This window comes from Deinococcus betulae (genome assembly GCF_020166395.1).
GTDB classification, from domain to species: Bacteria; Deinococcota; Deinococci; order Deinococcales; family Deinococcaceae; genus Deinococcus; species Deinococcus betulae.
Window position 1 is genome coordinate 108727 of record NZ_JAIQXU010000006.1, and the last position, 56362, is coordinate 165088.

The 56362-nt window shown below is 66.6% G+C and carries 52 protein-coding genes and 1 tRNA gene (2 of these 53 running past the window's edge); 17 read left to right on the plus strand and 36 right to left on the minus strand.

The annotated features are described in order from the left end of the window. From K7W42_RS06750 to K7W42_RS06835, 18 genes are all read right to left on the minus strand, one after another. On the minus strand, positions 1-49 hold the 5' portion of the coding sequence (locus tag K7W42_RS06750) for a DNA topoisomerase IB (RefSeq protein ID WP_224573322.1). The gene continues 989 nt to the left of window position 1, outside the view; only the first 49 of its 1038 coding nucleotides appear in the window; it begins with the start codon at positions 47-49; its stop codon lies beyond the left edge, outside the window. After that, positions 49-795: a uracil-DNA glycosylase gene (locus tag K7W42_RS06755; protein WP_224573323.1), complete on the minus strand. Its 747-nt coding sequence runs from the start codon at positions 793-795 to the stop codon at positions 49-51. The genes K7W42_RS06750 and K7W42_RS06755 overlap by 1 nt, the downstream gene beginning before the upstream one ends. Before the next feature lie 458 nt (positions 796-1253). After that, positions 1254-4850, minus strand: a complete 3597-nt coding sequence (locus K7W42_RS06760; RefSeq protein WP_224573325.1) for a DUF11 domain-containing protein — start codon at positions 4848-4850, stop codon at positions 1254-1256. Position 4851: 1 nt separating this feature from the next. Continuing rightward, positions 4852-9699 carry a DUF11 domain-containing protein gene (locus K7W42_RS06765; RefSeq protein ID WP_224573327.1) on the minus strand — a complete coding sequence of 1616 codons (4848 nt, stop codon included), beginning with the start codon at positions 9697-9699 and terminating at the stop codon, positions 4852-4854. Beyond that, a complete protein-coding gene (locus tag K7W42_RS06770) occupies positions 9700-12567 on the minus strand; it encodes a DUF7933 domain-containing protein (protein WP_224573329.1) in 2868 nt (955 codons plus the stop codon). Between the two features lie 143 nt (positions 12568-12710). Then, positions 12711-14714, minus strand: a complete 2004-nt coding sequence (locus K7W42_RS06775) for a DUF11 domain-containing protein (protein WP_224573330.1) — start codon at positions 14712-14714, stop codon at positions 12711-12713. A gap of 30 nt (positions 14715-14744) precedes the next feature. Further along, complete coding sequence (locus K7W42_RS06780; protein WP_224573332.1) at positions 14745-15251, minus strand: hypothetical protein; 507 nt, start codon at positions 15249-15251, stop codon at positions 14745-14747. A gap of 267 nt (positions 15252-15518) precedes the next feature. Continuing rightward, positions 15519-16703, minus strand: a complete 1185-nt coding sequence (gene carA / locus K7W42_RS06785; protein WP_157459708.1) for a glutamine-hydrolyzing carbamoyl-phosphate synthase small subunit — start codon at positions 16701-16703, stop codon at positions 15519-15521. Between the two features lie 78 nt (positions 16704-16781). Next, positions 16782-18449, minus strand: a complete 1668-nt coding sequence (locus tag K7W42_RS06790; RefSeq protein ID WP_224573334.1) for a hypothetical protein — start codon at positions 18447-18449, stop codon at positions 16782-16784. Positions 18450-18499: 50 nt separating this feature from the next. Beyond that, the gene (locus K7W42_RS06795) at positions 18500-19027 is read right to left on the minus strand and encodes an N-acetyltransferase (protein ID WP_224573336.1); all 528 of its coding nucleotides are present in this window, start codon (positions 19025-19027) and stop codon (positions 18500-18502) included. 64 nt (positions 19028-19091) lie between these two features. Further along, positions 19092-19541, minus strand: a complete 450-nt coding sequence (locus K7W42_RS06800) for a GNAT family N-acetyltransferase (RefSeq protein ID WP_224573338.1) — start codon at positions 19539-19541, stop codon at positions 19092-19094. A 114-nt stretch (positions 19542-19655) separates the two neighbouring features. Continuing rightward, positions 19656-20156: a GNAT family N-acetyltransferase gene (locus tag K7W42_RS06805; RefSeq protein ID WP_224573340.1), complete on the minus strand. Its 501-nt coding sequence runs from the start codon at positions 20154-20156 to the stop codon at positions 19656-19658. 52 nt (positions 20157-20208) lie between these two features. Then, a complete protein-coding gene (locus tag K7W42_RS06810; RefSeq protein WP_224573344.1) occupies positions 20209-20685 on the minus strand; it encodes an HIT family protein in 477 nt (158 codons plus the stop codon). Between the two features lie 5 nt (positions 20686-20690). Next, positions 20691-22154, minus strand: a complete 1464-nt coding sequence (gene argH / locus K7W42_RS06815; RefSeq protein ID WP_224573346.1) for an argininosuccinate lyase — start codon at positions 22152-22154, stop codon at positions 20691-20693. Between the two features lie 313 nt (positions 22155-22467). Beyond that, positions 22468-22935 (minus strand): GNAT family N-acetyltransferase, encoded by a 468-nt coding sequence (locus K7W42_RS06820; RefSeq protein ID WP_224573348.1) that lies wholly within the window; start codon positions 22933-22935, stop codon positions 22468-22470. Then, a complete protein-coding gene (locus tag K7W42_RS06825) occupies positions 22932-23417 on the minus strand; it encodes a GNAT family N-acetyltransferase (RefSeq protein ID WP_224573350.1) in 486 nt (161 codons plus the stop codon). The genes K7W42_RS06820 and K7W42_RS06825 overlap by 4 nt, the downstream gene beginning before the upstream one ends. 3 nt (positions 23418-23420) lie before the next feature. After that, positions 23421-24662 (minus strand): argininosuccinate synthase, encoded by a 1242-nt coding sequence (locus K7W42_RS06830; RefSeq protein WP_224573352.1) that lies wholly within the window; start codon positions 24660-24662, stop codon positions 23421-23423. A 474-nt stretch (positions 24663-25136) separates the two neighbouring features. Beyond that, positions 25137-25613: a hypothetical protein gene (locus tag K7W42_RS06835; RefSeq protein WP_157459716.1), complete on the minus strand. Its 477-nt coding sequence runs from the start codon at positions 25611-25613 to the stop codon at positions 25137-25139. Between the two features lie 220 nt (positions 25614-25833). Here K7W42_RS06835 and K7W42_RS23235 point away from each other — a divergent pair, with 220 nt between their 5' ends. Together K7W42_RS23235 and K7W42_RS06845 are read left to right on the plus strand one after the other, a co-directional pair. Next, complete coding sequence (locus K7W42_RS23235) at positions 25834-26919, plus strand: GGDEF domain-containing protein (protein WP_224573354.1); 1086 nt, start codon at positions 25834-25836, stop codon at positions 26917-26919. Between the two features lie 459 nt (positions 26920-27378). Next, positions 27379-28086, plus strand: coding sequence for a LysE/ArgO family amino acid transporter (locus K7W42_RS06845; RefSeq protein WP_224573356.1), 708 nt, complete (start codon positions 27379-27381; stop codon positions 28084-28086). A 2-nt stretch (positions 28087-28088) separates the two neighbouring features. Here the strand turns inward: K7W42_RS06845 and K7W42_RS06850 are convergent, their stop codons facing one another. Both K7W42_RS06850 and K7W42_RS06855 read right to left on the minus strand, forming a co-directional pair. After that, positions 28089-28907 (minus strand): DUF5984 family protein, encoded by an 819-nt coding sequence (locus tag K7W42_RS06850; RefSeq protein ID WP_224573358.1) that lies wholly within the window; start codon positions 28905-28907, stop codon positions 28089-28091. Then, entirely contained in the window at positions 28904-30121 is a 1218-nt protein-coding gene (locus K7W42_RS06855) for an MFS transporter (protein WP_224573359.1), read from the minus strand. The genes K7W42_RS06850 and K7W42_RS06855 overlap by 4 nt, the downstream gene beginning before the upstream one ends. A gap of 277 nt (positions 30122-30398) precedes the next feature. Here K7W42_RS06855 and carB point away from each other — a divergent pair, with 277 nt between their 5' ends. Beyond that, complete coding sequence (carB, locus tag K7W42_RS06860; protein WP_224573362.1) at positions 30399-33473, plus strand: carbamoyl-phosphate synthase large subunit; 3075 nt, start codon at positions 30399-30401, stop codon at positions 33471-33473. 27 nt (positions 33474-33500) lie between these two features. Continuing rightward, positions 33501-33866 carry an immunity protein CdiI family protein gene (locus K7W42_RS06865; protein ID WP_224573364.1) on the plus strand — a complete coding sequence of 122 codons (366 nt, stop codon included), beginning with the start codon at positions 33501-33503 and terminating at the stop codon, positions 33864-33866. Between the two features lie 72 nt (positions 33867-33938). Here K7W42_RS06865 and K7W42_RS06870 read toward each other — a convergent pair whose 3' ends face one another. After that, positions 33939-34400 (minus strand): hypothetical protein, encoded by a 462-nt coding sequence (locus K7W42_RS06870; protein WP_224573366.1) that lies wholly within the window; start codon positions 34398-34400, stop codon positions 33939-33941. A gap of 184 nt (positions 34401-34584) precedes the next feature. Between K7W42_RS06870 and K7W42_RS06875 the strand changes: the two genes are divergently transcribed. Further along, the gene (locus tag K7W42_RS06875; RefSeq protein WP_157459724.1) at positions 34585-34983 is read left to right on the plus strand and encodes an excalibur calcium-binding domain-containing protein; all 399 of its coding nucleotides are present in this window, start codon (positions 34585-34587) and stop codon (positions 34981-34983) included. Positions 34984-35052: 69 nt separating this feature from the next. Here the strand turns inward: K7W42_RS06875 and K7W42_RS06880 are convergent, their stop codons facing one another. The 4 genes from K7W42_RS06880 to K7W42_RS06895 form a co-directional block, all read right to left on the minus strand. Further along, positions 35053-36039: a sensor domain-containing diguanylate cyclase gene (locus K7W42_RS06880; RefSeq protein WP_224573368.1), complete on the minus strand. Its 987-nt coding sequence runs from the start codon at positions 36037-36039 to the stop codon at positions 35053-35055. Between the two features lie 67 nt (positions 36040-36106). Continuing rightward, positions 36107-36988: a TAXI family TRAP transporter solute-binding subunit gene (locus tag K7W42_RS06885; protein ID WP_224573370.1), complete on the minus strand. Its 882-nt coding sequence runs from the start codon at positions 36986-36988 to the stop codon at positions 36107-36109. Positions 36989-37001: 13 nt separating this feature from the next. After that, complete coding sequence (locus K7W42_RS06890) at positions 37002-37187, minus strand: hypothetical protein (RefSeq protein ID WP_157459727.1); 186 nt, start codon at positions 37185-37187, stop codon at positions 37002-37004. Further along, entirely contained in the window at positions 37184-37936 is a 753-nt protein-coding gene (locus K7W42_RS06895) for a hypothetical protein (protein ID WP_224573371.1), read from the minus strand. The genes K7W42_RS06890 and K7W42_RS06895 overlap by 4 nt, the downstream gene beginning before the upstream one ends. Before the next feature lie 106 nt (positions 37937-38042). Between K7W42_RS06895 and K7W42_RS06900 the strand changes: the two genes are divergently transcribed. After that, positions 38043-38118 (plus strand) — tRNA-Ala (locus tag K7W42_RS06900). Between the two features lie 91 nt (positions 38119-38209). Then, a complete protein-coding gene (locus K7W42_RS06905; RefSeq protein WP_224573373.1) occupies positions 38210-38872 on the plus strand; it encodes a winged helix-turn-helix domain-containing protein in 663 nt (220 codons plus the stop codon). 48 nt (positions 38873-38920) lie between these two features. On the opposite strand, the gene K7W42_RS06910 is transcribed toward K7W42_RS06905, so the two are convergent. Then, entirely contained in the window at positions 38921-40753 is a 1833-nt protein-coding gene (locus K7W42_RS06910; RefSeq protein ID WP_224573374.1) for an acyl-CoA dehydrogenase C-terminal domain-containing protein, read from the minus strand. 520 nt (positions 40754-41273) lie between these two features. On the opposite strand from K7W42_RS06910, the gene K7W42_RS06915 reads away from it, so the two are divergent. The 3 genes from K7W42_RS06915 to K7W42_RS06925 all read left to right on the plus strand — a co-directional run bounded on the left by K7W42_RS06915 (position 41274) and on the right by K7W42_RS06925 (position 43627). Further along, a complete protein-coding gene (locus tag K7W42_RS06915) occupies positions 41274-41969 on the plus strand; it encodes a Crp/Fnr family transcriptional regulator (protein ID WP_157459731.1) in 696 nt (231 codons plus the stop codon). Positions 41970-42341: 372 nt separating this feature from the next. After that, positions 42342-43007 carry a Type 1 glutamine amidotransferase-like domain-containing protein gene (locus K7W42_RS06920; protein WP_224573376.1) on the plus strand — a complete coding sequence of 222 codons (666 nt, stop codon included), beginning with the start codon at positions 42342-42344 and terminating at the stop codon, positions 43005-43007. Between the two features lie 86 nt (positions 43008-43093). Next, positions 43094-43627 (plus strand): GNAT family N-acetyltransferase, encoded by a 534-nt coding sequence (locus K7W42_RS06925; RefSeq protein ID WP_224573378.1) that lies wholly within the window; start codon positions 43094-43096, stop codon positions 43625-43627. A gap of 183 nt (positions 43628-43810) precedes the next feature. Here K7W42_RS06925 and K7W42_RS06930 read toward each other — a convergent pair whose 3' ends face one another. From K7W42_RS06930 to K7W42_RS06945, 4 genes are all read right to left on the minus strand, one after another. After that, positions 43811-44173: a DUF2089 domain-containing protein gene (locus tag K7W42_RS06930; protein ID WP_157459734.1), complete on the minus strand. Its 363-nt coding sequence runs from the start codon at positions 44171-44173 to the stop codon at positions 43811-43813. A 96-nt stretch (positions 44174-44269) separates the two neighbouring features. Beyond that, positions 44270-44917, minus strand: a complete 648-nt coding sequence (locus K7W42_RS06935; protein WP_224573379.1) for a hypothetical protein — start codon at positions 44915-44917, stop codon at positions 44270-44272. Next, positions 44914-45141 carry a hypothetical protein gene (locus K7W42_RS06940; RefSeq protein WP_224573381.1) on the minus strand — a complete coding sequence of 76 codons (228 nt, stop codon included), beginning with the start codon at positions 45139-45141 and terminating at the stop codon, positions 44914-44916. The genes K7W42_RS06935 and K7W42_RS06940 overlap by 4 nt, the downstream gene beginning before the upstream one ends. Further along, positions 45138-46007, minus strand: a complete 870-nt coding sequence (locus tag K7W42_RS06945; RefSeq protein WP_157459737.1) for a DUF4097 family beta strand repeat-containing protein — start codon at positions 46005-46007, stop codon at positions 45138-45140. Before K7W42_RS06945 ends, K7W42_RS06940 begins: the two co-directional genes overlap by 4 nt. Positions 46008-46197: 190 nt before the next feature. Here K7W42_RS06945 and K7W42_RS06950 point away from each other — a divergent pair, with 190 nt between their 5' ends. The 3 genes from K7W42_RS06950 to K7W42_RS06960 all read left to right on the plus strand — a co-directional run bounded on the left by K7W42_RS06950 (position 46198) and on the right by K7W42_RS06960 (position 48582). Continuing rightward, on the plus strand, positions 46198-47583 hold the full coding sequence (locus tag K7W42_RS06950; protein WP_224573383.1) for a ribonuclease catalytic domain-containing protein: 1386 nt from the start codon (positions 46198-46200) through the stop codon (positions 47581-47583). A gap of 181 nt (positions 47584-47764) precedes the next feature. Next, a complete protein-coding gene (locus K7W42_RS06955; protein WP_157459739.1) occupies positions 47765-48034 on the plus strand; it encodes a hypothetical protein in 270 nt (89 codons plus the stop codon). Between the two features lie 191 nt (positions 48035-48225). Continuing rightward, positions 48226-48582, plus strand: coding sequence for a hypothetical protein (locus K7W42_RS06960; RefSeq protein WP_224573399.1), 357 nt, complete (start codon positions 48226-48228; stop codon positions 48580-48582). 81 nt (positions 48583-48663) lie between these two features. Here K7W42_RS06960 and K7W42_RS06965 read toward each other — a convergent pair whose 3' ends face one another. Further along, positions 48664-49119, minus strand: a complete 456-nt coding sequence (locus K7W42_RS06965) for a hypothetical protein (RefSeq protein ID WP_224573401.1) — start codon at positions 49117-49119, stop codon at positions 48664-48666. Between the two features lie 98 nt (positions 49120-49217). Here K7W42_RS06965 and K7W42_RS06970 point away from each other — a divergent pair, with 98 nt between their 5' ends. After that, complete coding sequence (locus tag K7W42_RS06970) at positions 49218-50291, plus strand: agmatine deiminase family protein (RefSeq protein ID WP_439648854.1); 1074 nt, start codon at positions 49218-49220, stop codon at positions 50289-50291. 1 nt (position 50292) lies between these two features. Here the strand turns inward: K7W42_RS06970 and K7W42_RS06975 are convergent, their stop codons facing one another. Then, positions 50293-50511: a hypothetical protein gene (locus K7W42_RS06975; RefSeq protein ID WP_224573405.1), complete on the minus strand. Its 219-nt coding sequence runs from the start codon at positions 50509-50511 to the stop codon at positions 50293-50295. A gap of 176 nt (positions 50512-50687) precedes the next feature. Here K7W42_RS06975 and K7W42_RS06980 point away from each other — a divergent pair, with 176 nt between their 5' ends. Beyond that, entirely contained in the window at positions 50688-51875 is a 1188-nt protein-coding gene (locus K7W42_RS06980; RefSeq protein ID WP_224573407.1) for a GNAT family N-acetyltransferase, read from the plus strand. 33 nt (positions 51876-51908) lie between these two features. Here the strand turns inward: K7W42_RS06980 and K7W42_RS06985 are convergent, their stop codons facing one another. Beyond that, positions 51909-52544, minus strand: coding sequence for a DsbA family oxidoreductase (locus tag K7W42_RS06985; RefSeq protein ID WP_224573408.1), 636 nt, complete (start codon positions 52542-52544; stop codon positions 51909-51911). A gap of 341 nt (positions 52545-52885) precedes the next feature. After that, positions 52886-53347 (minus strand): hypothetical protein, encoded by a 462-nt coding sequence (locus K7W42_RS06990; protein ID WP_224573410.1) that lies wholly within the window; start codon positions 53345-53347, stop codon positions 52886-52888. An 83-nt stretch (positions 53348-53430) separates the two neighbouring features. Here K7W42_RS06990 and aguB point away from each other — a divergent pair, with 83 nt between their 5' ends. Further along, complete coding sequence (gene aguB / locus K7W42_RS06995) at positions 53431-54321, plus strand: N-carbamoylputrescine amidase (RefSeq protein ID WP_224573412.1); 891 nt, start codon at positions 53431-53433, stop codon at positions 54319-54321. On the opposite strand, the gene K7W42_RS07000 is transcribed toward aguB, so the two are convergent. After that, a complete protein-coding gene (locus K7W42_RS07000; RefSeq protein ID WP_224573413.1) occupies positions 54318-54974 on the minus strand; it encodes a winged helix-turn-helix domain-containing protein in 657 nt (218 codons plus the stop codon). The genes aguB and K7W42_RS07000 overlap by 4 nt on opposite strands. Positions 54975-55048: 74 nt before the next feature. Here K7W42_RS07000 and K7W42_RS07005 point away from each other — a divergent pair, with 74 nt between their 5' ends. Then, positions 55049-56275 carry a cytochrome P450 gene (locus K7W42_RS07005; RefSeq protein ID WP_224573415.1) on the plus strand — a complete coding sequence of 409 codons (1227 nt, stop codon included), beginning with the start codon at positions 55049-55051 and terminating at the stop codon, positions 56273-56275. Between the two features lie 50 nt (positions 56276-56325). Here K7W42_RS07005 and K7W42_RS07010 read toward each other — a convergent pair whose 3' ends face one another. After that, positions 56326-56362, minus strand: the 3' portion of a protein-coding gene (locus K7W42_RS07010; RefSeq protein ID WP_224573417.1) for a DUF4384 domain-containing protein. It continues 782 nt past the right edge of the window; only the last 37 of its 819 coding nucleotides appear in the window; the start codon falls outside the window, past its right edge; it ends in the stop codon at positions 56326-56328.

The window sequence follows — 56362 nt, forward strand, 5'->3', positions numbered from 1 at the left end:
CCTCCCGGCGCAGATAATCCTCCTGCAACAACTCGGTGCGGGTGGGCATTATTCCTCAGCCTTCTGAGGCAGTTGCCAGTCAATCGGCCCGCGCCCGGACGCCTCCAGGGCCGCATTCACCTGCGAAAAGGGGCGGCTGCCAAAAAACTTGGCCTCGCTCAGCGGGCTGGGGTGCGCCGATTCGATGACCACGTGCTGCGGCCCGGTAATCAGCTTCTTTTTCTTGCGGGCGTAGGCGCCCCACAGCACGAACACCACCCGCTCCTCTTTGACATTCACGGCCTTAATGACCGCGTCAGTAAAGTGCTCCCAGCCCTTGTTGGCGTGGCTGTTGGCCTGGCCTTCACGCACGGTCAGCACGGCATTCAGCAGCAGGATGCCCTGGTCGGCCCAGTGCTTCAGGTAGCCGTGGCGCGGCGGCACAAAGCCGGGTATGTCTTCCTTCAGCTCCTTGTAGATGTTCCGGAGGCTGGGCGGAATGGTCACGCCGGGGCGCACCGAGAAACTCAGGCCGTGCGCCTGGCCAGGACGGTGATAGGGGTCTTGCCCCAGAATGAGCACCTTCACGTCGTCCAGCGGGGTGAAGCGCAGGGCGTTGAACACGTCGGCAGCGGGCGGGTAGATGGTCTGCTCGCGCCGCTCCTGCACCAGAAAGTCCTTGAGATCATGAAAATACGGCGCGGCAAATTCCGGCTCCAGCGCCCGCTGCCAGGATTCGGGCAGGCCGGCGGGCAGGATGGCTTTGGGGGTCTCGGGGGCCGGGGTCAGGCCAAACAGGTCGGGTTGGTCACTCATGGAATCGGGCTCCTTTGCGCCCCAGTCTGGCGTGTCTGACACGCGAATGTCTCGGGGAGATCCTGCGCTTTTCTTTTGGCTCGGCCTCAGGGAGGTGGTGTGCGGAGTGGACTTGCACAGCGAAGGAATCGTCACAACCAGCCGCCGTGGATTTGCGGGGGGTGATGTTCTTGCCAAGGTGTAACGCAACATCGCTGTGAGAGGGATGCAAGGTATGGACAGAGCCAGCGCCCTCCAGAGTTTTGAACTGATACGAACTGCGATTACATCGCTTACAAAAGCGATGCAATCCGAGCGGAGCGAGAAGGAGAAAAACGGGTTCCGGGCGTGGAGCCGGCAAATTGGCTCTCTTCCGATTTGTCGGCGGAACAGACGGAATCCGTATGAGCCGATAGACTCCCTAGACAGCAACGCGGGCGGCCCCTGAGGAAAGCCGCCCGCGCAGGTGAGGGAAAAGGTTACTGAATAGCCGCCCGGAAGCAGAAGGTGACGCTCTGGCCGGGGAGGAGCACGAAGCTGCCACCCTGCACGCTCACCTTGCCGCCGCTCAGCACACCGGCGTCCCCGTCGGCGGCGGCGGTGTAGTACACGGTACCGGCCGGGGTGGTCACCTTGATGTCCTGCCCCGGCGCAAAGCCGTTCACGCGGAAGGTCGTGTTGGCAGGCACGGTGTCGCTAAAGACGATGTTGCTGGCGTTCAGGCCACCCTCGTTTTTCGTGACGATGCAGTATTCCAGCACGTCGCCGGGGGTGCCGCTGCTGGTCGTGCCCACCGGGCCGCCGCGCGTGATGTTCTGCACGGTCTTGCTGACGGTCAGCTTGCTCTGGAACACGGGTGTGACGACCTCATTGGAAGGCACACCGGTCTGAGGCCCGTCGGTGTAGCGCACCAGCGCCACATTGCGCACTTCGGCGGGGTTCAAGGTGAAGGGGGTATTCACCGTCACGCGGAAGGTTACCACCGCTTCGTTGTCCAGCGCGTTCGGGGTGGTGTCAATCTTCAGAATCTGGGTAGTGCAGACGGCTGCGGCCTGGCTGCAAATACCAACGGGCTGGGCGAAGGGGTAAGCGGCGCCAGTCAGCGGCGTGGGGGTGCCGCCCGTCACCGTGCTGGCAAAGCCGTTCACGCGGGCGCTGCCGGCCACGTAGGTGGTGCCGGCCGGCAGGGCGTCTGTAAAGGTCACGCCGCCGGCGGGCAGGTTGCCGCTGTTGCGCGTCACGATGGTGTATTCCAGGGTGTCGCCGGGCTGCACCTTGTCGCCCGTCGTGCCCGCCACCTTGCGCACACTCTTCACGACTTCCAGCCTGGGGGCGTAGGAGGGGAAAAAGCAGCTGGCCAGGTCGGTCGAGCCAGGGGCCGAGGTGCCCACAGGGGTGTAGGTCACGCCGACCAGGTCAATCTTCACCAGGCGGCCCAGGTTGTCGCGGGCGTAGATGCCGCTGGGGCTGGCGGCAATGCCGGCGTACTGCGAGCCTTCGGCGGGATTGCTCAGGCGGCCCAGGTACTCGGCGCGCACGCTGGCGGGGGTAATCAGCCACAGGTCAATGCTGCTCGCGCCCGTGACGGCACTGACCATGTACAGTTTGCCCGCGTTGTCGGCGAAGAAGTCGCCGTTGTCATAGAAGCTGGGGGCCCCGCTGCTGGCCGAGGTCACGGTGCCCAGCTTGGTGACGGCGTAGGGGCTGGCGGTCTCGAAGCGCCAGAAGTTCGCGCCCGAGTCCATGGCGTAGCCGATGCCGGTGCTGGTCACGGCCATGCGCACCAGGCGGCCACTGATGTCGCTGAACACGCCGCCGCTAAACCAGGCTTTCGTCAGCGAGTCGTAAATACGCAGGCGGCCGTCATCGGTGGCGGTGAACAGGCGCCGGGCGTCGGTCGAGATACCCAGCGTGGCCGAGGTACCGCCGTCGGGCAGCGCAGTCACCAGCGCGCCCACGGCGTTCGTGGTCACGTCCAGCACGCGGATCTCGGTGCCGTTCGAGCTGCCCGCCGCGTTGGTCAGGGCATACACCTGCTGGCAGGTGGGCTGCGCGGTGGGGGGCGTGACAGTCGTGGTGGAGGTGGCGCACTGGCCAGCGGTCGTGGTGCAGGTGCCGGGGTCCGGGATGGGATCGGGGTCGCCGCCGCCGCCCACGCTGGCCTTGTTGATGATGGTGCCGGACAGGCCGCCGTCCAGCGTCACAGCAACTGGGATGGTGACGCTGGCGCCCGCTGCCAGGACAGCGCTGCTCGTGCAGGTCACGGTCTGGCCACTGGTCGCGCAGGCCCAGCCATTCGCCGTGAAGCTGGCCGGGGCGCTGACGCCCGCCGGCAGCAGGTCCCTGACGGTGAGGGTGCCGGCCGTGGGCACCGTGCTGGTGTTCTTGACCGTCAGGGTGTAGACGGCGCCGCTCTGGCCGGCGGTCCAGGGGCCGTTGTTGCTCTTGGTGATGGTCAGCTCAGGCTTGACGGGCACCGGGCATGTCAGTTTCAGGTCGTCCAGCTTCAGCACGTTGGTGTCGGCCGCCGTGCCGTCTTTCAGGGTGTAAATCTGGAGGCTGACCTGCGTGCCGGGGCTGGTAAAGGTCGGCACGGTCTGAAGGGTGTAGTCGGTGGTGACGGGCGAGCCGTCCGCCTGGCGCAGCAGCGCGCCGCCGCTGTCACGGAAGACGTAGCGCAGCTGCGTGGCCGTGTTCGAGTGGCTGCGCACCCAGTTCTGGTAACTCAGCTCGGCGCCTGCCGGCACGTTGATTTTCTGCTCGTACAGCAGGCCCGGCGTGGTCAGGGTGCCGCCGTTCTTGCCTTCAAAGCTCTTGATGTTCATGTACACGGCGTGGCCGCCGTTGCCCGTGTGGTCAATATCGCGCCACAGGGTGTAGGTGCCGTCGGTATTCGTCACCGTGCCCGCGTCCGCGCGGTAGGCATGGTTCTGCACCTCGCCCAGCGGGCCGCTGGTGTTGAAGGTCTGGGCAAAGGGCGAGTTGACCGTGCAAACGCCCGTGACCGGCGCGGGTGTGGGCACCGTCACCGTGGTCGTATAGGTGGCGCACTGGCCGGCCGTCGCCGTGCAGGTGGCTGGGTCGGGCTGTGGGTCGGGGTCGCCGCCGCCGCCCACACTGGCGCGGTTGGTCACGCTGCCCGCCGCACTCTGGGCCACGTTCACTCCAAAGGTCAGGGTGCTGCTGGCGCCAGCGGCCAGCCCTGGTGTGCCTGTGCAGGTCACGGTCTGCCCGCTGACCGAGCAGGTCCAGCCGCCCGTGGTAAAGCTGCCGCTGGTGGCCGTGATCCCGGTGGGCAGTAAGTCCTTGACGGTCACGGTGCCCGTGGTGGCCGCGTTGCCGGTGTTCTTGACCGTCAGGGAGTAGGTCGCGCCGCTCTGACTCGCCGTCCAGGGCCCGTTGCCACTCTTGGTGATGGTCAGGGTGGGCTTGGCCGGCACCGTGCAGGTCAGCTTCAGGTCGTCCAGTTTCAGGGCGTTGCGGTCCTCACGGGTGCCGTCTTTCAGGGTGTAAATCTGAAGGGTGACCTGTGAGCCGGGGCTGGTGAAACCCGGCACCGTTTGCAGGATGTAGCTCGTGGTGGCCACGGCGCCGTTCACCTGTTGCAGCACGTTGCCACTGCCGTCGCGGAAGACGTAGCGCAGTTGGGTGTCGCTGTTCGAGTGGCTGCGCACCCAGTTCTGGTACGTCAAGGTAGAACCGGCAGGCACGTTGATTTTCTGCTCGTAGATCAGGCCTGGCGTGCCCAGATTACCGCCACTGTTGCTGCCGAAGGCCTTGATGTTCATGTACAGCCCGTAACCGCCGTTGCCGGTGTGGTCAATGTCGCGCCACAGGGTGTAGGTGCCGTCGGTGTTCGTCACCGTGCCCGCGTCCGTGCGGTAGGCGTGGTTCTGCACCTCGGCCAGGGCGCCGCTGGCATTGAAGCTCTGGACGAAGGGGGCGTTCACCGTGCAGGTGCCGGGGGTGGGCGTGGTGTTGGTCGTGGCCGTGACCTGGGCGTGCGCGGCGAAGCTGCCGAGCAGAGCCAGGGCCAGGCCGCCCTTCAGGGCGCGCGTCAGACTATGCAGGGGCATCTCAGCGGCCCTCCTCGGTGGTGGGCGCGGCCTCGCCGGGGGCCAGGGTCACGCCATTAGGCTGGTTGTCGTCCAGCATCAGGTCCAGGCGCAGGTACAGGCCCTGACGGGTGTAGATGTTCGTGCCGATGCCGCTAAAGCCCACCGGGTTGTAGCCCAGGGTGACCCAGGTGCCGGGCAGGGCGCGGTAACTGGCTTCCAGGCCCAGGCTGCTCAGGGTCGAGCCGGTGGCTGGCTGCACCAAGCCGCGCGCCGCCAGGCCCAGGCCCAGGCGGTCGGTGACGTAATAGGTGCCGCTCAGCGAGCCCTGATAAGTCGTGCCGCCGGCCTGGGCCAGCAGAGTGCGCCCGGCCACGCCGCCGCGCACCGCGAACTGCGGCGTGTGGTACTCGGCGTTGACTTCGCCAATGACCTCGGGGGTGCCGCCGGCCAGGGCGCCGTCCTTGTAGCGCAGGTAGGCCAGGCCCTGCCAGGGGCCGGCGCGCAGCGCGGCCGAGGCGGCGTAGTGGCTGCCTGACCCCGCTCCAAAAATCTGGGTGGCGTCGGCCGCCAGGGTCAGCTGCTCATTCAGGCTGTAACTGCCGCCCGCCTTGAGGGCCACGCTGAACGCCCCGCCCGTGTTGGCCGCGTCCGCCGAGAGGCTCGCGCTGGCGCGGTCGCCGGCGTAGCGCAGGGCCACGCCCGCGTTCCAGCCGCCCTCGTTGGTGGCGTCGCCGTCCAGATCCAGAATGTAGCTGCCGCCCACCTCCACAGCCGTGGTGTCGTTGATGGGGAGTTTGGCGTCGGCGCCAAAGCGGGCGCGGTTGCCCCAGCCGTCGGCGCCGGGCAGGTCGTAGGTGACCGCCACGTTCGTCAGACCCAGGCTGGCCTGGAGCCCCAGGCTGGCGCGGTGGCCCTCGTCCCAGTTGATGTCGTCGCGGGCGGTGAGCACCACGTTCTCGCCCACCGGCACGCTGGCCTTCAGGGCGGTGGTGGGGTCCAAGTCGCCGCTAAACGGCTGGGCGTGTTCGGCCGAGACCTTGAGGCGGCCGTTGTCGTACCCGGCACTCAGGAGGCCAGCCACACCCTGCTGGCTGCCGTACCCGGCGCGCACGCCGGCCCCCAGGGTAAAGGGCGAGAACGAGTACAGGCCGCGCACCTCGGCCGTGCCGCCGCTGACTTCCGGCGTTCCGGTGCCCGCCGGGGTGCGGGTGTAGGTCGCGCGGGCACTGACCCCAAAGCGTTCACTGATGGCGTAGGTGGCGCCGGCGCTCAGGCCCAGGCCAGGGGCCGCCGCGTTCAGGCCCGCATACGCACTGTCCTGGTAGTGCGCCGAAGCGTTGACCGTAAACCGCTCGCCGGTCAGGTCGGCGCTGCCGTTGACCAGCACGCCGCCCGCCGAGTAAGCCGCCAGCAGGTCAGCCCGCGCGCCGTCCGCCGCGTAGCGGGCGCGCACGCCGATGCTGGTCACGCCGCCGATGTTGACGGCCGCCGCGCCAATGCGGGCGTTCTCGCCCAGGCGGCTGCCTACCTGCACGCCCCAGGCCAGTTGCCGGGCGCCCAGAGGATTGTTCAGACGGTACGACACGCGCACGCGCAGTTCGCGGCCGTCCTCGTCCACCAGATTCAGGGGCCGCTGGAAGTACAGCACACCCGCCGCCGCGTCCAGGGTGTAGTCCGTCAGGCGGGTCAGGGTCTGCACCAGTTCCTCGGCCCCCGTGTCGGGGTTGAGGCTGACCAGCTCGACGGTTTCGCTGTCGCGCTGCAAGTTGCTCTGGCCCAGCGGCAGCACCCGCAGGCCGTTGGCGGCGATGGTGCGCCGCACAAGGTCGCCGGGCAGCGCCGCCACAAAGCCCGACACCTGCGGGTTGCTGCGGGTAAAGCCGCTCAGGGCCGTGGGGGTAATGCCGACATTGAACACGTCCACCGGGAGGGGCGCCTGGCGGTACGACACGCTGAAGCCGGGGTGCTCGTAGCGCGCCGCCACCGGGTCCACGCCTTGCAGCGGCAGGGTTTCGGTGCTGCTGTCGCCGTAGTTGGGGTAGCGCTCCAGGGGGTTGGCAGTGGTGGGCAGCCCCTGCGCCGTGTCCTGGCGCACGGTGGTCTGGCCGGCGGCGGTGCGGTCAGCCACCACGGCGCCGCTGGCCGCGACGTACAGCTTGCCCTCGCCAATCGGGGTTTCCAGGTAGGCTGCGCCGCGCGCCTCGGCGCTCACCGCGCCGCCGCCCTGCAGCAGCACGCCGGCACTCACCATGCCGATGCCCACGCGGGTGGTGCTGGGCAGCGCCTCAAAGGCCTTGCTGATGGTGCGGTCGCCCAGGCGCACGCTCAGGTCAAAGCGGCCGGGCACCGCCATCGGGTCCAGTTCCAGCACGCCCTCGCCGTCCACCAGTTTCACCTGATAGCTGGCCACGGCAGGCTGGGCGTCGCTCTGGGCGGGTTCCAGGCTGGCCTGCACGGTGACGTTGCTGCTGGCGGTGGTCAGGCCGCCCGCGTCGGTCAGGCGAATGGCCACCCGAATGGGCGTCACGCCGTCGGCCACCAGTTGCTCGGCCTTCAGGTCGGCATTGACGGGCGCACCCGCCAGAAAGACGCGCACCGTCTGGTCGCCGTAGGTAATGACGTTCTCGCCGCTGCGCAGCGCGATGCCGTAGAACTCCTGGCGCTGGGTGCCGTTTGCCGGGTCCACGCTCTTGCGGCCCAGGGTGGCGGGGTCCACCGCCACGCCGTTCACGAGCGGCAGGTCGGTGCTGTCGGCGGGGCTTTCCAGCGTGACGGTAATCCGGTCGCGTTCACGGAACACCGCGCCGTCCAGCGGCAGCTTCAGGGCGCCGTCATTCTCGGCAGCTTGCGGCTGGGCCGCCGCCACTGGGCTCAGAGCGCCGAGGTCGTCCAACCGGCCCTCGCCCACCAGCACCCGCAGCGTGTTGCCCGCGTACTTGCCCACCAGGGTGGGGCTCTCCAGGGCGGGCAGGCTGCCTTCGTGGGTGACCGTGTAGGTCAGGACGCCGCGCGGCGCGCCGGGGGTGGTCCAGTAAAACTTGCCGCCGGGGCCCACCTGGGGGTCGGCCAGAGGCCGGCCGCTCAGCTGGCTGCTGCCCGGCACGTAGGTGCTGCCCTGGGGCGGCTGGTGCGCCACGATGACCTGGGTGGCGCCGCCGGTTCCCGGCACGTCGTAGGGAATCCGCACGGTGCTCTGGCGGGTCTGCGAGACCACCGGCGTCGGCGCCGGGGGCGTGGGGGTCTGCACCGTCAGCACGCCGCCCACGACCTGCTGGCTGTCACAGTTGCTGCTCAGGGTGGCGCGCAGCTGGCCTTCCTGGCCGCCGTCGCCCTTCACGCGGGCGCGGTAGGTCAGGGTCTTGGTCTCGCCGGGCGCCAGTTCACCGCTGAAGGTGGCGGGGTCCAGGGCCTCCAGGGTGGCGCCGGGCTCGTCGGTCAGGGTGTAGGGGGCCGGGGCCGAGGAGGTGTTGCGGACGGTCAGGGTGACCGTGACGGTCTCGCCCGCCAGGGTGGTGGGCAGCTCGGCGCGGCGCAACTCGATCTGGGTGGCGGTGGGCAGCACCCGCACCCCGACGGCCTGGGTTTTGTTCCAGGGCGCCAGGGTCGCGCGGGCCTCGCCGCCGCCGGGGGCGTCGGCCCTGGCTTCAAAGGTCAGCACGCCAGGGTTGGCGGCGTCCACACGGGCCGTGGCGGTGGTCTCGCCGCTGGCGGTAAAGCCGGCGGGCAGCGCCACCCGCAGGTTGGCGGGCAGGGTCTGCCGCTCAAAAGCGGTCTCGGCGCGGGCCGTGAAGGTCACCACGTCGCCCACGCAGACTTCCGGCTTGTTGGCCGTAAAGGTCAGGTCCACGCTGGGCCTCACCTGCACCGCCACGCGCGCCGTCTGGCCCTTGACCACCGTGGCACTGGGGGCGTCCACGGTCACGTCGGCGCCGGTAATCGGCTCGGCGCTGACGGGGTATTCCTTGGCGGGCAGGGTAAAGGGGCCAGCCGAGCCGTTCACGTTGTAAGCCTGCTCGCCCACCGTCACGGTGGCCTGGGTGGGCAGCACCTCGTCGGGCAGCACCAACTCGGCGCGGATTTCCAGGCGGCCCGTGGTGTCGGCCGTGACGATCTTGATGGGGCCGGTGGTCAGTTCAAAGCCCACCGAGTTGCTGTACTGATAGGTGTCGGCCGGCTGGCGCAGGTACAGGGTGTAGTTGCCAGCGGCTTCGGGCACCGCCACGTCGTCCCACTGCAACTCGCCGCTGACCTTGACGGGGTAGGCGTTGCCCTGCGCGTCGCGCAGCTCGGCTTCCATCTCGGTGGGGCCGTCGCCGTCATACATGCGGATGCCCATGGGGCCGCCGGGGTTGTAGACGTTCAGCGCCGGCACCCAGTCGTTACTGCGGATGGTGACGTTCAGGTGGTCGGCTTCGACCGCCGCACTCACCGAGTTCAGGCGGAAGGCGAAGGTGTTCTTGCCGTTGCCCTCGGTGCGGACCTTCAGGGTGTAGGTGCCGGCGGGCAGGTCGCTGTTCAGGAAGGTCTGCCAGTCCTGGGCGCCCACGCCGAAGTCCTGCTGCTTGACGACTTCGCCGGCGGCATTGACCAGGGTAAAGGTGCTGCTGACCGGCTCTTTGGGGGTGGCGGCCGAGTAGTTCTCGTCGCCGTACTGGTCGGGGCTGCGGTAGTCGGCGGGGTCAAACTGGGCGCCGTACACGTCCAGCTGCACGCGCGAGCTGAGGCCCACGATCAGGCGCAGGTCCTGGTCGCCCACTGTCCACATCAGCTTGTTGCCGACGGAGGTCAGGGGCAGGGAGGTGGCGATTTCCTGCGCTGCGGCCGTCCCAAGGAGGGCCGCCGTCAGGGTGGTGAGGGCGCGTTTCACTCAGTACCTCCAGCTCGCCGTCGGGTCGGTGACGGCGCCCTTGGGGTCGCCCGCCCAGCGGAAGCGGTACGTAACCGCTCGCTCGCCGGTCGGCAGCGTGTCGTAGGTCAGGGCGTTCTGGCCGTCAATCAGCACAGCGCCTTCGGGGAGGGGATCGTTGACCTGCACCCCGCTCAGGTCAGCGGTGGCGCTCAGGGTCAGCTGCACGCGGTATTCGCCGGGCGTCTCGTCCACAAACAGCTGCTTGCGGATGGTCAGGGCCTGGGCCGTTTGCAGCGGCAGCGTGGCGGTCACGCGCAGGGTGGTGTCGCGGATCACCGCAATTTCGCCCAGGTCGGGGGCCAGCGGGAAATCCACGCTGGTCAGGTTGCGCACGTACACCAGGCGGCTGCCGGGGCGGCCCGCATCCTGCGGCACGCTGAGGTTCTGGGCACTCACGCTGTTCGGGTCCAGGCGCAGGGCGTGGGTGCCTTCCAGCAAGTTGCGGAAGTGGTAGCGGCCCTGGGCGTCGGTCAGGGCGATGCGGCCGCCGGCCAGGATGACGCGGGCGTTCTGCTGCGGAATATCGGTGCCCAGGTCGTAGACGCCGTTGCGGTTGACGTCCATGAACACGTAGCCCACCACGTCAGCGGTGTTGCGCCCGAAGATCAGGGGGTCAATGGTGTTCACGGCGCTGCTGACCGGGGTCTGGGTCTGGCCGTTGTTGCTGATCGCCGTGGCAATCGCGCTGTTGCGAATCTGGGTGCCGGCCTCGGGGGTCACCTCGGCGTCAAAGGTCACGACGGCGGCGGCGCCGGGGGCCAGCCCCGGAATCTCCCAGGTGTAGGTGCGGCCCGAGACGGTCGGTTCAATGGGGGCGCCGTTCAGGCGGCTGCTGCCCTCGATGTACACCAGGCCAGCCGGCAGCGTGTCCTGCACGCGGATGGTCTGCAGGGCGGCCGTGGCGCTGCGGTTGGTCACGGTAAAGGTGTAGGTGATGGTCTGCCCGAACGACACCCGCTCGGGGCTGCTGGTCTTGACCATGCTGAGGTTGGCCTGGTCAAAAACGCCGTTTTCCACGGGGTTGGACTCGGTGGGCGTGGGAATCTCGTCACTGACCACGGTAAAGACGTTGAGGGCCAGCGCGCCGTCCGGGGTGCCCTGGGGCACGCGGGCGCGCAGGGTCAGGCTCACGCCCTCGCCGGGGTTCAGGCGCGAGAAGCGCCACACGACAGCCGTGCCGTCCAGCACGCCGCCCTGGTCCGCGCTGATAAAGGTCATGGTGTCGGTGCGCACCACGTTGCCCTGGGCGTCCAGCACGCGCAGGTTTCGCAGGTCGTCACGGATCACGACGTTGTTCAGGGCAAACGTCTGGGTGTTGGTAAAGCTCAGGGTGTAGGTGATCTCCTGCCCCGGCGCCACCAGGCCGCTGCCTGCGCTGCCCGACTTGACCGGGCTCAGCAGGTTCTGGGACACCGTGGTCACCACGTCCACCGTCAGGTTGTTGGCGGCGCCCTGGCTGCTGGCGGCCGTCAGTTCGATACGCAGGTCCTCGGCCGCCGAGCTGACGCTGCCCGACCGAATGAAGTAGCAGGCGTTGAAGTCCTTGGTGGCCTGGGGGGCCAGATCGGGCACCCGGAAGGGCTCCAAGATGGGCGTGCCGTCGCGCTCGCTAAAGCGGATGGTCGCCTGGCCCAGCGCCACGCGCCCGGTAATCGTAATGGTGTCGGGGCGGTCACCCAGGTTCTGCACCGTGTGCGGGAAGCAGACCTCATGGCCCAGCAGGGCGTTGGCGCGCACCTGCTTGTCGTCCTCGCTCAGTTCGCCGCCGGGCAGGGCCTGTGGATTGTTCAGTGGCCCCAGCGCGATGGCCGGGGTGTAGCGCACCGTCACGTCGGCCGGCGCGTCCACGGCGATGTCGCCGCTGCGCAGCTGACCCACGTTGCGCCGGGTGCCCACCGCGTCAGCGGGCGCGCGCAGGCGGAAGGTCAGGGTCAGGGTCTCATTCGGGGCCAGGCTGGGTGTCCGCACGCGGATGGCCGCCACCGGCACGGTCTCGGCAGCGTTCCAGGCCGCGCCGTCAGCACTGAATTCCAGCACGCCGCTGCCCGTCACGCGCGCGCTGCCACTGATAAAGGTGAAGTCGCGCATCTCGGGCGTGTTCAGGAAGTCGGTGACCGTCACGGCGCGCGAGGGGCCGGCGCCAGTGTTGCGGGCGGTCAGGGTCACTTCAGTGTCCTGGCCGGGGCGCAGGGTGGATGGAGTGAAGGTCTTGGTCAGCGTCAACTCGGGGGGCTGACCCACGCTCAGGCGGCCTACGTTGTCGTCGTCGGTTTCACCAGGGCGGCCCGAGGCGTTGGTGGCGCAGGCGGCCACGAGGTTGACGTAGGCGTCGCCCCGGTTGGCGGCGGTGGTCGTGGCGGGTACGAACAGCGTGACGGCCGCGTCGGCGTCCAGAGTGACGGTCTGCACCGCCGGGTCGTCGGCGTCCAGCTGGCCGTTGCCGTTCGTATCGGCCCGCACGCTCAGGTCGCCGGGCGTGAACTGCGAAGCCGCCTCGGCCACGGGCCGCAGGCTAACCGTGTTGCGGGCGTTGCCGGCATTCGTCAGGACGTAGCGCAGCGCCGCGCCCTCGCCGGGCAGCAGCGTAAAGCTCTGGCCTGGCTGGGCCACCGTGCCGCTGGGCAGCACGCTCAGCGCACACACCGGCTGCACGGTGGTCGTGACAGGCGGCGTCGGAACAGAAGTAGGCGGGCCGTCGTCCGGGGTGAATTCCAGGGTGGCCTGGTTCTGAATCACCGTTCCGGCCGGCGTGCCGACCGCGTGGGCTGGGCCAAATAGACCCAGCGCCAGCGCGGCGAGCGTTGTAAGCACCGAAGGGTTTCGCACGTTGCCTCCCAGGGAAAAAAGGGTGAAGTGAAAAGCAGTCTTGTGTTGAGGGGGTGTGGGGGAGCGCAAAAGAGGGGCAGGGCCTGCTCCCCCACGGTGGGGGGAGGCGCGGCCACCACAGGGGCGGGCGCGCCTGGGAAGGCTTACTTGACGGTAACGACGAAGGTGGCGGTGATGGTCTGGCCGGGGGCCAGGATGTCGCCGGTGTCAATCGTGCCGTTGCCGTTGGTGTCCACGCCGGCGTAGACCGTCACGCCGTCGTTCTGGGGCGCGGCGATGGGCGCAGCGCTCCAGTTGGTGCCGTTAGTCGAGTACAGCACCGTGCCGGTGGCCGTGCTGGTGGCCACGAAGCTCTTGTATGTGGTGTTGGCCGGCAGCGTGTCGCGGATAAACGCGCGGGTCACGTTGGCGTTGGAGCTGTTCTTGCCGATGATGGTGTAGGTCAGGTCCTCGCCGGGGCGGGCAGTGGCTTTGTCCACCGACTTGGTGGGCGCCGTCACCGGAGTCTTGCCGACCACGATGGTGTCGTTGGTGTCGGGCACCGTCACGCCGGTCGTGGGCGAGGTCGCGCGCTGGGTCAGGGTGATGATCTGGGCAGCGGCGGCGCAGGGCACGTCCACGGCGGCCACCAGCTTCAGCTCGGCGCCGGGGGCCAGCGGGCCGGTGTCGGCCACACCGTTGGTGTTGGTGTCGGTCAGGGCCACGTCGCCGGCGTCCAGCACCTTGTTGCCGTTCACGTCGCGGAAGTACACCACGTTCACGGTTATGGTGCTGCCGTCCACCAGCCGGATAGGCGCGGTGCCTCTCACGTCAAAGGTGTCGGTCGCGCTGCCCAGGTTGGCGATTTCCATCGCAATGCTGGCGCGCGTGGGCGCGGTGGCCGCGTCGCACACGGCCGGCGGAATGATGGGGGTGCCGGGGTTGCCGGGCTGCCCCACTTCGGGGGTGCCAGGGGTGGCCGGGTTGCCGCCGGGGGTAGGCGTGGGGTTGCCGAACGACAGGCCCGGCAGGTTCACGATGTCGCGGGTGTCGTCTTTCTTGCTGGGGTCGTTGGAGGAGGTAGTGGTGACCGTGACGGTGGGGGCCGCCGTTGGGGCTGCCGGCGCGCCGCCGGCCGGGAAGGTCACGCGCACCAGCACGTTGGCGGTGCCGCCGGGAGCGACCGTGCCCACGTCGGGCGTGCCGTCGCTGTCGGTGTCGGCCAGGGCCGTACCGTCAGGCTTGAGCAGCGTCACGGTGGTGCCGGCCGGGAACCCCGCCTGGGCGTAGGTGATGTCCAGCACGTCGGGGCGGTTGCCGCCGTTTTGCACCGTGTTGGTAAAGGTGATGGTCGTGGTGGTGCTAACCGCCTGCGCGGTCTGGGTGTCGGCAGCGCTGGGCGTAATCGTGACGCCCTCGGGGCTGGCGTAGGGCGGGGTCAGCGGGTTGCCGTTGCCGTCGGCGTCGTCTTTCGGGCCAATCAGCGCGGCGTCATTGCGGTTCACGGTAACGGTGTTGTAGTTGTCGTTGTCCACGGGCTGCGTGAACGGCGCGGCAGGCTCAAAGCCCGTGCCCGTGGTGTTGGGCAGGCGCGTGCCCACCGGGTCGGCGCCCAGCTCCTGGGTGTTGGTGGCCGCTGCGGGCACCGTGTACACCTGGAAGAACTGCTTGGCCTGGTTCTGGTCCACGTCCGTGATGGTGGTGATCGGCGTGGCGGCGGCCAGTTCGGCGGCGTCCAGCGTGTTGTCGCTGTTGGTGTCGGCGGCCTTGGCGTAGTAGCGCACGTCGGTGGGCAGGGGCGCGCCCGCCGTGCTGGCCGTCAGGGTGGTCAGCGCGTAGTTCTCGTTGGGTACGTTGCCGGTGTTCGTCAGCGTGTACAGGAACACAGCCGTGCCCCCCGGCACCAGCGTAGCGCGCAGGGCGTTGTTCTGGGTGGGGAAGGTCGGGCCGGCCGGGCCCTCGTCGTTGGGGGTGATGGTAAAGCTGGGCACCGGCAGCACGGTGGTGGTGACCGGGTTGGAGGGCACGTCGGTGGGCGTGTTGCTGCCTTCAGGCGTGAACTCGATAGACGCCCGGTTGACAATCTGGGTGCCGGCCGGCGTGGCAGCGAAGGCGGTGCCAGCGGCCAGCGCGGCAATCAGGGGTACAAACGTCCAGGTCTTTTTCATGTCTCTCCTCCGGGGGAATCAGGGGCAGGCTTATTTGACTTTCACGCGGAAGCTCAGCTTCAGCGTCTCGTCCGGGCTGAGGGTGACGGTCCAGCGCACGTTGGTGTAGCTGCTGGGCGGGGCATTTTCCTGCCGGGTGATCGCCCTCCCGTTTTCGGTCACAGTGACAGTGCGGCGCGGCGCGGCGCTAAAGGTCTTGCCGCCGTCCACGCTGTACTGCGCGGTCCAGCGGCTGGTGTCGGGCGTGCCCAGCACACTGAATTCAGTGCCCCTGGGCACCGGCACATTGACCAGCAGGCCGCTCAGGCGCTGGCCGCTGACGTTACGCAGCGTCACCTGCTCGCGCAGCACGTCGCCGGGCTGCACCGTCTTGGGGTTTTCCACGATCTGCTCGGTGGCCTTACCGCTGACGACGACGCGCTGCACGAGGTCCTGCGCCAGGGTAAAAGCCACGCGCTGCCCCACCGACGTCTGAGCGGCCACGCCGCCCACAGGCAACGTGACCAGCATCAGGATGGCTATCAGGGAGCGGTTCAAAGCGGGGCACCTCCAGTGGCACAAAAAATTGACCGACAGCCCTGGGAAAAAGTCCCGTAGGTTCTGTCGGTCGCGCCACTGGCTCCTCACCTGACATAAGCGCCCGGATGCGCCAGGTGGTTCATTGCCTCAGAGGGTATCTCGGTTGGACAGAATGAGAGCAGCCCCTGGGCTTCACCTCTGACAGATTCATATCTGACTCAGGTGTCACTATGAGATTTCTCACGCTCCGTCCGAGGCTATCATCCCGGCCTGGGTGCCCCGCTGTCAAACCCCCAGGCGCCCGGGCAATGCTTTGGCAATGGGGGTACCAGTGCCCCCATCGAAGGCGTCAATCTCTTCTATAAAGCGGTCAAAGAGGTAGCGGCTGTCGTGCGGGCCGGGGCTGGCTTCAGGGTGGTACTGCACGGAAAACACCGGGTAGCGGCTGTGCGCCATGCCTTCCAGCGTGCCGTCGTTCAGGTTGATGTGGGTGGGCACAAAGGCCCCGTTGGGGATGGAATCAATGTCTACGGCGTACCCATGGTTCTGCGCCGTGATTTCCACATTTCCCGTTAAGAGATTCTTCACGGGCTGGTTGCCGCCCCGGTGCCCGAACTTCATCTTGAAGGTCCGGCCACCCGCGGCCAGCCCCAGAATCTGGTGCCCCAGGCAGATGCCGAAGGTGGGCAGCAGGCCCATCAGTTCCCAGGCGGTCTTGTGGGCGTATTCCAGGGGGGCCGGGTCGCCGGGGCCGTTGGACAGGAAGAGGCCGTGCGGCTGCAAGGCCATGATCTGCGCCGGGGTGGTGTGGGCCGGCACCACAATCGGCTCAATGCCCACCTCGGCCAAGCGCTCGATGATGGTGTGCTTGATTCCGAAATCCATCAGGACCACGCGCTTGCCGTGGCGCAGGGTGGGAAAGGCGTAGGGCAGGGCGGTGGTGACCTCGCGGGTCATGTCGTGCCCGTCAATGTCCTGGTGGTCACGGGCACGGCCCACGTACACGGCTTCCTCGGCGGGCGTGAACTCGCCGTAAGCGTCTTCCGGGTGGGTGAAGGAGCGGTGGGCGATCACGCCCTTGACCACGCCGCCTTCACGCAGACGCCGCACCAGCGCGCGGGTGTCGATGCCCTGAATGGACACGACCCCATACTGCTGCATAAAAGCTTCCAGCGACTGCTGCGCGCGGTGGTTGGAATACTCGCCCGAGAACTCGCGTGAGATAAAGCCGCGCACATACGGCTTGTTGCTCTCCATGTCGTAGATCGCCACGCCGTAATTGCCCACATGCGGGTAGGTGATGGTCACGATCTGCCCGTTGTAAGACGGGTCGGTCATGATTTCCTGATACCCGGTCATGGAGGTGTTAAACACCACCTCGCCCACGGTCTCGCCGCGGTGTCCAAAGGCGTAGCCGCGGTACACGGTGCCGTCTTCCAGGGCCAGGATGGCCCGCTCTTTTCTAATCATGCGTGTGTCCTCCATTCGCGCCTCGCTGGACGCGTTTCATGGCTGGGCCAGCGCAGCACCGTGGTCCCCAGGCGGGGCTTACCAGCGGTAGCGCACGTTCGCCTTGCCGATGATGACATTCCCCGACACGCCGCGCTGTGAGGTCATGCCGTCAAAGCGGTTGATCACGTCGGCCGCCGCGTTCATGACTGGCGCCAGAAACTCATTGAGGTCCTCGTCTTGCAGGTCTTCGGGCAGGCTGCCCAGCAGGTCTTGGCCGGTCAGGGCCGGCAGGTCAGGGGTGTAGCCAAAGCCCGCCGAGGCGGTGGTGTCCAGGCCCGCCGCCCGGAAGGCCGCACTCTGGCCCAGGGTGGCTGGGGTCTCGTCCAGGGCCGCCTGCAGCGCCTCGTCACTGAACGCCGTGACCAGGTAGCCGTCCCGGAAGCCGTAGACCATTTTCAGGCCGGCCAGCAGGGTGTCCACCTGTTCCATGCTCTGCATGGCGGCGCCCAGGCCCATCATGCCCATGCCGCCCAGGGCGTCCATGTCCTCGCCGTCCATGACGCCCTTCATGGCGCCGCCCAACGTCTCTTTCAGGGTGGCCCGCACGCCCTGAATGGCCGAGTTCACGCTGGCCGCGTACTCGGGCAGGTGGGCTTCGGCCGCCGCCTGGTCGGTGACGCGCTGGTAGGACACGCTGGCGGCCAGCGAGGCCAGGGGGTCTTCCTGATTCAGGCTGGCCTTGGTGCCGCCGGCCAGGGTGACCTGCGCGCACTCGCCGCCCAGGTACGCCCCCGAACGTTCCAGGTGGCTGGCCAGCTGGCTGTCGGTCAGGAACCCAAAGGGCTCCAAGAGGTCAATGCGGGTCAGCCAGCGGCCCAGGTACGCGCCCGATTCGGGGGCGCAGGCGCTGGCCTGAACGGCCTCTACGTCGGCCGGGATGATGTCCTGCACACCGAAGTCGGTGGTGGCGGTCAGGATGCGGCGCAGCGGGGCGTCCTTGCCGGCCGTGTTCACCGCCTGCGCGGAGGTGGTGGTCAGGCCGCTGGCGGTGGTGGTCAGGCCCCCGGCCACCTGGCCCAGGGTGTCAATGGCGTCCACGACGGGCGAGAGCAGGCGCGGCAAAAAGACCTGGGTCAGCGAGGAACGGATGACCTTGGCGGTGGCCGAGAAGTTGGCATACAGGCCAAATTCATTGGTGCCCGCCGCGCGGCTGACTGCCGCGTAGGCCGACGACGCAGCCAGCGTGGGCGCCGCCTTGCCGCTCAGGCGCCCCAGGTAGGACATCAGCAGGGCCTTGTTGGTCGACACGTACACCAGGCCGCCCGACTGCCCTGCGAACAGGTCGCCCTGGCGCGAGAAGGTGTAGTTGCCCACGCGCGCGCCCGGCTTCTTGCTGCCCAGCATCTCACGTGACAGTTCACCGGCCCGCGCCACGGCCAGCAGCTCTGGGGTAAAGGTGTTGCGTTTTTCCTGCACGGCAAACACGCCCGCCACGCCCTCGCGGCCCAGGAAGTCGGTCAGGAGGGCCTGCACACCGTCCAGCATGGCGGCGGGGCTGTCTTCCTCATCCAGCTGAACGGCGTCCAGCACGCGCGTCAGCACCCCGCCGAAGCGCTTCAGTGCGGGCGCGGCGTTTTTCGTTTCCAGCGTCAGCAGCGCGCCGGCGGGCAGCGAGTTCGCCAGAGGCTTCTGGGCGCTCTGGGCAGAGGCGGCCCCGGCCAGGCTGAGGGTCAGGAGGGACGCGGCAGTCAGGAAGCGTGTCATCCCCTGCATCCTATCCGCCCGGTCAGCCCCTAGGGGCCGAAGATGCCGCCTCATGTCAGGGTCCTGAACATGGCGATTTCGTTGCAGTTCTCGAAGAACGCGCAGCGCTGGCATTCGCTCCAGACCTTGGGGTGAAGGTTGGTCTTGTCAATTCGGACGAAGCCGCATTTCTCGAAAAAGCCCTGCTGGTAGGTCCAGGCGAACAGCGCGGGCAGGTCAATGGCGCGGGCCTCAGCCTCACAGGCTTCCACCAGCTGCTTACCCAGCCCCCGGCCCTGCATGTGAGGGTGAATGGCCAGGCCGCGCACCTCGGCCAGGTCTGGGGCCAGAAGATGCAACCCGCAGGCCCCGGCCAGCCCCCCCGGCTTGTCCTCATGCGGCGCCGCCATCACCAGATGGAAGTCCCGAATCGTCTCGGCCAGCAGGGCGCGCGAGCGCACCAGCATCAGCCCCCGCGCGGCCCAGTACCCGATGAGTTCGTGAATGGCCTCAATGTCCGAGAGCTTGGCCTTGCGCGTCGACAGCGGCGCCTGGGGGTGTAGATCGGGGACCGCGATGGAATCGAGGGCGAGGGTCATGAGGTGCCCTCAAGAGGTAGGCAGGACGCGGGCCCGGCCTTCGCCGCACCCCACGCTGCTGTGCTTAGCCCAGGGTTCGCATCCAGGTGGTGCCGCCCGGCCGCTCGCCGCGCGCGCGGTAGGCCTGAATCTGGGGTGCGTCGGGCAGGTCGCCCATCACGACGGCCAGCGGCACCTGCTGAAAGCCAAAGTTGCTCCAGTCGCCACTCTTGGAAAACAGGTAAACCGTGCGGTCGCCGCGGCCCTGGGCGTATTCCAGAGCGCTCATGACCAGCCGCCGGCCCAGGCCGCCGCCCCGCACATCGGGCAAGACGGCCGCTCCGCGCAGCAGCGAGGCTCCCTCGCCGTGCTCCAGGCCGATGGCGCCCACCGGCTGCCCTCCTCGTTCCATCACCCAGTAGGTCGTGCCTTCGGCCAGCGCGGCGTCGGTGTCCAGGCCCGCATCGTGGAACACGCGGGTCACAGTGTCTTTGTCGGTGGGGCTGGCCAGGCGAATCTGCACAGAATCGGTCATGGAAGACTCCTTGGAATGGCAGGGGGCGTGGGGTCACAGTGACCACCAGTCGGGACAGGTTGTGCGTGGCGGCAGCATAGCGCAAGAGCCCCTGGAAGCGGTGCCGATTCGGCTTCACCCCCTCTCCCCTCCCCCGCGCTGGCCCTCCTGCGGCTGCACGTCCAGCCGCCAGGCCTGCTCATCGGCAATCCAGCCGCGCGTTAGGCCGCTGTGTACCTGGGGCGCGTCCGGCAGCGCCGCGCTGATTTCAGCCGCCGTCACCGGCACGAAGCCAAAGCGGCGCCAGTAGTCTCCTGCTTCCTCGCTAAACAGGTACACGCTGCGGTCGCCGCGTAGGGTGGCGTGGGTCAGGGCACTGCGCACCAGCGCGCGGCCCAGGCCCTGCGAGCGGGCGTCCGGCAGGACGGCAGTGGACCGGACCAGGGACACGCCTTCGCCGTGTTCCAGACCGATGCAGCCGCCAGGGACGCCGTCCAACTCGGCAATCCAGTAGGTGCTGCCTTGCGGGGTCACGCTGGCCGTATACAGGCCGCAGCGCGCGAGCAGGTCGAGAATGGTGGAAAAGTCTTCGGGCTGCGCCTGGCGCAGTTTGACGTGCATGTCAGTTAAGGTCATGAAGGGCTCCGGGAGAAGGCAGGGGGCAAGTGACGGCGAGCAGGACCGGCGGTCATCGTCGTCGCGTCTGGTCCGCCCGGACCGCCGCTTTCAGGAAGGAGCGCACCCCCGCCCCCGCCGAGGCGTCCGTGGCCCAGCGCGGAATCACATGCAGGTGAACGTGGGGAATGTGTTGGCCGCCGACCGGGAAGACGTTCCAGCCCACGGTGTACCCGTCCGGCTGCACGGTGGCGTCCAGATACGCCTGGACCTCAGCCAGCAGGGCGTGGGTGGCGGCGGCTTCCTCTGGTGTGAGGTCAAACACCGTTTCACAGGGCCGCCGGGGGACGATCAGGCCTGAAAACGGCAGCCCTTCGGCGTAGCGCGCGTCCTGGGTGTAGACGCACAGCTCGTTGTCCAGCAGCACCTCGCCACCGGCAAATTCGGCGCGTGTGGTCAGCGGATTCTGGTGCGGCGCGGCCAGATGCGCGGCCCACTCCTGCTGCCGCGTGGCCAGCAGGGTGCCGTCCAGGGTCACGGGCACGTCCACGGCCTTCAGCCCTCCAGCGCCTGCCGGGCGGCTGCGATGGCTTCAGCCACTCGTTCCGGCGCCGTGCCGCCGTGGCTCTGGCGACCCCGAACGCTTTGTTCGACGGTCAGCCCCTGCGCCACCTCAGCCCCCAGCAGCGGGTGGGCGGCGCGCAGTTCAGCCTCGGTCAGGTCCCACAGTTGGCGGCCCGAACGGCTGGCCAGGCCCACCAGGCCGCCCACGACCTCATGCGCTTCGCGGAACGGCACGCCTTGCCGCGCCAGAAAGTCAGCCACGTCGGTCGCGGTGGAATAGCCGCGCGCCGCCGCCGCCTTTGTCACCTCGGCGTGCCACACCGTTTTGGGCAGCATGTCGGCGTACAGGCGAAGCACGATGCTGAGGGTGTCGTAGGAGTCAAACACGCCTTCCTTGTCTTCCTGCAGGTCCTTGTTGTAGGCCAGCGGCGTGCCCTTCACCACCGTCAACAGGCCCATCAGATTGCCAAAGAGGCGCCCCGCCTTACCGCGCGCCAGCTCGGAGACATCCGGGTTTTTCTTCTGCGGCATGATGCTGGAGCCGGTGGTGTGACTGTCCGGCAGTGTGAGAAAGCCAAACTCGAAGGTGGAATACAAGATCAGTTCTTCCGAGAGGCGTGAAAGGTGCGCCCCCAGAATGGCGCCTGCGCTTAGGAATTCCAGCGCAAAGTCGCGGCTACCGACGCCGTCCAGGCTGTTGGCCGTGGGACGCGCGAAGCCCAGCGCGGCGGCGGTCGCGTGGCGGTCAATGGGCCAGGGCGTGCCCGCCAGTGCCGAGGAGCCCAGCGGCGACTCGTCCATGCGCTCGGCGGCGTCCCGGAAGCGGCCCTCGTCGCGTTCCAGCATGGCCACGTAGGCCATGAACCAGTGCGAGAGCAGGATGGGCTGCGCCACTTGCAGGTGGGTGTAGCCGGGCAGGATGACCTCGGCGGCCAGGTGTTTTTCGGCCTCTGCAAGCATGACGGCCCGGAGCGCCCGCGTCTTGTCGGCCAGGTCCAGGGCCGCAGCTTTGGTAAAGAGGCGGAAATCCACCGCCACCTGATCGTTGCGGCTGCGCGCAGTGTGCAGCTTGCCTGCCACCGGCCCGATGCGGTCACGCAGCGCGGCTTCCACATTCATATGCACGTCTTCGCGGTCCAGCCGCCACTGGAAGATGCCGGCGCGAATGTCGGCCAGAACGTCGTGCAGGCCGTCAGCAATCTGCGTCACTTCTTCGGCACTCAGGATGCCAACCTGGCCCAGCATCGCCACATGGGCTAGCGACCCCTGAATATCCTGCTCGGCCAGTCGCTGATCGAACCCAACGGAAGCGTTGAAGAGTTCAACGAGGCCGTCAGTGGCTTCAGCGAAGCGGCCACCCCAGAGCTTTTTGTCTACAGGAGGCTCAAGAACAGTCTCTAGCGCTGGAGACTGCTCTTCAAAGGGGACAAATTCCTCAGCAATATAGTTGAGCACATCAATTTCTTCTCTATCAGTACCAGTCTCTAGATCACGACCGATACCAACAAGAACAGTGAAGCTTTGATTATCAAACCCCTCATGAATTGCACGACCAGCATAACAGTAATTGACGGCAGATCCATGGGAGAATCCAGCATCTTTTAGCCACGCAATCCAATTTCTTCCACCCGAATCGACATACATCTGGCGTGCACTGTATACCTTGGAAGCTAGTTCTTTTCTTTCGGGCAGTGAGCGCGAATAACGCAGTTTTATTAAATCACTCTTGACTCTATCAAGAAGGGTCTGACTTTCGCGTGAATGTAATTCAGACATCAGCTAGCTCCTTCACCAGCACCACGGGCGGCGGGCTGGCCGGGTGAGCGTGGGCGTACCGCTCATCCACCGGCCTGTAGCCCAACCTCTCGTAAAACGGCAGCACCTCCAGGTTGTACTGGCTGACGGCCAGCAGCACCCGTTCGTAGCCGCCTATCCGGGCGGCGTGTTCGACCTCACGCACGAGGCGGCGCCCCACGCCCTGCCCGCGTGACCCTGGGCAGGTCGCCAGTTTGTTCAGGGTCAGGGCGGCCTCGCCGTCGGGGCGGTAGCCCACACACCCCAGCACCTCTTCACTCTCGCCGTAAGCCAGAAACCCCCCAGCGCCCGGCGAGAACAGCGACCGCTCCAGGTCTGCCGGGGTGGTGCGGTTCCAGCTGCTGCGGGGGTCCATCCCGGCGGCCATCATGACGGCGTGAAAGGCGGGGATGTCGTTGGGACCGACAGGCCGCACACTCACAGCGCGTCTCCCAGTGTCAGGCGCAGTTCGGGATGAGCCGCCTCAACGAAGCCCAGACGCTCGTAAATGGCGCGGCCCTGGGCCGAAGCGTGCAGCGACACGCTCCTGAGCCCACGCGCCTGCACCTCTGCCAGAACGGCGCGCATCAATGCGTCGGCCAGCCCCTGACGGCGACTCTGGGGTGCCACGTAGACATTCAGCACGTAAGCCCGCACGGTGGCCGGCTCGTCTGTAGTCGGCGCCTTGGGATGAAACATCAGCCCCGCGCTGCCCAGCGGTCTACCCGTCTCCTCGGCCACGAAGCCCACGTAGTCACCCGACGCCAGCACGCTGCGCAGCCAACCGGTCCACAGGTCCACCTGCGCCTGCGCCTCTTCAGGCGTCAGGTCGCCCATGTCGGTAAACATCTGGGCGCGGTGAGCGGCAATCACCGGGGCGTCGTCCGGTACAGCGCGCCGGAGGGAAGGAACAGGCTGCGCCACCCCTTACACCTGCGCGGGTTCCGGCTCGGGCTGCTCGGCCTTGGCGGCCACACGGGCCTGCACCCGCATCCTCAGGGCATTGAGCTTGATGAATGCACCGGCGTCGTGCTGGTTGTAGTCACCGCCCGCTTCAAACGAGACCAGGTCTTTGTCGTACAGGCTCTGCGGCGCCTTGCGGCCTACGACGGTGCAGTTGCCCTTGTACAGCTTCAGGCGCGCGGTGCCGGTGACGCTGGCGGCAATGTGGTCAAAGTACACCTGCAGGGCCTCGCGCTCGGGGGCAAACCAGAAGCCGTTGTAGACCAGTTCGGCGTACTTGGGGCTCAGCTGATCACGCTGGTGCAGCACCTCGCGGTCCAGAGTCAGGCTTTCCACGGCGCGGCGCGCGTGGTACAGCAGCGTGCCGCCGGGCGTTTCATACACGCCACGCGACTTCATGCCCACAAAGCGGTTTTCCACGAGGTCCAGACGGCCCACGCCGTGCTTGCCCCCCAGTTCGTTGGCCTTGGCCAGCAGGGCGGCGGGCGAGAACGCCTCACCGTTGATGCTGACGGGATTGCCCGCTTCAAACGTTACTTCCACGTATTCGGGTTCATTGGGGGCCTGCTGGGGGTCGGCCGTCAGCTTGAACATATGCGCGGGCGGCTCGGCCCAGGGGTCTTCCAGAATGCCGCCTTCATAGGAAATATGCAGGAGGTTGGCGTCGGTAGACCAGGGGTCTTTTTTGGTGGTGGGCACCGGAATGCCGTGTTCATGGGCAAAGGCTTCCAGGTCAGCGCGCCCCTGGAAAGTCCAGTCGCGCCAGGGGGCCACCGTCACGATGTCGGGCTGCAGAGCGTAGGCCGTCATCTCAAAACGTACCTGATCGTTGCCCTTACCGGTGGCCCCGTGCGAGACCGCCACGGCGCCCTCCTTCTGCGCAATCTCGACCATCTTCTTGGCGATCAGTGGGCGGGCAATCGAGGTGCCCAGCAGGTAAAACCCCTCGTACAGCGCCGAGGTGCGGAACATGGGAAACACGTAGTCGCGCACGAACTCTTCACGCAGGTCCAGCGCGTAGGCCGCCACGGCGCCCGTATTCAGCGCCTTGACGCGGGCTTCTTCGACCTCATCGCCCTGGCCCAGGTCGGCGGTAAAGGCCACCACATCGTAGTTCCGCTCGGTCTGAAGCCACTTGAGGATGATGCTGGTGTCCAGGCCGCCGCTGTAAGCCAGCACGATTTTCTGCCGCTGCTCGTTTGCCATAGGGGAATTGTCTCCTGTATGTGTGAAGGTCATGCAAGGTGGCCCGGCAAGCACGCGCCGCCCGACTTCTCTGTGGAAGTCAGGCGAGCGGTTAGCGTCGGGAGGTCAGGGTCTGCATCTATGTATGGTTATGCGTTAAATCCGCATAGCTATGCACAGAGCGTATCAAGGGTGCCCAAGGGGGTCAAGCGGCCTGTCCAGCAGCAGGCGCCTTAGAGGCAGGGCAGCTCCGTCTTGCGGGGCTTCGGAAATAGTCCAGACGCCTCGGGCCATTAGACCGCTCTCTGGCCGCCAGTCAGGGCGCACTGCACGTCTAGGTGCATCCCTATCCTGGCTTTTTCACCCATTCCGACAACAGAAAAACCCTCTTCCGGTGGAATACGCCGCAAGAAGAAGAGTCAGCAGAGACGATGAATTCTTTCAACGGAGCGGGACGGGACCATGTGTAGTGGTCCCGTCCCGCAGTCCCTGCCCTTAGGGCAGGCGGTAGTTCAGGCCGATGCGGGCAGTGCCGCCAAAGCCGACGGCGCTGCTGCTAACGCCGCCAACGTATACGGCGGGGCCCAGGTCACCTTCCACGAAGACGCTGAGGGGATCGGTCACGTTGTAGCGCAGGCCCAGCGTGCCGTGGGGGTACAGCACGATGCCGCCGCCCGTGCCGAGGTACAGGCCGGCGCCCAGACCAAAGCCGTAGTAGGGGCTCAGGCCGCCCAGGCTGGCGTCACTGGGACCAAAGTCGGCCAGGTAGTCCACGCTGCCGCCCACCGAGAGCCGGTTGAAGTTAAAGCCGGTGGCGGTCAGGTTCAGGCCATAGCGAATGGCCGAGGACGGCGTGAGGTCGTTTTGCAGGTGCAGCGAGGCGCCCGAGCCCACCGAGCCGCCCACAGAAGTTGCGGCGGCGGCAGTCGAAACAGCGGTCAGGGCGAGCAGGCCAAGCAGGGTCTTCTTCATGACCCGCAGCATAGGAGGTGCAGGGAATTGTCAGCCAGTCCACGGTGATGACCAAACTTGCACGGAACGTTCATGAAGTATTTAAGCTCCCGGCGCTGTGTCGCCGCAGCTGCCCAGCGCCAGGCCGCTCATTTACTTCACCAGAGGTGAGGGTGCTGTCAGGTGCGGGCCGCTAGATTCACCCCATGCGTGCCCACTGTCAGCTTGCTCGGGTGGCCGCGTGACCCGCCCGCTTCGCCACTACCAGCGCCTTCTGGCGCCGCCCGAACCCGACACCGCCGAGTTTGCCTACCGGCGCGGCGGCCTGCTGACGCTGCTGGCCTGCGGCATCTTTGTCAGTGCGTTCACGCTGCTGGTCCAGACGGGGCCAGATTTCAGCACGGCGGACCGCCTGGGCCTGGCTGTCATCATCGTCAAGGACGTGGCGCTGACGCTCTGGCTGTGGCGGCGTCCCCGTCATTTTCTGGCGATTGGCCTGACCGAATTGCTGCTCCAGGTCGTTGCTTCGGTGGTGCGGCTGCACCTGACCCTGCACAGCCCGCCCACCTTCAACGGCCTGGGCGGCTACGCCCCCTGGACGACCGTGACCTATCTGGCCGCCTTTCTGGTGCTGCCCACTCGCCCGGCTCTGGGCGTCAGCCTGGCGCAGTTCAGTGGCCTGATGCTGGTGGGTCTGGGCTTCATGCTCAGCCCGCGCAGCGACCCGGCGATGAAGGCGGCGCTGGGCAACACGCTACTGCAAACGGCGCTGGTCCACGCCACCTTCATCGCCTTTCTAACGCTGCAACAGCGGCTGCTTCAGCACTATGTACAGGCGCTGGTGGGTGCCCGCCATGAGGCCACCCTGGCGGGGCAAGACGCCCTGACTGGCCTGCCCAACCGGCGGCAGCTGAATCTGTGGCTGCGCGCGCCGCAGCCGCCCCTCCTGAGCGTGGTCCTGTTTGACTTAGACCATTTCAAGCGGGTGAACGACACCTACGGCCACAGCGTCGGGGACGAGACCCTGCAACATGTGGCGTGGGTGCTGCGGCGCACGGTGCGCCAGCATGACCGCGCTGGTCGCTGGGGCGGCGAGGAATTTCTGATTCTGGTGGAGGGCAGTGCCCAGGACGCCGCGCTGGTGGCCGACCGGGTGCAGGGAGCCCTGCGCGCCGCGCCCTACGATCCGGTGGGCACGGTGACCATCAGCTGCGGGGTGGCGCAGGCCGCGCCCGGCGAGACCGCCGATACCGTCCTACGCCGCGCCGATGAGGCCCTTTACCGCGCCAAACGGGCGGGCCGCGATACGGTGTCTGTGGCAGCCTGAGGGCGGTGCGGTGGGAGAAAAGGGACGGCAGAGTCTTGCGCTCTGGCTAAGGTGTGTCGTCTGAGGGGCACATCGGTAGTTGGCAGATAGCCTGCTTTTAGAGAGTGGCGAGCATGTCCATGCCCCTCACGCTCGGCAGTGATCGGTCCTGCTGAGCCCCTGCTGTTGGCCGCCACGATGGAGGCGCCATCAGCGAAGCTCCAGGGCGGTTGGAATGCTTTCATGGTGTGCCTGTGCAGGTTCGGCCACCCTTGCATGGTGGCTGCCCAGTCTCCTTCAGTGAATCGGCAGAAGCCGCTGATCTTGCGCTTAAAGAGGATGCGCAAGGGTTGACGGACTTTCCCTGTCGTTCCCCAGCGGTAACCCCAGACGGACGCCCAATCGGCAGCTCCGCGTCAGCGACCAGACGCAGGCCAGTGATCCGCGCGACGCCCTCGCCGCTTCTCTATCCTGGCCCCTGTGCCTCCGTTTCTGCGCGGCCTGACGCTGGGTCTGTCTCTGATTGTCGCCATCGGCCCGCAAAACGCCTTTGTGCTGCGCGCTGGCCTGACGCGGCGGCACGCCCTGCTCTCGGCACTCACCTGCGCGCTGTGCGACAGCCTCCTGATTGCGCTTGGGGTGCTGGGGCTGGGCAGTTGGCTGGCCCGCGTGCCGGTTCTGGTGACGCTGGGCACGTTGCTGGGGGCTGCGTTTCTCGGTTGGTACGGTCTGAAAGCGCTGCGGTCAGCGTGGGCCGGTGGCGGGACTGGATTGGCGGCAGGCGAGAACGAGACGAGCCCCGCCACGCCCAGACAGGTCGTCGGAACGGCCCTGGGCTTCAGCCTGCTCAATCCTCACGCCCTGCTCGACACTGTGGTCCTGCTGGGCGGGGCCAGCGCTGGCCTGGACGGGGAGAGCCGTCTGGCTTTCCTAGGCGGCACGGCCCTGGCCTCGTGGGCCTGGTTTTTCGCGCTCGCGCTGGCGGGGCGCACCCTGGCGCCCATCATGGCCCGGCCGCAGGCGTGGCGGGTGCTGGACACCCTGATCGGCGTGACTTTACTGGTCACGGCGGTGAGCCTGCTGATGACAGCAGCGGCCAGTTTCACCCTGGAGACGAGGACCCTCCTCCAGGCCGTTGAGGCGGCTCTCTCCTTCAAACACTCTTGGCCGCTGTGGCTTTCTCCCTGAGCCTACAGAGCCAGCAGCGCAGTTCCCGACCCTTCCTCAAGGCGACGAATGGCGCTCAAGACCGCGCCCCAGTCAGTGGGGTCTTGAAGCCCCGATTCAGGAAAAAGGGTGAGCTGACGCTGCTGTTCCAGCGAGGTCAGGGCAGCCGCGTCCAGCTGATCCAGCGCGGCCACAGCCTGCACGCGCGCAGTCATGGCGGTGTCTAGGCGCCCACGAAAATCTTCGACCTCGGCCGCAAAAGCCGCCACGCTCATGGCCTGCTGGCCCCAGGTTTCGGTCCAGCACAGGTGGCCCTGCACGCGCTGTTCTCGGGTGTCCCAGGCGACAGTTATGTTCTCCCCCACCCGCCAGAAGCGCAGGAGGGGCGGCGCCGCCAGATAGCCCATGTCCAGCGCCCGCACGTTCGCCCAGCTGGTGGCCGCTGACCAGAGTTCCCAGCTGGCCCGCTCATCGTCGTCGGGCAGGGCGTACCACCACGCCGACACCGGCGCGTGCCAGGCGTCCCACGCCCCGGAAGCCAGCGCGGCGGCCAAGTCCGCAGGGAGCGGCTCCAGCACACGCGGCAGCATCCCCTCCAGGTCAAGCCAGAAGCGGGCGACCAGATAGTCCAGGTGCGGCTCGGGGGCCGGGGGCTGCCCCAGAGCGTGGTCAAACTCGGGGTGGTTGGTGGGCACGTCGCCGGCCGGTGTCCTCAACCAGTACCAGCCGTCGGTCAGCCAGTACCAGCCGCGCAGATACGGCAATGGGTCAGCCCCTCCTGCCGTCCACCGCTCAAGCAGCTCGGGCAGGGAGCGCAGGCGAAACCCAAACAGCGGCGTCACCGCAGGTCCCCCTTGCCCGCGCGGCTCAGGAGCGGCAGGGTGGGTAGACGGACGAACGCGGCCAGGGCCAGCGCCGCGCGCACCCCCCACAGATTTCCGGCCAGCCCGAACAGAGGCCCGCAGCTGACCTGTCCCAGCGCGTCGGCCTGCGAGGCGAAGGAATTGATGGTGGCGCGCGAACCGGGGGGCAAGCCCTGGTTGAGCCACGCGGCGTACAGAGGACTGTACAGGCCGCGCAGCACCCCGTGAATCAGCAGCGCCCCCGCCGCCCACCCAAAGCCGGGCGCCAGCGCAAACGCCAGCAGCGCGGCCACGCTCAGCCCCAGGACCACACGCAGGGTACGCGCCACCTGTGCGGGCTGGCTCAGGTCCAGACGGCGGCGCAGGGGTTCTAGCACGGCCCAGCCTAGCCCAGAACCCGCCAGCGCCAGAGCAATAAACCAGCCCTGCGCGCTCAGGCCCCCAGGCAACCCGGTTTCGCGCAGCAGCAAGAACTCGTTCAGCCGGTCCAGAGCTTCAGTGCTGGCGCCATACAGGGCCGCCGCCACAATCAGCAGGATCAGGACCGGGCGGCCCCTCACCTCGCGCGCGCCCTGAACCAGCGGGGCCGTCAGGCCAGACCAGGTGTGGCGCTCGCCAGGAGCGGCAGGCGCAAACTTCTCTTCCGGCATGGCGCGCGCCAGAAACGCCGCCAGGATCAGCATCGTGCCGCCACCCGCCACGATGCAGAGGGCAGGGCCGCCCACACCCGACAGGCCCGCTGCGCCCAGGATGCCCAGCACCCCCGCCACGCGGGCATACTGACCGCCCAGCAGCAGGGCGCCGCCCAGGCAGTCCTCGCCCAGTTCATCGGCCAGCCACGCTTCCTGCGCGCCGCTGAGGCAGGTGTAGCCCACGGCGCTCACCACCTGCGCTGCCAGAATGACCACAAAGACGGGAAACGAGCCCACCAGCAGCATGGCCGCGCCCAGAGTCGCGCAACCCAGCACCACCGACCACTTACGCGAAAAGGCGTCGGCCAGGACGCCTGTGGGCACCTCTAGCACAAACGTCGAGAGTTCCAGCGCCGCGCCCACCAGCAGCAACTCGAAGGGCGTAAGCCCCACAGTTTGAAAGAAATACAGCCCTTGCAGCGTGTAGGCCAGGGCAAATGCAGCGGCCATGACGGCCTCGGTGACCAGATAAACCCGCAGAGGGCGGGAGGGATAGGACATGACAAACCTCGGGAGGGTGAACGTTCAGGGGTCAACGCGAAGCGGCGCGTGGCCCGAAGGAGGCCCGCAGCAGCTTCAGAACGTGGTGGAGGTCAGTTCAGGGTTGACATGGTGAATCACTCCCGAGGTTCGGGATGGGGGCAGGATAGGGGGGCGCGGCGCCAGGCGCGATACGCCAGGTGGCGCAGAGGGGCGCACCCTGTCCCGCATGGCTGCATAAGTTTGCAGACTGGCCTACCCCCCAGGCCTCCAAACCGTGTTACGCTCGTTCTCTGGAATGCCTAAGCGTACTGACCTCCAGACCATCCTGATTCTCGGCAGCGGTCCCATTCAGATTGGGCAGGCGGCCGAGTTCGACTATTCGGGCACGCAGGCGCTGAAGGCGCTGAAAAAAGAGGGCTACCGGGTGGTGCTGGTCAACAGCAACCCCGCGACCATCATGACCGACCCCGACCTGGCCGACGCGACGTACCTGGAGCCGCTGACGCCGGAATTCGTGCGCAAGGTCATTGAGAAAGAGCGCCCCGACGCCCTGCTGCCGACCCTGGGCGGTCAGACGGCGCTGAACCTGGCGATGGACCTGAACGCCGACGGGACGCTGGAAGAATTTGGCGTGGAACTGATCGGCGCCAACGCGGCGGCCATCAAGAAGGGTGAGGACCGCGAAGAATTTCAGGCCGCCATGAAGAAAATTGGCGTGGAGACCGCCAAGGGCCAGATGGTTCATTCGATGGAAGAGGCCGTGGAGTACCAGAAGGAAATCGGCCTGCCCATCGTGATCCGGCCGTCTTTCACGCTGGGCGGCACGGGCGGCGGCATTGCCCACACCTACGAAGACTTCCTGAAGATCACGGAAGGCGGCCTGCGCGACAGCCCCGTGACCAGCGTGCTGCTTGAGGAGTCCATTCTGGGCTGGAAGGAATACGAGCTGGAAGTCATGCGCGACACCGCCGACACAGTGGTGATCATCACCTCCATCGAGAACTTTGACCCGATGGGGGTGCATACCGGCGACTCCATTACCGTGGCCCCCGCGCAGACCCTCAGCGACGTGGAATATCAGCGCCTGCGCGACCAGTCGCTGGCGATCATCCGGGAAATCGGCGTGGACACGGGCGGCAGCAACATCCAGTTTGCGGTGAACCCCCAAGATGGGCGCGTGATCGTCATCGAGATGAACCCGCGTGTCAGCCGCTCCAGCGCGCTGGCCAGCAAGGCCACTGGCTTCCCGATTGCCAAGATTGCGGCGCTGCTGGCGGTCGGCTATCACCTCGACGAGCTGAAGAACGACATCACGCTGTCCACGCCGGCTTCCTTCGAGCCCAGCATTGATTACGTGGTGACGAAGATTCCGCGCTTCGCCTTCGAGAAGTTCCCCGGCAGCAGTGACGCGCTGGGCACCCAGATGCGCAGCGTAGGCGAGGTGATGGCGATTGGCCGCACCTTCAAAGAGAGCCTGCAAAAGGCGCTGCGGAGCGTGGAATCTGACGTGCGCGGCGCTTTCGCCGCCATGAGCGACGCAGACCTGCGCGGCCTGCTGTACGGCAACCCCCGCCGCCTGGAAGCCGTGCTGGAACTGCTGCGCCGGGGCGAGGGCGTGGACGCGCTGTTTGACGCCACCAAGATTGACCCCTGGTTCCTGGCCCAGCTCAAGGAAATCACCGACGCCGAAAAGGAACTGAGCGACCTGGGCCCCATTGCCGAGTGGAAGTACGAGATCTGGCGCGAGGTCAAGCGCCTGGGCTTTTCCGATGCCCGGATTGGCGAGATCGTGGGCCTGAGTGAACTTCAGGTGCGCGAGCTGCGCAAAACGGCCAAAGCCCTGCCCGTGTACAAGACGGTGGACACCTGCGCCGCCGAATTCGAGGCGTTCACCCCCTACCACTACTCCACCTACGAGTGGGAGGACGAGGTGAAGGCCACCGACAAGCCCAAGGTCGTGATTCTGGGCAGCGGCCCCAACCGCATTGGGCAGGGTGTGGAATTCGATTACGCCACTGTCCATGCCGTCTGGGCGCTGCAAGAAGCCGGGTACGAAACGATCATGGTCAACTCGAACCCCGAGACGGTCAGCACCGACTATGACACGGCCGACCGCCTGTACTTCGAGCCGCTGACCTTTGAAGACGTGATGAACATTGTGGAACACGAGCAGCCGGTGGGCGTGATCGTGCAGCTAGGCGGGCAGACGCCACTGAAGCTGGCCAAGAAGCTAGCCGACGCGGGTGCGCCCATAATCGGCACCAGCCCCGAGACCATCCACGAGGCCGAAGACCGCGCCTCCTTCAACGCGCTGTGCGAGCGGCTGGGCCTGCCGCAACCGAAAGGCAAGGTGGCCGAAACCCCAGATCAGGCCACGGCCCTGGCCACCGAACTGGGCTTCCCGCTGATGGCCCGTCCCTCCTACGTGCTGGGAGGCCGCGCCATGCGCACCGTGCGGAGTATGGAGGAGCTGACCACCTACCTGAACGAGGTCTACGCCGCTGTGGAGGGCCAGCCCAGCATTCTCCTCGACCAGTTCTTGGAAGGGGCGCTGGAACTGGACGTAGACACGCTGTGTGACGGCCAGACGGCCGTGGTCGCCGGCATCATGGAGCACGTGGAAGCCGCCGGGGTGCATTCCGGCGACAGCGCCTGCATCCTGCCACCCGTGAATCTGAGCCCTGACCTGCTGGCCCGCGTGAAGGCCGACACCGAACGCCTGGCGCTGGAACTGGGCGTGAAGGGCCTGATGAACGTGCAGTGGGCGGTGAAGGACGGCACTGCGTACATTCTGGAAGCCAACCCGCGCGCCAGCCGCACGGTGCCGTTCGTGTCCAAGGCCGTGAACCATCCCCTCGCCAAGAGTGCGGCGCGCATTGCCGTGGGGCACACGCTGGCGCAGATTGGCCTGACCGAAACGCCCACGCCGGGCATGTACTCGGTCAAGGAAGTGCACCTGCCATTCCTGAAATTTGCGGGCGTGGTGCCGGTGCTGGGGCCAGAGATGAAAAGCACGGGCGAGAGCATGGGCATTGACGCCGACCCCTACCGCGCCTTTTACCGCGCGCAGATTGGCGCGAAGAACTACCTGCCCACCCAGGGCACAGCGCTGGTGATGGGCGACGGGCTGGATGACGTAGCGAAAGCGCTACAAGAGGCTGGGTTGACTGTGATTCGGGAGCAGAACGGCGATGAGCTGCCTGCCCTGCTGATTGACACCACTAGCAGCCAACTGCTGAGAACGGCCCTGGAACGTGGCGTGCCGATTGTCAGCACGAAAGAAGGGGCCGAGTGGACGGCGAAGGCGATTGCCGCCGTGAAGGGTGAGGTGCTGGGCGTGCAGAGCTTGCAGGAGTGGATCAACGCCTAAGCTGGATTCTAGAAAAGAGGGCGCCCTGTGGCGCCTTCTTTCGCTGTTGTAGGCATGATGGAACGGTACGTTAGCGCCACTGTGCCTCTCTTGCGCCTCCGCTTTTTCTTCGACACCGGCTCTGGCACATGCCTGTGGGCAGGCAACACGGCCACGGAAGAACACTATGGCCTGGCCGTCGAAGCCCAGGACCTCCCTCTGCCGCCCGAGCTGGTGGCCGAGGCCGAACGCCTCACCGACCTCTGGGATACCGGGATTGACTGGAATGACCCAGGCGGGCCGTCCCCCTGGACAGCGGAGGACGAGCAGAGTTTTCGGGCGCAGGCGGATGCGCTGTTGGGGCGGCTGCGGGCGGCATTGGGGCCAGATTTTGAGGTGGTGGACGAGCGGTAATCCCACCCAGACAAAGAGACGGCGCGTCAAGCTGCCGTCTCCTTTCTTCTTTGCTTCGGGTGCCCAGGGTTTTTACTGCACGGTGATGCGCGCGTTGGTTTTGGCGTAACGCGTAGAGAAGGTCACGACATACTCGCCTGCCTGGGACAGCCCTGGCACCGACATGGGGTAGCGGGCGCTGCCACCAGGGGCCAGCGTGACAGGCTGGATATACCGCGCGCAGAGCGTAGCAGCCGGGTCCATCAGCATGGTCGTGGCCCCAGTACGAACTGACCTGGCCGTGACCGCCACCGGGCACAGATTCATGTCAACCTGCTGCGACTGGGCCGAGGTATTCATCAAGGTCAGCACGGTGTCAATGTCCCCAGCTCGGGCGACCCGCACCGGCACCCGCGCCGTTAACTGAAAATTCTGGGTGGTCTGAGCCTCCAACGGACTGGAGGCGGATGGAACGGCGGGCAGAGAGGTCTGGCAGGCAGCAAGCAGAACTGGAACGGCAAGCAGGAGAAAACGAACAGGCTGCTGTTTTTTCATAACAAAGCTCCCTGGGCGCCGCTGTGTTCAGCAGATCGCGCCCCTGGCTGAGAAGACCCTGAGTTCATCAGGGCAGTGTCTGATTCGCTCAGCCCACAGAGAAACACTCGGCTCAACGAAGGCTGAGATAAGGCTTCAACCCCTGTTCACTCTCCGTCAGCTTTCAGATGTCAGGCTTCCTTCTATGCACAAGATTGTTCAAGCCTCTGCCCTCGCCCTGGCCTTGCTGGGCACCGCGCAGGCCGCCACCGCCGTCACGACCACCACGGCCAACCTGCGCCGCGCGCCTTCCATGTCGGGCCCAGTGGTGGCCGTGGTGCCCCAGGGCCGCCTGCTGACTGTGGCCTGTCAGGGAAACTGGTGCCGTACCACCTTCCAGGGGCGCGGCGGCTACATGGCCCGCACCCTGCTGCGCCCCGTGACCAACAGCGCGCCTCTAGCCGGTGAAGGCACCCGCTTCTTTGCCACCTGCCAGGCTATGCGCAGGGCGGGTGTCGCCCCGCTACGCATTGGCAACCCCGGCTACCGCGTGGCCCTGGACCCCAACCACAACGGCTGGGCTTGCGACGCGGGCGAACGGTAAGCTTTGGTTGATTCAGAGCCGTGGGAAAACCCCTTCCCACTGCCTTGTCTGTTCTCTCTGCTGACAACTCTAGAGAGACAGGCGCATAACGCCCAGGCCACCTTTCTTGGCGATATACATGGCCTGGTCGGCATACGAGAGCAGGTCGTCAGGGTCTGGCCGCTCCACGTGTGGCGGCACCTCCACAAGCCCCAGGCTGAGGCCCACCGAGCCGGGCCTGTCTGGAAAGGCAACCAGCAGCTCGGCACTCACCTGTTGCGCGCGCACCAGGGCGTCTGGTCCAGTAAAGAGTAGCGTAAACTGATCGGCTTTCAGGCGGCCCGCTTGCTCGCCGCTGCGCAGCAGGCCCTGAGCCGTCTGGCCCACCCGGCGCAGCAGCGCGTCTCCGGCGGCGGGCCCATGCGTCGCGTTCAGGGCCCCAAACTGGTGGAGGTCAAGCAGGCCCACGACAACTGGCGTCTGGGTAACGGCAGCCTCCTGCTGGGCCAGAAACACCGCGCGCATGAAGGCGCGGCGGTTGGCCAGGCCAGTCAAGTCGTCCCGGAGCGCCTGGTCGTACAGGCGGCGGGTCAGGCGGCGCAGGTGCAGCTCACTGGCCACCAGCTCGGCAAAATTGGACAGCGTGGTTCGGTCAGCGGCAGTGAAGGGGCGCGGCTCCTGGTCAATGACGCAGATGGTGCCCACCGCATGCCCGGTCTCCGTGACCACCGGCGCACCTGCGTAAAAGCGGATATGAGGCTCGTGCGTGACGCCGCGCATGTGGGCGGTGGCGTCCAGGCGGGCTGCGTCCTCAATCACCGTGACGCCCGGCTGCCCGATCACCAGAGCACAGATCGAATCCTGGCGCGGGTCTTCCGAGTGCCGGAAGCCCACTGTGGCCTTAAACCACTGCCGGTCCCGGTCAACCAGGGTGATGGAGCCGTAAGGCGCCGAGAAATGCTGCGCCGCCAGCCCCATAATCCGGTCAAACGGCGGTTCGCGCGGCGTGTCAAGAAGCCTAAGGTCATGCAGGTCCGCCAGGCGCTCTTCCTCGCGGGGGTCCAGGGCAACAGCCATACAGCAGGATAGGGCGCGGGCGATGACGGTTTCCTGTCACCGCCCCCTTTTGCGCTGGCCTCTTTCCTTACTTGTACTGCGGCCAGGGCCAGGTTTTAAAGGTCACTTCCTGCCATTTGGGGTGCATGCCCTCGTCTTCTTGCAGGTTGACCAGTTTGCTCATGGCGCATTTCTGGTATTTCATCAGCAGGTCTTTTTTCTCGGGCGTCTTGAAGTCACGGGTGGCCAGCACGCTCTGGACCGCCACAGTGGGCACACTGGCGGCCCCCAGGTTGGGATACAGCAGCTTGGCGCTGGTGTAGATACCCTGCAAGCTGGGCGCGTAGGGCACTGGCACCAGATTCACGCCGCTCAGATCCTTAACCCAGGTGGCGGGCTGCCCCACCACGGCCAGCACGGCGTCGGCCTGATTGCCTCTCAGGGCGGCAAAGGCGGCGTCGCGGTCTTTGACACTCAGGACGGTGTAGGGCACGCCCAGCTTGGCGCTCAGCACCTTGGCGGTCACCAGGCTGCCGCCCCAGGCGGCCACGCGCTTGCCCTTCAGGTTGGCAAAGGTGGCCACCCCTGTGGTGGTCACGCGGCCCAGCAGATCGCGCTTTTGCACCGGCGGTTTGGCAAAGAGGTGAATTTCCTCGCTGTGCAGCGGCAGCAGGGCCTTGATGTTGTCCACACGGGTGTCGCCGTCAATCTGCTGCTTGGCCTTCAGCACGTCGCTCTGGACAAACGCCAGCGAGACCTCGTTGCCCAGCAGCAGGTCAATATTTTCCAGGCTGCCGCTGGTGCCGCGTTCTTTCAGGTAGGCGCTCTGGGTGCAGACCTTGCCGACGTTCTTGAACATGATGGAATAGGTGCCAGTCGAGCTGCCGGTCGCCACATTCAGTGTGGTCGGCGTGGCCGCCTGGGCCAGAGGAACGGTGAGGAGCAGGGCGGTCAGGGCCAGTCGTTGCATGGGTCTCTCCGGGTTATTTGAGGTCGCCGTAGCCGCTGCCGCCGCTGGGGGTGGCCGGTACGGTCTCGGTGGGGGCACTGGGCGCTGGATCGGTCCCAACATTAGCGGTGGCCGAGCGATTCTGGTCCAGGGCAATCACCACGCCGCAGACCACCAGAATCAGGGCCAGCAGCCCGCCCAGGCGTGCCGCGCGGTTCATGCACTCCCCCGGCGCTGGTTGCTGTTTTCCTCGCCAGCGGCCAGCGCCTGATCCAGCAGCGCGGCGTTGCGACCCGCGCGGCGGGCGATCTCGGACAGGGCGCTTTCGGTGACGTGGCGGTCCTCGGCACTGAGCTTGGCCTGTTGCAGGGCCGTGGCGACGTTGCCCTTGGCCTGCGCCAGCTGCGTGTCGATGCGTGCTTTCTTGATCTGGCGGTCGAACTCGGCCAGGTCGGCGCGCAGGTCGGTCAGGTGGGTCTGGGCGCGGGCGAAAGCATCGCGGCTGACCTGCAAGTCGTTTTCCCAGCGGGCCACATCGGCCGCGTCCATATCGGCGCGGCTCTGGTCAATCAGGCGGCGAAAGTCTTCCAGATGCCCGTTGGCCTCCTGCAGCTGCCGCCCCTTGGCCTGAATCAGGCTTTCAAACTGCTTGCGCTGCACGATCAGGGTCTCCAGCGGCATGGCGCGCGCCACCCCCTCCTTGGCCCGCACCCGACCGGCATTCAGCGCCAGTATCAGGGCCGGCATCAGGAACACCACGGCCAGCAGGGCCACCAGAAACGCGCCGATGGTTACGGTGGTCAGGGCCACGTTAAACACGGCAATGGCCGCGCCGCCCAGGGCCGCCAGCGCCAGCACGCCTCCGCCGGTCATCAGGGCAAGTTTGCCCGCTGTGACTGGCCGCTGCACCGGCGTCTGCGTGGAGGGGCGCAGTTCTATGACACTCTCGTCCCGGAAGGGCTGGCTCATACCCTCCTTATACGCCGAATTTGGGCCGGGCGTTGCGGCGCTGCCCGAGGGCCGGCGACTTTACAGAGCGGCGCTGGGGTGCTACCTTTCCTGGGCCCGCAAACACGGGGCTGTGGCGCAGTTGGGAGCGCGTCTGAATGGCATTCAGAAGGTCAGGGGTTCGAATCCCCTCAGCTCCACCAAAACAGCAAGGCCCCTCCGGTTACAGGAAGGGGCCTTCTCGTTTCAGTCACGCCCCTGGTGGACTGAAAGGGGCGCCGCCACACTGCTGGCATGACCCAGCAGGCTTCTCTCTTTGTGACTGACCTCACCGCCGCCCGCGCTCTGCGGCAAGATCACACCCTGCTGGGCCTGTTTGTCTCGCCGCAGTCGCCCAGCGACCTGGCCCCGCGCCTGGGCATGGCCCCTAGCCTCGTGCATCACCACGCGCGGCGGCTGACGGACCTGGGCCTCCTGTTTGAACAGCGGCGCGAGGGCGGGCGCGTGTATTTTCAACTGGCAGCGCGGGAATTTCGGGTGCCCATGAGCCTGCGGCCACCGGGGGACGCCCTGGGGAACGGCGCGGCTGACCTGCACGAGCTGAGTAAAGGCTTTTTGCGCGCCTACTGCCGCTCATGGGGTCAACTGCACGACAGCGAGGAAGATGTGTATGGCTTTGGCGACGCCCAACATCCAGCCGCGCCCATGACGCCGCCGGACGCCCCCAGCCCGGAAGGGCACCCCGCGCATCTGGACCGCCTCACCCTGCACCTGACGCCAGCCCGGTATCAGCGCCTGGCCCGCGCCCTGAGCGCCCTGCTGGACGAGGCTTATATCCAAGGCCACAGCGAGGGCGGCCAGTCCTGCACCCTGGCGGTCCTGGCCTACCGTGAAGCCCCTGGTCCGGCCCTCAGCCTCTCCCGCTCCGTGAACAGTTTTCTGGGCGCAGAGCAATAGGAAAGAGGCACGCCTGTCAGCGGCGTGCCTCTTCTTCCAAACTCTTCTTTACGCTGTAACGAGTTGCTCCCAGCCGAAGACCGCGCGGTCATCCACGGCCAGCGTTTCGTTGCCGGCCTTGATGGTCGCGGCCAGGGCCTTGGTTTCGGGGAACAGCTTAGCGAAATAGAACCGGGCCGTCTGCACCTTGCTGAGGTAGAAGCCGTCCTTGTCCTGACCAGCGTCCACCTTGTCGTGGGCCAGTTTGGCCATCCGCGCCCACAGGTAGCCGTACACGACATGCCCAAAGAAGCGCAGGTAGTCCACCGCCGCTGCGTTGACCTCGTCGGCGCCGCCTTCCTGCATGGCCTTCTGGCCGATCACCATGGTCAGGCTGCCGAGCTGCTGCGCGGCCTTGCCCAGTTGGGTCACGTAGTCCCCGATGTGCTCGTCGCCCTCGTGCTCCTCGGCAAATTCTTGCAGGGTGCCCGCCAGCTTCTGGAGCTTCTTGCCGCCGTCCATCAGGACCTTGCGGCCCAGCAGGTCGAGGCTCTGAATGCCGTTGGTGCCCTCGTAAATCTGGCCGATACGGGCGTCGCGGACAAACTGCTCCATGCCCCATTCCTGAATGTAGCCGTGACCGCCGAACACCTGCTGGCTCTGCACAGCCACGTTGAAGCCATTGTCGGTCATGAAGGCCTTGGCGATGGGGGTCAGCAGGGCCACCAGATCGGCGGCTTCCTTGCGCTTGGCCTCGTCGGGGTGGTGGTGCTCAGTGTCCAGGCTCAGGGCCAGCCACATGGCCATGGCGCGGCCCGCCTCGCTGTAGGCCTTGCCCGTCAGCAGCATGCGGCGCACGTCGGGGTGCACGAGAATCGGGTCGGCCTGCTCGCCGGGGTTCACGCGGGGCTCGTGGCGCATCTGGGTGCGGTCTTTGGCATAGGCCAGCGCGTTTTGGTAGGCGACTTCGCCCAGCCCCAGACCCTGCAGGCCGGTGCCCAGGCGGGCCGCGTTCATCATGATGAACATGTGGTTCATGCCCTTGTTGATTTCGCCGACCAGCCAGCCCCTGGCGCCGTCGAAGTTCAGGACAGCTGTGGCGTTGCCGTTGATGCCCATCTTGTGCTCAATGGAGCCACAGACCACGCCGTTGCGCTCGCCCAGGCGGCCGTCGGCGCCCGGAATGTATTTGGGCACCAGGAACAGCGAAATCCCCTTGGTGCCTTCGGGGCTGCCGTCCAGGCGGGCCAGCACCAGATGGACGATGTTCTCGGCCATGTCGTGCTCACCGGCCGAGATAAAGATTTTGGTGCCCGTCACGCTGTAGGTGCCGTCGCCGTTGTCGCTGGCCTTGGTGCGGATGATGCCCAGGTCGGTGCCGGCGTGGGGCTCGGTGAGGCACATGGTGCCGGTCCACTCGCCGCTGACGATCTTGGGCAGGTACAGGTTCTTCAGCTCGTCGCTGCCCACCGCGTGCAGGGCCGAGTAGGCGCCGTGCGAGAGGCCGGGGTACATGGCCCAGGCCACGTTGGCGCTGTTCATCATCTCGACGAGCACGTTGCTGATCAGGTGGGGCATGCCCTGGCCGCCGTAAGTGGGGTCAGCGTCCAGCGCGGACCAGCCGGCCTGGGTGTACTTCTTATATGCGGCCTTAAAGCCCGTGGGGGTCGTGACCTCGCCGTCGTCATGGCGCACGCAGCCTTCCTGATCGCCCACGCGGTTCAGAGGCACCAGTTCGGTTTCTACAAACCGGGCGGCTTCGTCCAGCACCTGGCTCAGCAGGTCGGCGTCGGCGACTTCGTTGGCCGCGTAGTAGGGCATCTTGCCGAGTTCGGCAGGGGCGTCAAGCAGTTCGGTCATCAGGAACTTGATGTCGCGCAGCGGGGCTTTGTAGCTGGGCATGAGTACGGCCTCCTCGTGGGGTTTCGCCCCCAGGGGACGCCACCCGGCACTGTTAGTTGAACTGAGTATAAAACTTTGGGGGGCAAATGTCATGTGGGCTGAGCTGGAATTGGCCGTCAGTGGTTACCTCTTGACAGGGCCTTACTCGACCGCTTCAAGGGGGCTGAGGAGGCAGCCCAGGCCAGCGCTCTTACTCCAGGTGCATAATCAGTGCGGTCAGCTCTGTCCTGTTAAGGCGTGTGGGTGAATGTTTTTCGGAGCTGCCGGCTGGGGTTGACCTGCGCTGCATACCGCGCTATGCTTTTCTTATCACCGCCGAAGAAGGCGGTTTTTTTTATTTTCCGCATGATATTGGTCCCGCTGACGTGTCTCCAGAAATGCTGGAAGGTAGATAGGCCAGGTCGTTGGCTCCTTACCGTCACCCTGCTCAACCGAATTGCCGTCTCTGACGGACTTGCGGCACAGACCGCTGGGCCGGCTGGAGTGAGGCACGGGTTTTTCGGGTATGGTGTGAGGAATCATGAACTACCCAAGCCTGGTCTGGCACCTCAAGCGCACGGAGCTGTTTGCCGACCTTGAACTTGCCGAACTGGAGCGTGTGGCGGCCAGCACGCCCTACCGCTCGTATGGGCCGGGCGAGGTCATCTACCGTATGGACGACCCGGCCGACGCGCTGTATTTCGTGCGCAGCGGTCTGGTGAAAATCAGCAAACTGTTTCCCAACGGCAAGGAAGCCATCCTGGGCGTCATTGGCCAGCACGACACCTTTGGTGAGCTGCTGCTGCAACCCGAGGAGCGGCGTCCCACCCAGGCCGAAGCCCTGGAGCGCACCACCCTGATCGTGCTGCCGCGCAGCGAGTTGCAAAAACTGCTGAGCAGCAAGCCTGACCTGGCCATGAAACTGATTCGCCTGATGGCGGCGCGGCTCTTTGAGGCCCAGGCCTGGACCGCCACCGTCAGTGCTTACAGCGCCCCCGAGCGCGTGGCCAGCCTGCTGTACCGCCTGGCGCGCGAATTTGGCCGGCCCCACAGCCAGGGCGTGGAGCTGAACCTGAAGCTGAACCAGGAAGACATTGCCCGCATGGTGGGCGCCACCCGCGAAACGGTCAGTCACTCGCTGGGCAAGCTGAAGCAGGACGGCGCCATCGTGCGCGCCCGCACGCCGATTATCGTGCGGATGGACGCGCTGAAGCGGTACATCGAGCAGGGCAGCTAAGAGACTAGGTTTAGGGCCAAAGCGGCGAAGAGTTGCCGTTGTAAAGCGGCTTTCGCGGGTCAGAACGGCTCGCGCACGTAACTTGCACCTTTCCATCGAGCCTAAAGCTGAAGAGTGGCAGTCGAGACGCCACATCGAAGATGCCGGCCAGAGAACGTTTGCTGTCCACCCAGAGCGGCGTTCAGATTTCTGCATGACAGCATCCGCAGGCCTCCGCCACCCGGCCTCTTTATCAGCCCTGCGTGACGCAAGCAGAGTTTTCTATTACTCTGCTCTATGTAGAACCAGCGCAGTGATTATGTCATCAACCCATTCCCAGCGAGATGCAGGGAGATGTGTCCGGCCCTCTGTCTCCCATCAAGGAGAAATTCCATGAAACTTCTGCTGACTTCTGGCGGCGTGACCAATGCGAGTATCCACGGCGCACTCCTCGGCCTGCTGGGAAAACCCATCGCCGAGGCCAGCGCCCTGTGTATTCCAACCGCGCAGTGGGGCCACCCGTGGTGCGGGCCTGCTTCGGCCCGGCGCTTCATCACAGACGGCAGCCCGGCGACCATGTGCGGCCTGGGCTGGAAATCGGTGGGCGTCCTCGAACTCACCGCGCTGCCCAGCATCAGCCAGGACCGCTGGGTGCCGTGGGTCAAGGAGGCGGACGTGCTGCTGGTAGACGGTGGCGACGCGACCTATCTGGCCCACTGGATGCGGGCTTCTGGGCTGGCGGAACTGCTGCCCGCCCTCTCTGAAACCGTCTGGGTGGGCCTGAGCGCCGGCAGCATGGTGATGACGCCCCGGATTGGGAAGCTGTTCGTGGAGTGGCCCGGAGCGCCAGATGACCGGACGCTGGGGCTGGTCAATTTCTCCATCTTTCCGCATCTGGACCACGAGATGATGCCCGGCAACACCCTGGCCGCCGCCGAGCAGTGGGCGTCCAGCGTGGCGGGGCCGTGCTACGCCATTGACGATCAGACCGCCATTACCGTGGTGGACGGCACCGCTGAGGTGGTTTCTGAAGGGCACTGGAAGCTCCTGAGGGCCTGAGCGCAGCATAGAAAAGGCCCGTCAGCACCCAGGCATACCTGGGCAACTGCGGCCTCCTGGCCGGAAGCGGCCACTTACACTGCCCTATGCGCGCCATCCGTCCTGCCAGGCCAGAAGATGCCCGCGCCATTGCGGCCATTCATACCGACAGCTGGCGCGAAACCTACGCCGGGCTGATGCCTGAAGACTTTCTGGCGCGCATGACGGATGAAGCGCAGCGTGAGCGCCGGGCAGCTTTCTGGGCGCAGAACATTGCAGCTGGGCAGGACGTGGTCCTCGTGGCCGAGGAGGACGGTGAGGTCATCGCCTTCGCTTCAGCCGGAGCGCCGCGCGACCACGAGGGTTACGGCGCCGAACTGTTCACGCTATACAGCCGCCGGGCCACCCAGGGGCAGGGCACCGGGCGGGCGCTGCTGCGCGCAGTGGCAGCTGCCCTTCAGGCACGCGGCGCCCAGAGCCTCGCCCTGTGGGTGCTGGACGTGAACCCTACCCGCCAGTGGTATGCCCGCCAGGGCGCGGCCGAGGCGGGCGAGAAGGCAGAACCGATTGCCGGCGGCGAACTGCGGGAAATTCGCATGGGCTGGCCGGATCTCCGGAAGCTGGCAGTTGGTGAAGCCTGAAGCACCACACACGCCAGCCCCGTCTTGCGTGAGGTTGAGGGTTGCTCAGTTACCTCAGAGCGGATGAAGTGCCACAGAGCGCCCATCACCTAGAGCACCGTGGCGTGGCCTTGAAGGGCAACAGCACACCCTCAAGGCCGCGAAGCACTGCCCTGAACACCAGGCCTCACAGGCCACGCTCCTTTACCGCCGGAGTTTGCGCGCCGCCTCATCTGGGGTAATCTCGCCGCGCTCCAGACTGGCCAGCACCTCGGCCTGGGGGTCGGCCTGCTCGGGCTCGTAGCCGATGGCGCGCAGCAGGGTGTCAAAGCGGGCGCGCACGGTGGGGTAACTCAGGCCCAGGACCCGCTCGACCTCCTTCAGGTTGCCCCGCACGCGGATGTACAGACGCAGAAACTCCAGATTTTCGGGCGACAGCACCGCAAATTCATTGAGTTCAAAGACCCCGCGCACTGTGACGTCGCTGGTGGGAAAACGCAGTTCGGTGACCAGCGGGGCTTCGGTCTCGTCGGGAAACGGCAGGGGCAGGGGGCGCATAAGGGTCATGGTTGATGGTTCCTGGTGGCGGGTCAAGTGGGGAAGCAGGGCGGGCTGGTGGTGGAGAGAACGGCTGTGTCCCTTCCACCACCAGCCCGCCGCCCCTTACTTCAAGGAAATATGCACTTCGTTGCCGTGCTTGTCCTCGGCTTCAATCAGGGGACCGGGGGCCGGGTTGGCCTCCAGCAGCAGTTGCAGGGTCTCCAGGCTAAAGCCGGCGGCTTCCAGGGCCGCGATGCCGTGTGGCGGAATCAGTTTGCCCAGGTGCGGGGCCAGACTGACCGGAATATTGGCCTTGTACTCGTCGCCGTGCTGGGACTCCACATGCACCCGCAGGATGCGGGATGAGGCCGCACTGTGGGGGCCGTGACTCCAGGACCGGCTGCCCACGCTGCGCTCGACTTCCTCGGCCACGCGGCCCACCATGTCTTCAATCTCGCCGGGCAGCCGGTCCAGAAAGCTGTCCAGACCGCGCGGGCGGGCGCCGCCAATAATCACCTGGGGGCGGCGCGGCGCCTGGGGTGGGCTGGGGGGCGCGGGCGGGGCTTCGCGTACACCGCGCAGCAGCATCAGGTGTTCGGCCACCTGGCCAGTGTCCAGTTCAGGGCGGGCCAGCAGGGCAGACACCAGTTCGCGGTCGGTGGCGGCCAGGGCCAGCTTGGGGCTCAGGGCGGCCAGCAGCGGCGCGGCGTCGTCCAGGGTCAGTTTCTCGGCGCGAATCAGGTCCAGGATGCGTTTAATCTTCTCTCTCATGGGCAGTCCCCCCGGGGAAACCAGGCAGCGCTCCGGCACGAGGCCGCCAGGTAGAGGCTCCGGCGCGCGTCATACTCGGCGCGCAGGGCCGCGCGGTGCTGTTGGCGGGCCAGCAGCGTCTCGGGCGCCGGCGCCGCGGTCAGCCTGGCCCACAGGGCCCGCAGGCCCAGCCGCAGGGTCAGCGGCGCCAGGGGCCGCGCTGCGGGCAGATGCAGGCGCATCACTGGGTCACCACCTTCAGACTGCCGGCGGCCACTTTGCCGCTCAGGAAGGCCTCGCCGCCGCCCAGCTGCCCGCTGTGGCGGGTGTTGAGAAAGCCGCCCTGGCGGTGGGTGGGAAAGTCGGCCCGGAAATTGCCCACCGTCACGCTGGCGTCCAGGCGCACGCTGCTGCCTTCTTTCAGGCGCAGGGTGGCGTTGCCCGCGTTGACCTCGACGCGGTGGTCGCCGCCAGTGAGCACGCCGGCCCACTTGAGGTTGCCGCCATTCACGCTGGCGTTCAGGGTGCGGGCGCCGCGCAGCGAGAGGTTGCCGCCGTTCACGTTCAGGTGGGTGGGGCCGCTCAGTTCGGCGGCGGTCAGGTTGCCACCGTTCACCTCAGCGCTCAGGCTGACGGCGCGGCCCATGCGGACGTTGCCGCCGTTGACCTCGGCGCGCATCTCGCCGGCGATGTCCGGCAGGGTCAGGTTGCCCCCATTCACCTCGGCTTTGACGTGCCCCGGCACGAACGGCACCGTCAGGATGGCCTTCAGGCTGCCCGTCTGGTGATGAGCCCCAGGCACGCGCGCCACCCGCCAGCCCTGCTCGGTCTCTTCTAGGGTCAGGCGACCTTCTTCACTGGCGCTGAGGTGTGGGGCCGTCAGCGAGGCGTCTTGAAGCACCGTCAGGCTGTAGCCCTTGACCAGCAGGTGGAGCGACTGTCCTTCCTGAAGGGGTGGCAGCGCGGCTGGGTCGCCCCAGTCGGCCTGTGGCTCGGTGGCTGGCACCTCGCCTTCCAGTAAGCCCTGGGCCTCCTCGGCGGTGAGTTTGCCTTCGGCCACCAGACGCTGAACGTGCGAACGGAACTCGTCCTGCCCATGCTGTTCATTCATGCTCGTCTCCTTTGCAGATATAGAAACATGATTCTTACAGATTGTCAAACCTGAGTTTTTAATCTATGCCAAAGGGGGTGTTTGGGAGCTGTTATCAGCCCCCTAAGGCCAAGTTTTACAGGCCTCTTTGATAAATGGAAAGTTGGACTTTCCAAAGGCCTGTTCTTTCCCTCTCCCTTATGCTCTGGCTATGACGCTCCCCAACCTCACTCCGGCCCAGCGCACCGACATTGAACTCCTGGCGCGCGGCAAGCAGGACAAGAGCCGCACCCTGCGTGACCTGAAACTGCCAGAAACGCCGCAGGCGGCCCATACCCTGCTGCTGCGCGCGGGGCTCTGGACTGAGGCGCGCACGCCCTATGCTGACCGCCTGGGCGCCGCCCTGAGCGCCCTGACCCTGGAGGTGCCGCCCTTTGCCCCAGCCGAGCGGCTGGACCTGACACAGCTGGACGCCTACGCCATTGACGACGAGGGCAACCGCGACCCCGATGACGCCGTGGCCGCCGAGGCCCTGCCGGACGGAGGCACGCGCCTGTGGGTCCATGTAGCGGATGTCGCGGCGCTGGTCGCCCCCGACAGCGAGCTGGACCTGGAAGCCCGCGCGCGCGGCGCCACCCTGTACCTGCCGGACCGCACGGTGGGCATGTTGCCCGACGCCCTGGTGGAGCAGGCCGGGCTGGGCCTGCACCCCACCACGCTGGCCCTGAGCATCAGCCTGGACCTGGACGCGGACGGCAACGCCGACGCGGTGGACGTTCACCTGACGACCGTGCGGGTCTCCCGCCTGACCTATGACCAGGCGCAGGCGGCGCTGGACGCCGGGCAGGAACCGTTTGTCACGCTGGCCCGGCTGGCCGCGCAAAGCCGGGCGCTTCGGGAGAGCGAGGGCGCCCTGAGCATTGACCTGCCCGAAGTGCGCGTCAAGGCGAGCGAGGAAGGCGCGCAGGTCACGCCGCTGCCCAAGCCGCCCATGCGCGCGGTGGTGCAGGAATGCATGACGCTGGCCGGCTGGGCCACCGCCATCTACGCCGACGACCACGACCTGCCGCTGCCGTTTGCCACCCAGGACGCGCCGCACCGCGAGGTGCGCGGCGAGACCCTGAATGCCCAGTGGGCGCGCCGCAAGACGCTGGCCCGCACCCGCTTTCAGCCGGCCCCCGGCCCCCACGCGGGCATGGGCCTGGACCTATACGCCCAGGCCACCAGCCCCATGCGGCGCTATCTGGACCTGGTGGTGCATCAGCAGCTGCGCGCCCACCTGACCGGCGGCTCTCCCCTAAGTGGCAAAGAGGTCGCCGCCCGCGTGGCCCAGGCCCAGATGAATGCCGACGCCACCCGCACGGCCGAGCGCCTGAGCCGAAAGCACCACACCCTGCGCTTTATAGCGGCGCAACCTGAACGGGTCTGGCCGGCGGTGGTCGTAGAGCGACGCGGCCCCCAGGCGACCCTGCTGATTCCGGAACTCGCTTTCGACGTGGCCGTGAGCACCGCCACCCCAGCTGGTCAGGAGGTGCAGGTGCAGCTGACGGACGTGAATCTGGCGGACCTGAGTGTGCGTGCACGGGTGACCGGATAAGGGGCAGCAGAAGCACCCAAATCCCTGACCAGAACGGGACAGATGACTCCGGCTCTGTATAAAATCACACGCTCTGATTTCGCTAAGAACGAAAAAAGAGCGTGAGAGACGCACAATCTGGTCTGGCAAACCTGATTCATCTTTCATTCATCTGCCTGCCGCTGTGGCTACACTGCCAGGTATGTCAGCAGCGAGTTCCATCACGAGCGACATCGTGTCCCTGCGCATGAGCCATTGCCGCGCCGAGCACGCCGCCCGCAGTGCCCAGTACCACCTCGCTGTGCTGCACTACCGCACCTGCCTGGAAGTCGCCGAATGCCGTGAAGACTGCCGCGCTGTGGAGTTCTTTGCCCTGAAGCTGGCCCACTGCTACGACCGCATGGGCCTGGGTCAGAAGGCTGCCAGTTTCCGCGCGCTGGCCGACAGCAGTGAGCCGCCGCTGCTGGGCTGAGATCGGTTGAGGCCGACAGCACGGTTGGGGCCGTAGTCCTGGCCCGTCACCTGGAGCAAACGCTTTTTGGTCAGCAGGCCTTCTCCGGTCGCTCCCTGCCTACCTGCGGCCTCTTGCCGGGCTGCTTCCCTGAGGCCAACCTTTGGCCAGAGGTCACCTGCGCGTCAGGTGCAGGGCGCACACTCTGGACCATGCGCGCTTTTCTGACGGCCCTGACCCTGCTGCTTCCGGCCTCTGCCCACGCCGCCACCCTCGACCTGCATCTGGGCCAGACCGGCCAGCTGGGGAGCCGCACCCTGACCCTCCTGCGGGTGCAGGACAGCCGCTGCCCTATCAACGCCCGCTGCGTGAGGGCCGGTGAACTCCAGGCCAGTGTCTTAGTGACAGAGGCGGGCCGGACACGGCTGCTGCGGCTTGTCTGGCCCGAACCGGGCAACCAGCTTCCTGTGGCGGGGGTGCGTGTCAGCCGGGCGACAGATCTGCTGGCAGGGTCTGGGCCTAAAGAGCCGCTGGTGGTGACGTTCAGCGACGAGCCGGCCGGGCGTTGAGGGCCACCATGTCACTGGCCACGCTCACCGGCCTGACCAGTTAGTGAGCCTCGGCGTCAGCGTTGACGCCCGAACGCCGCTCTATTTCACGACCTGAACCCCTTGCTCGGCCATGATCCAGAACCGCCCGGCGGCGTCCGGCTGCACGAACAGAATGTTAGGGGCGGTGTACCCCCGGCTGAGGCTCTGGCGCTGCGCTGAAATTTGCACGAAAGCACCTTTGACCTGATAGCTGACATTGAAGTAACGGTCTGGAGTTTCTGTTAAGGGGACGCTGACGGCCAGCTTTTTGTACTGCGCGCCGGTCAGTTCCAGGGTGCGGTTGCCTGTAGTGGCGCTCTGCCGGGTGACGATGATGCGTGCAGTGTCGTGATACAGCGCTGCAGCGCGCCGACCGTCGTTGGCCGCATGGGCCGCCAGGTACTCGGCGAAGAATGTCTTGGCGCCAGCCAGCAGCTGCGCGTCGCTGAGCTTGTTGGTCTGGGCACTCACCTCTGCCGAAACGGTCAGGAGAGAAAGGAGGAGCAGGCGCTTCATCCTTCCAGGCTAACAGTGCTCGGGACGCCACGCCGCCTACTCTGAGCATTTACCCGATTGATCTAGCACCGGCTGAACCAGGAGTCATCGGTGATTTAATGGCCCCCATGTCTGACGCTTCCCTCACGCCCCAGGCCCACCCCACCCCGCGCGAACTGGGGTTTGCCATGCCCGCCGAGTGGGCGCCGCACGCCGCGACCTGGCTGAGCTGGCCTGCGGACGATGACCTGTGGTTTGGTCACCTGGACGCCGTACGCGGCGAGTTTGCCGAACTGGTGCGGACCATCGCCCGCTTTGAACCGGTGCAGTTGCTGGTGCGCGACGAGGAGAGCGAGACCGACGCGCGCGGCCGCCTGACCGGCGCCGACGTGACCTACCACCGCGTGCCGCTGGACGACGTGTGGGTGCGTGACAACGGCCCCATCTTCGTGCAGCGGGACAGGGACGTGGCCCTTACCGACTGGAAATTCAATTCCTGGGGGGGCAAATTCAACTGGCACAACGACGACCGGGTGCCGGAATACGTGGCAGAGCAGCTGGGCGTCCACCGCTGGGCGCTGCCGTTCGTGCTGGAAGGCGGCGGCCTGGAGGTCAACGGCGCCGGAGTGGGCCTGACCACCCGCTCCTGCTTCCTGACCGACACGCGCAATCCTGGCCTGACCGAAGAGGGTTACGCCTTCTTGCTGGGCGACACACTGGGCATCAGGAAACTGCTGTGGCTGGACGGCGGCCTGGAGAATGACCACACCGACGGGCACATTGACACCATTACCCGCTTTACCGACGAGCGCACCATTGTCACCAGTGTCGAGAGCGATCCCAGCGATCCCAACCACGCGGTGATGAGCAAAAATCTGGCCGACCTGCGCGCCATGACTGACGCACACGGCGAGCCTTTCCGAATCGTAGAGCTGCCACTGCCCGCCGACTATCTGGAAGGCGCCGAGGGCCGCCTGCCACCCACCTACGCGAACTTTTATATCGGCAACGGCTTTGTCGCCGTGCCGCAATATGGGGACCCCAACGACGCCCGCGCGCTGGAGATTCTGACGCCGCTGTTCCCCGGCCGCGAGGTGATTGGCCTGAGCAGCCGGGCGATTATTGAGGGCGGCGGCTCCTTTCACTGCGTGACCCAGCAGCAGCCGGCCGGGCAGGCATGGCAGAGCGAGTAGGTCAGTTCTCCCAGTGCCGCCGGCCCCACAGCGCCTCTGATTCGAGGATGTAGGCCCCGCGCAGTTCCTCGACCAATTTGGACGGGCTAGGAATGAAATAAAACCAGGGCAGGCCAGCGCGTTCCAGCAGCGGCTCGCAGGGTTCGTACCAGTCGGTCTTTCCCTCGGGCGACCAGCGGCGGCAGAGGCCGACAGGACAGTCGCAAGTCGCCGCCTTCACCCTGGGCCTGGAAAGCAGGTGGGTCAGCGCGGCCTCGCGGGACTCAAAGACCTGGCTGCCGCCTGAAGTCCCACCTGGGCCGACAAAGAAAAAGCAGAACTCGCCAGGGCAACACGAAGAATCAGGTTTGACAGAAGGATGATAGAGAATACCGCTATTTTCGCAGAAGGAGCAGCATGACGGAACCTCTGGCATTCATTGACCTCGGGGACGGCTACAGCGCCTGCCCCGTCTCGCTGGACACTTACCGTGAAGCCTGCGCGCGACTGGAAGACCAAATTTTTGGCGGAAACTCGCTGTATGCCTTTGACCCACCCGTGCGCTCTGCCCCGCCGCTGGGCGAGACGTGGAACTGGGGCATCTACCACGGGGCCGAGTTGGTGGGCTGGCACCATGCCCACGCCCGCGACGAGCGCACCGTCTACATGGCCGACACTGGCTTGCTGCCGGCACACCAGGGACGCGGCGTCTACACCCGCCTCCTGCCGCACCTGCTGACCACCTTTCGGGCGGCCGGGTTCACCCTGGTTCAGAGCCACCACCGCGCCACCAACAATGCCGTCCTGGTGCCCAAACTGCGCGCCGGCTTTTATCTCCAGGGTCTGAATGCTTACGCTGGTGGTCTGAATGCCGCCCTGACCCTCTCTCTGGACGACGCCTATGCCGGCGCCATGCACGCGCGCAGCGGTTTCCGGGGGGCGTGGGGAGAGACGGCCCGGCGGCTGGGCCTGCCGGAGATTCCGGCCGCGCCGGTCAGCGAGCCTCCCCTGTTGCCACTGCCGCTGGAAGCTGAGCCTGGCACGGACCTGGGCGGTGGGTACAGCCTGCACCGCGTCACGACAGACGTGTACCGCACAGTCTACGGACAGCTGGAAGCCTTCGCCTACAGCACGGTGTCCTTTGACTGGGCAGGGACAGCTGAAGCGGCCCCGCCGCGTGGACCACTGTGGGCGTGGCTGCTGGCGCGCGGCGGCGTGGTGGTCGGCTGGCAGGCCAGCCGCGCCTGGGACGCACGCACGGCGTATATGGTCAACACGGCGCTGCTGCCTGCCCACCGGGGACAGGGCGTGTACAGCCGCCTGCTGCCCGTGGTGATGGCCGCCCTCCACGCCGAGGGCTACCCCCTGATTCGCAGCCACCATCACCTGACAAACAACGCCGTCATCGTGCCCAAACTGCGCGCGGGCTTTCGCTTTCAGGGTCTACAGGTCGACGAACATGGCGTAATGGCGGTCCTCCTGCACAGCGCCGACCCGGTGTATCAGGCCTACATGGATGTGCGCAGCGGGCTCGTGCGGCCTCGGGGCGAAGTGGCGCGGCGGCTGGGCCAGCCCGAAACGCCAGAGGGCAGGGGCCAACACTGACGCCGGCCTTCTCCGGTGCCCAGCGACCAGGGATTAAGCTTGCCCGCCTTTCCTGGGTGGCCGGTTTTTCGCGCGCTTGATGGTGCCAATTTCTGCCTTGCTGGTTAACACGGTGCGGTAGAGGCTCCACCAGTCGCGGGCGGCCGCAGGGTCGCGGGTGAGCGTCTCAAAGCGGTAGTACGCCGCCTCGCCGCTGGGCAGCACAAAAGTAGGCGTTCCGAACACGCCGACCTCGCGGGCGGCATCCAGCTCGGCGCGCAGGTCGGCGCGGCGGGCCTGGTCGTCGGCCAGGTCAGCGGCAAAGCGCTCCAGGTTCAGCCCGACGCTCTCAGCCGCCGCCTGAATGGTCGCTTCATCCAGCGTCCCCTTGGCTTCGTGTACGGCTCGGTACAGGGCCAAAGCGAACGCCCAGTGCGCGGCTTCCCCCTGCTGGGCGGCCGCATGTGAGGCCAGGAAAGCACGCAGGCTGCCCTGTTGGTAAGGCGTGCCTTCCCCGTGCGGCTGCTCGGTCAGGCGCCAGGTCAGCTCGGCGGCATTGTCGGCGTGGTTGCCTTCTACCAGCGAGTAATGGCGCAGCCGAAAAGGCTCGCCCTCTGCCCGCAGGACTTCGGCCAGTTCGACCCCACGCCAGGCGTAGGGGCACAGGAAATCGAAATACAGGTCCGTCATGGAGGCACGGTAGCACCCTGGCCCCGCTGGTTCAGGGTGTTGCCAGACACCTGCGCACTTGCATCAGGGATAAAGCCAGGACAGGCAAGAGTGCACCCTGTGGCGACTTGAGCCTTCCTCATGGAAGGAGCAGAGATATGGGGCCTGGGGAGAGGCTGGTTGAGGTGGGCCAGCCGCTTGAATGGGCATGAACTGAGCGCTGCACCAAATAAAAGCTGACGCACTCCGCCCGCTGAGGCTCCTCGCGCTGACCTCTGATGAGCCGTTGTCCTCGCTATCCGAAGACCGTGACCGCAGCCAGCTCTCCCGAAGACCCTTAAGTTCTGCCCGTTGACCCTGTCCTAGCGCACAACCTTGACCGTCAGTGACCGCAGAACGGGCGGAAACAAATGACGGACCTCTTCGTTTAAAGCGGCCGAATCCTGCACGAACAGCAGGCGCGCAGTGGTGCCCGCTACTCCCGCCTTGAAGGTGTAAGTCACGTCAAACCGCAGCATGGCCGGACCGCGCTCACCTTCCGCAGTGCGCTGCGTGTTCAGCAAGGTTAGGGCCGGTGGGAGACCGACCAGTGGGGCCAGCTTCCACGTCAGCGGGGTTTCAATCGTGTCCTCGAACAGGTGAACGCGCAGGGTCTCACCCACATGAACTGTCACCATCGTCTGCTCCTGCCGCAAGGCCAGGTCCACCACCCTCACCGCGTCCGTTCCAGGGCTTCCCTCAGAACCTCCCCGCGCCAGGGCACTTCCCATCACCAGCAGCGAAAGACCAGAAGCCAGGCGAACGGCAACAACCTGAGGGGCCATGCCTCACTGTAAGCCGCCCCAGTTAAGGCGCCCGGCCGAAGACGCGCACCATTGGCCCGCCTGTCATCCGCTACCGTGTCTCCATGAGCACCCCGGACACCGTGACCCTCGCCGTCGTGCAGATGCACGTCACCGATCAGCTGGACGACAATGTGGCGCGCGCCGAAGCCCATGTGCGGGATGCCGCCCAACAGGGCGCCCAGGTCATCTTGCTGCCGGAACTGTTCGAGAACCTGTATTTCTGCCAGGTCGAGCGCGAGGACTACTTTGCCCTGGCCCACCCGCAGGAGGATCACCCCTTTATCGGGCGCTTTCAGAACTTGGCCCGCGAACTGGGCGTGGTGCTGCCGCTGTCCTACTTTGAGCGCGCTGGGCAGGCGCATTACAACAGCCTGGTCTGCATTGACGCCGACGGCCGTGTGCTGGGGAACTACCGCAAAACCCATATTCCGGACGGCCCCGGCTACGAAGAAAAGTATTACTTCAACCCCGGCGATACGGGCTTTAAGGTGTGGGATACCCGCTACGGGCGCGTGGGCGTAGGCATCTGCTGGGACCAGTGGTATCCCGAAACGGCGCGCGTGATGATGCTGCAGGGCGCCGACTTCCTGCTGTACCCCACCGCCATTGGCACCGAACCCGCCGAGGTCGAGACCCCCAACAGCCATCACATGTGGCAGCGGGCCATGGTGGGCCACGCCGTCAGCAACTCCAGCTACGTGGGCGCCGCCAACCGCATCGGCACCGAAACCGTGGGCGACCTGACCCAGAGCTACTACGGGCACTCGTTTATTTCGGACTACACCGGCGCACTGGTCGCAGAATTTGGCGAGACCGAAGAAGGCCCACTGCTGCACGACCTGCACCTGAAAGAAGCCCGCAAATTCCGCGCCGGCATGGGCTTTTTCCGGGACCGCCGCCCCGAGCTGTACGGCCCGCTGCTGACCACCGACGGCGTGACGCGCCGGGGTTAAGCCTCACCGCCCCGGACCACCGGCGCCAGACCCAGCCGGTACAGGTACGGGTCTGGGCCGGTTTTGTGCAGGTAGCGGGCCAGTACGTCGCTCAGTTCGGTTTGCAGAGCCTTGGCATCCTCGCGGGTCAGCTGCAGCAGGCCCCGGTTCGCCAGCAGCGCCGGCGCCTCGGGGCGCAGCAGGTCGCGCCAGTCGAAGGTATCGGTGCCCGGCGTAATGTCCGAGACCACCTCGTCGCCGTTCACGTACAGCCGCAGGCCGATGTCCTGACGGTCCTGCACCAGCGTCAGCCCGGTCTGCACCACTGCCCGCGCGAAAGCCTCCTGAAAGCTGTGTTCGTGCAGGCCAATCAGGTCTTCCAGGCGGCTGAGCGGCGTGCAGTGATAGGGCACCACGAGGGCCTGAGCGGCCGCGCGGTAGTGGCGAACGGGGCGGCCACGCCGCGCTTCTTGCCGGACCTCCTGCACCAGGCCTGCCGCCACCAAGCGGCGCACCCGGTGATGCACAGCGTTCAGAGGCCAGCCCAGCCCGACCGTCAGCGCCGACACCGTCCAGTCCCGGCGCATCAGGGCCTCCATCACCGGCAAGTAGGTCAGGTCCAGCAGGAGTTTGACGGCGGCAGGGTCGGTGACCGGCTGGAAGATGCGCACCATAAGCCGCAGGGTACGCCAGTTCTACTCGGCGCTAGGGCTTGTGGATCGAGTAGCGGCGGGCGCAGGCTGAACCCATGACTGCTTCTCTGCCCGCCGCTGCCCAGCAAGCTGTCGCTGACCTGTGGCATCCGCAGACGGTGCCCAACCCCTACCCCGCCTACGAACGGGTGCGGGCGCTCAGCGAAGGCGGCGTGCTGACCTCGGCGCTGACGGGCGGCCAGGGGGTGTTCATCACCAGTCACGCCGTGACCAGCGCGGTGCTGCGTTCTCCGGCGGCGGTGACGGGCGCCGGGTTTGAGGGGGCCGTCGGGCTCTCGGACGGCCTGCACCTGCTCCAGCACATGATGCTGTTTCACAACGGAGCGTCGCACGCCCGGCTGCGGGGGCTGGTCTCGGCCGCCTTTACCCCGCGCGTGGTCGAGGAACAGCGCGACCTCGTGCGCGCCCTGATTGGGGAACTGCTGACCGCACTGCGCGCCCAGGGGCCGGAAGCCGACCTGGTAGAGGGCCTGGCCAATCCGCTGCCGGCGCGGGTCATCATGGGCATGCTGGGCCTGTCGGGCGAGGACGAGACCCGCTTTGTGCGCTGGTCGCAAAGCGTGGCTGACCTGCTGGGCAGTGCGGCCCAGTCTCCTGACCTGATGGCCCGCATTGACGCCGACGCCCGCGAGATGCGTGCGTATTTCCGCGACCTGGCCGACGACCTGCGCGCCCGCCCACAGCCGGGGCTGCTGTCGGCCCTGGCGGCGGTGGAAGGCGGCGGCGAGCGCCTGAGCGGCGACGAACTGCTATCCAACGCCGTGCTGCTGCTGACCGCCGGACACGAAACCACCAGCAACCTGATTCCCGGCGGCCTGCTGGAACTCTCGCGCCAGCCAGACGCCTGGGCTGCCCTGACCAAGCAGCCCCATCACCCCAATGTGGCCGACGAACTACTGCGCGTCGTTTCGCCGGTGCAGTTTGACGGCCGCCTGCTGACCGCGCCGCTGACGGTTGCCGGCCAGACCCTGCCGGGCGGCACCTACGCCTACTTACTGCTGGGCGCCGCCAACCGCGACCCCGAGGTCTTCCCCGAGCCGGGGCGCATTGACTGGACCCGGCCCAATAGTGCCCGTCACCTGGCCTTTGCAGCTGGGCCGCACTACTGCCTGGGGGCCAGCCTGGCGCGCCTGGAAATTACCGAGGTGTTTGCAGCGCTGGCCGGGCAGTTTCCGCAGATGCAGGTTGAGCCCGAGCCGCCATTTAAGCCCAACCCTGGGCTGCGCGGTCCCGCCCGCTTGCGGGTGCGCCTGGACGGCTGAACAGCAGGCCACCCCCAGCCCCTGACCGGCGGCGGCTCTGCTAGCCCTCTTTACGAGCGGCGTTCCAGCTTCACGTCAAAGCGGCGG

Coding starts and splice junctions, on each gene's coding strand:
- K7W42_RS06880 (WP_224573368.1), bottom strand. CDS start 36,039: ATGGCTGTTGCCCTGGACCCCCGCGAGGAAGAGCGCCTGGCGGACCTG.
- K7W42_RS06905 (WP_224573373.1), top strand. CDS start 38,210: ATGACCCAGCAGGCTTCTCTCTTTGTGACTGACCTCACCGCCGCCCGC.
- K7W42_RS06755 (WP_224573323.1), bottom strand. CDS start 795: ATGAGTGACCAACCCGACCTGTTTGGCCTGACCCCGGCCCCCGAGACC.
- carA (WP_157459708.1), bottom strand. CDS start 16,703: ATGATTAGAAAAGAGCGGGCCATCCTGGCCCTGGAAGACGGCACCGTG.
- K7W42_RS06870 (WP_224573366.1), bottom strand. CDS start 34,400: ATGAAAAAACAGCAGCCTGTTCGTTTTCTCCTGCTTGCCGTTCCAGTT.
- K7W42_RS06775 (WP_224573330.1), bottom strand. CDS start 14,714: ATGAAAAAGACCTGGACGTTTGTACCCCTGATTGCCGCGCTGGCCGCT.
- K7W42_RS06960 (WP_224573399.1), top strand. CDS start 48,226: ATGCGCGCTTTTCTGACGGCCCTGACCCTGCTGCTTCCGGCCTCTGCC.
- K7W42_RS06795 (WP_224573336.1), bottom strand. CDS start 19,027: ATGACCCTCGCCCTCGATTCCATCGCGGTCCCCGATCTACACCCCCAG.
- K7W42_RS06895 (WP_224573371.1), bottom strand. CDS start 37,936: ATGAGCCAGCCCTTCCGGGACGAGAGTGTCATAGAACTGCGCCCCTCC.
- K7W42_RS06950 (WP_224573383.1), top strand. CDS start 46,198: ATGACGCTCCCCAACCTCACTCCGGCCCAGCGCACCGACATTGAACTC.
- aguB (WP_224573412.1), top strand. CDS start 53,431: ATGAGCACCCCGGACACCGTGACCCTCGCCGTCGTGCAGATGCACGTC.
- K7W42_RS06965 (WP_224573401.1), bottom strand. CDS start 49,119: ATGAAGCGCCTGCTCCTCCTTTCTCTCCTGACCGTTTCGGCAGAGGTG.
- K7W42_RS06980 (WP_224573407.1), top strand. CDS start 50,688: ATGACGGAACCTCTGGCATTCATTGACCTCGGGGACGGCTACAGCGCC.
- K7W42_RS06835 (WP_157459716.1), bottom strand. CDS start 25,613: ATGAAGAAGACCCTGCTTGGCCTGCTCGCCCTGACCGCTGTTTCGACT.
- K7W42_RS06805 (WP_224573340.1), bottom strand. CDS start 20,156: ATGACCTTAACTGACATGCACGTCAAACTGCGCCAGGCGCAGCCCGAA.
- carB (WP_224573362.1), top strand. CDS start 30,399: ATGCCTAAGCGTACTGACCTCCAGACCATCCTGATTCTCGGCAGCGGT.
- K7W42_RS06890 (WP_157459727.1), bottom strand. CDS start 37,187: ATGAACCGCGCGGCACGCCTGGGCGGGCTGCTGGCCCTGATTCTGGTG.
- K7W42_RS06885 (WP_224573370.1), bottom strand. CDS start 36,988: ATGCAACGACTGGCCCTGACCGCCCTGCTCCTCACCGTTCCTCTGGCC.
- K7W42_RS06920 (WP_224573376.1), top strand. CDS start 42,342: ATGAAACTTCTGCTGACTTCTGGCGGCGTGACCAATGCGAGTATCCAC.
- K7W42_RS06790 (WP_224573334.1), bottom strand. CDS start 18,449: ATGACACGCTTCCTGACTGCCGCGTCCCTCCTGACCCTCAGCCTGGCC.
- K7W42_RS06925 (WP_224573378.1), top strand. CDS start 43,094: ATGCGCGCCATCCGTCCTGCCAGGCCAGAAGATGCCCGCGCCATTGCG.
- K7W42_RS06955 (WP_157459739.1), top strand. CDS start 47,765: ATGTCAGCAGCGAGTTCCATCACGAGCGACATCGTGTCCCTGCGCATG.
- K7W42_RS06985 (WP_224573408.1), bottom strand. CDS start 52,544: ATGACGGACCTGTATTTCGATTTCCTGTGCCCCTACGCCTGGCGTGGG.
- K7W42_RS07005 (WP_224573415.1), top strand. CDS start 55,049: ATGACTGCTTCTCTGCCCGCCGCTGCCCAGCAAGCTGTCGCTGACCTG.
- K7W42_RS07000 (WP_224573413.1), bottom strand. CDS start 54,974: ATGGTGCGCATCTTCCAGCCGGTCACCGACCCTGCCGCCGTCAAACTC.
- K7W42_RS06910 (WP_224573374.1), bottom strand. CDS start 40,753: ATGCCCAGCTACAAAGCCCCGCTGCGCGACATCAAGTTCCTGATGACC.
- K7W42_RS06915 (WP_157459731.1), top strand. CDS start 41,274: ATGAACTACCCAAGCCTGGTCTGGCACCTCAAGCGCACGGAGCTGTTT.
- K7W42_RS06760 (WP_224573325.1), bottom strand. CDS start 4,850: ATGCCCCTGCATAGTCTGACGCGCGCCCTGAAGGGCGGCCTGGCCCTG.
- K7W42_RS06970 (WP_439648854.1), top strand. CDS start 49,218: ATGGCCCCCATGTCTGACGCTTCCCTCACGCCCCAGGCCCACCCCACC.
- K7W42_RS06875 (WP_157459724.1), top strand. CDS start 34,585: ATGCACAAGATTGTTCAAGCCTCTGCCCTCGCCCTGGCCTTGCTGGGC.
- K7W42_RS06990 (WP_224573410.1), bottom strand. CDS start 53,347: ATGGCCCCTCAGGTTGTTGCCGTTCGCCTGGCTTCTGGTCTTTCGCTG.
- K7W42_RS06945 (WP_157459737.1), bottom strand. CDS start 46,007: ATGAATGAACAGCATGGGCAGGACGAGTTCCGTTCGCACGTTCAGCGT.
- K7W42_RS06935 (WP_224573379.1), bottom strand. CDS start 44,917: ATGAGAGAGAAGATTAAACGCATCCTGGACCTGATTCGCGCCGAGAAA.
- K7W42_RS06800 (WP_224573338.1), bottom strand. CDS start 19,541: ATGACCGATTCTGTGCAGATTCGCCTGGCCAGCCCCACCGACAAAGAC.
- K7W42_RS06830 (WP_224573352.1), bottom strand. CDS start 24,662: ATGGCAAACGAGCAGCGGCAGAAAATCGTGCTGGCTTACAGCGGCGGC.
- K7W42_RS06855 (WP_224573359.1), bottom strand. CDS start 30,121: ATGTCCTATCCCTCCCGCCCTCTGCGGGTTTATCTGGTCACCGAGGCC.
- K7W42_RS06930 (WP_157459734.1), bottom strand. CDS start 44,173: ATGACCCTTATGCGCCCCCTGCCCCTGCCGTTTCCCGACGAGACCGAA.